General features: G+C 72.5%; 51 protein-coding genes (2 of these 51 only partly in view). 32 read left to right on the top strand and 19 right to left on the bottom strand.

From position 1 onward, the window contains the following. A protein-coding gene (locus ABD841_RS02475) for an ACT domain-containing protein (RefSeq protein ID WP_344967346.1) crosses the window boundary here: on the bottom strand, positions 1-52 show its 5' end (the start). 419 nt of this gene lie to the left of the window's left edge; the window shows 52 of its 471 coding nt (coding positions 1-52); its start codon is at positions 50-52; the stop codon falls past the left edge of the window. A 308-nt stretch (positions 53-360) separates the two neighbouring features. Here ABD841_RS02475 and ABD841_RS02480 point away from each other — a divergent pair, with 308 nt between their 5' ends. Then, positions 361-723, top strand: a complete 363-nt coding sequence (locus ABD841_RS02480; protein WP_344967348.1) for a hypothetical protein — start codon at positions 361-363, stop codon at positions 721-723. 83 nt (positions 724-806) lie between these two features. Here the strand turns inward: ABD841_RS02480 and ABD841_RS02485 are convergent, their stop codons facing one another. From ABD841_RS02485 to dhaK, 3 genes are all read right to left on the bottom strand, one after another. Next, complete coding sequence (locus ABD841_RS02485; protein WP_344967350.1) at positions 807-1,181, bottom strand: PTS-dependent dihydroxyacetone kinase phosphotransferase subunit DhaM; 375 nt, start codon at positions 1,179-1,181, stop codon at positions 807-809. 100 nt (positions 1,182-1,281) lie between these two features. Beyond that, the gene (gene dhaL / locus ABD841_RS02490; RefSeq protein ID WP_344967352.1) at positions 1,282-1,908 is read right to left on the bottom strand and encodes a dihydroxyacetone kinase subunit DhaL; all 627 of its coding nucleotides are present in this window, start codon (positions 1,906-1,908) and stop codon (positions 1,282-1,284) included. 1 nt (position 1,909) lies between these two features. Beyond that, the gene (dhaK, locus tag ABD841_RS02495) at positions 1,910-2,902 is read right to left on the bottom strand and encodes a dihydroxyacetone kinase subunit DhaK (RefSeq protein WP_344967354.1); all 993 of its coding nucleotides are present in this window, start codon (positions 2,900-2,902) and stop codon (positions 1,910-1,912) included. 183 nt (positions 2,903-3,085) lie between these two features. Here dhaK and ABD841_RS02500 point away from each other — a divergent pair, with 183 nt between their 5' ends. From ABD841_RS02500 to ABD841_RS02535, 8 genes are all read left to right on the top strand, one after another. Then, positions 3,086-3,859, top strand: a complete 774-nt coding sequence (locus tag ABD841_RS02500; protein ID WP_344967356.1) for a cyclase family protein — start codon at positions 3,086-3,088, stop codon at positions 3,857-3,859. Next, complete coding sequence (locus tag ABD841_RS02505; protein ID WP_344967358.1) at positions 3,856-5,550, top strand: thiamine pyrophosphate-binding protein; 1,695 nt, start codon at positions 3,856-3,858, stop codon at positions 5,548-5,550. The genes ABD841_RS02500 and ABD841_RS02505 overlap by 4 nt, the downstream gene beginning before the upstream one ends. Positions 5,551-5,636: 86 nt before the next feature. Beyond that, positions 5,637-6,389 carry a lysophospholipid acyltransferase family protein gene (locus ABD841_RS02510; RefSeq protein WP_344967360.1) on the top strand — a complete coding sequence of 251 codons (753 nt, stop codon included), beginning with the start codon at positions 5,637-5,639 and terminating at the stop codon, positions 6,387-6,389. Between the two features lie 188 nt (positions 6,390-6,577). Then, on the top strand, positions 6,578-7,129 hold the full coding sequence (locus ABD841_RS02515; RefSeq protein WP_344967362.1) for a hypothetical protein: 552 nt from the start codon (positions 6,578-6,580) through the stop codon (positions 7,127-7,129). A 143-nt stretch (positions 7,130-7,272) separates the two neighbouring features. Next, positions 7,273-7,605, top strand: a complete 333-nt coding sequence (locus ABD841_RS02520) for a putative quinol monooxygenase (RefSeq protein ID WP_344967363.1) — start codon at positions 7,273-7,275, stop codon at positions 7,603-7,605. A 215-nt stretch (positions 7,606-7,820) separates the two neighbouring features. Beyond that, the gene (locus tag ABD841_RS02525; protein WP_344967364.1) at positions 7,821-8,354 is read left to right on the top strand and encodes a helix-turn-helix domain-containing protein; all 534 of its coding nucleotides are present in this window, start codon (positions 7,821-7,823) and stop codon (positions 8,352-8,354) included. Positions 8,355-8,358: 4 nt separating this feature from the next. Further along, complete coding sequence (locus tag ABD841_RS02530; protein WP_344967365.1) at positions 8,359-8,703, top strand: hypothetical protein; 345 nt, start codon at positions 8,359-8,361, stop codon at positions 8,701-8,703. Beyond that, positions 8,700-9,371: a hypothetical protein gene (locus ABD841_RS02535; RefSeq protein ID WP_344967366.1), complete on the top strand. Its 672-nt coding sequence runs from the start codon at positions 8,700-8,702 to the stop codon at positions 9,369-9,371. Before ABD841_RS02530 ends, ABD841_RS02535 begins: the two co-directional genes overlap by 4 nt. Positions 9,372-9,667: 296 nt before the next feature. Here the strand turns inward: ABD841_RS02535 and ABD841_RS02540 are convergent, their stop codons facing one another. Continuing rightward, the gene (locus ABD841_RS02540) at positions 9,668-9,946 is read right to left on the bottom strand and encodes a hypothetical protein (RefSeq protein WP_344967367.1); all 279 of its coding nucleotides are present in this window, start codon (positions 9,944-9,946) and stop codon (positions 9,668-9,670) included. Between the two features lie 294 nt (positions 9,947-10,240). Beyond that, positions 10,241-11,251, bottom strand: coding sequence for a LacI family DNA-binding transcriptional regulator (locus ABD841_RS02545; protein ID WP_344967368.1), 1,011 nt, complete (start codon positions 11,249-11,251; stop codon positions 10,241-10,243). Positions 11,252-11,412: 161 nt separating this feature from the next. Between ABD841_RS02545 and ABD841_RS02550 the strand changes: the two genes are divergently transcribed. The 8 genes from ABD841_RS02550 (at position 11,413) to ABD841_RS02585 (ending at position 22,192) form a co-directional block, all read left to right on the top strand. Further along, positions 11,413-12,687: an ABC transporter substrate-binding protein gene (locus ABD841_RS02550; RefSeq protein WP_344967370.1), complete on the top strand. Its 1,275-nt coding sequence runs from the start codon at positions 11,413-11,415 to the stop codon at positions 12,685-12,687. A 22-nt stretch (positions 12,688-12,709) separates the two neighbouring features. Continuing rightward, on the top strand, positions 12,710-13,642 hold the full coding sequence (locus ABD841_RS02555; protein WP_344967372.1) for a carbohydrate ABC transporter permease: 933 nt from the start codon (positions 12,710-12,712) through the stop codon (positions 13,640-13,642). Then, positions 13,639-14,412, top strand: coding sequence for a carbohydrate ABC transporter permease (locus ABD841_RS02560; RefSeq protein WP_344967374.1), 774 nt, complete (start codon positions 13,639-13,641; stop codon positions 14,410-14,412). Before ABD841_RS02555 ends, ABD841_RS02560 begins: the two co-directional genes overlap by 4 nt. After that, the gene (locus tag ABD841_RS02565) at positions 14,405-16,201 is read left to right on the top strand and encodes a glycoside hydrolase family 127 protein (RefSeq protein ID WP_344967376.1); all 1,797 of its coding nucleotides are present in this window, start codon (positions 14,405-14,407) and stop codon (positions 16,199-16,201) included. Before ABD841_RS02560 ends, ABD841_RS02565 begins: the two co-directional genes overlap by 8 nt. 132 nt (positions 16,202-16,333) lie before the next feature. Then, positions 16,334-20,344 (top strand): discoidin domain-containing protein, encoded by a 4,011-nt coding sequence (locus ABD841_RS02570; protein ID WP_344967482.1) that lies wholly within the window; start codon positions 16,334-16,336, stop codon positions 20,342-20,344. Between the two features lie 227 nt (positions 20,345-20,571). Further along, positions 20,572-21,000 carry a hypothetical protein gene (locus ABD841_RS02575; protein ID WP_344967378.1) on the top strand — a complete coding sequence of 143 codons (429 nt, stop codon included), beginning with the start codon at positions 20,572-20,574 and terminating at the stop codon, positions 20,998-21,000. Beyond that, positions 20,994-21,227: a helix-turn-helix transcriptional regulator gene (locus ABD841_RS02580; RefSeq protein WP_344967380.1), complete on the top strand. Its 234-nt coding sequence runs from the start codon at positions 20,994-20,996 to the stop codon at positions 21,225-21,227. Before ABD841_RS02575 ends, ABD841_RS02580 begins: the two co-directional genes overlap by 7 nt. Next, on the top strand, positions 21,224-22,192 hold the full coding sequence (locus ABD841_RS02585; protein WP_344967382.1) for an NAD(P)-dependent alcohol dehydrogenase: 969 nt from the start codon (positions 21,224-21,226) through the stop codon (positions 22,190-22,192). The genes ABD841_RS02580 and ABD841_RS02585 overlap by 4 nt, the downstream gene beginning before the upstream one ends. Positions 22,193-22,258: 66 nt before the next feature. Here ABD841_RS02585 and ABD841_RS02590 read toward each other — a convergent pair whose 3' ends face one another. From ABD841_RS02590 to ABD841_RS02605, 4 genes are all read right to left on the bottom strand, one after another. Then, positions 22,259-22,513, bottom strand: coding sequence for an acyl carrier protein (locus tag ABD841_RS02590; RefSeq protein ID WP_344967384.1), 255 nt, complete (start codon positions 22,511-22,513; stop codon positions 22,259-22,261). Positions 22,514-22,530: 17 nt separating this feature from the next. Beyond that, complete coding sequence (locus tag ABD841_RS02595; protein ID WP_344967386.1) at positions 22,531-27,147, bottom strand: acyltransferase domain-containing protein; 4,617 nt, start codon at positions 27,145-27,147, stop codon at positions 22,531-22,533. Beyond that, positions 27,147-28,868 (bottom strand): fatty acyl-AMP ligase, encoded by a 1,722-nt coding sequence (locus ABD841_RS02600; protein ID WP_344967388.1) that lies wholly within the window; start codon positions 28,866-28,868, stop codon positions 27,147-27,149. Before ABD841_RS02600 ends, ABD841_RS02595 begins: the two co-directional genes overlap by 1 nt. A 177-nt stretch (positions 28,869-29,045) precedes the next feature. Beyond that, positions 29,046-30,050: a UDP-glucuronic acid decarboxylase family protein gene (locus tag ABD841_RS02605; protein ID WP_344967390.1), complete on the bottom strand. Its 1,005-nt coding sequence runs from the start codon at positions 30,048-30,050 to the stop codon at positions 29,046-29,048. A gap of 294 nt (positions 30,051-30,344) precedes the next feature. Here ABD841_RS02605 and ABD841_RS02610 point away from each other — a divergent pair, with 294 nt between their 5' ends. From ABD841_RS02610 to ABD841_RS02630, 5 genes are read left to right on the top strand one after another with little or no spacing between them, the layout of a single operon-like run. After that, on the top strand, positions 30,345-32,987 hold the full coding sequence (locus tag ABD841_RS02610; protein ID WP_344967392.1) for an aldehyde dehydrogenase family protein: 2,643 nt from the start codon (positions 30,345-30,347) through the stop codon (positions 32,985-32,987). Between the two features lie 28 nt (positions 32,988-33,015). Next, positions 33,016-34,281 carry a beta-ketoacyl-ACP synthase II gene (gene fabF, locus ABD841_RS02615; RefSeq protein WP_344967395.1) on the top strand — a complete coding sequence of 422 codons (1,266 nt, stop codon included), beginning with the start codon at positions 33,016-33,018 and terminating at the stop codon, positions 34,279-34,281. Beyond that, positions 34,269-36,731: an MFS transporter gene (locus ABD841_RS02620; protein WP_344967397.1), complete on the top strand. Its 2,463-nt coding sequence runs from the start codon at positions 34,269-34,271 to the stop codon at positions 36,729-36,731. The genes fabF and ABD841_RS02620 overlap by 13 nt, the downstream gene beginning before the upstream one ends. 2 nt (positions 36,732-36,733) lie before the next feature. Next, on the top strand, positions 36,734-37,438 hold the full coding sequence (locus ABD841_RS02625; protein WP_344967484.1) for an HAD family hydrolase: 705 nt from the start codon (positions 36,734-36,736) through the stop codon (positions 37,436-37,438). Between the two features lie 12 nt (positions 37,439-37,450). After that, a complete protein-coding gene (locus ABD841_RS02630; protein WP_344967399.1) occupies positions 37,451-38,194 on the top strand; it encodes an rRNA methyltransferase in 744 nt (247 codons plus the stop codon). Positions 38,195-38,207: 13 nt separating this feature from the next. Here ABD841_RS02630 and ABD841_RS02635 read toward each other — a convergent pair whose 3' ends face one another. Genes ABD841_RS02635 through ABD841_RS02645 form a run of 3 tightly spaced genes read right to left on the bottom strand, consistent with a single transcriptional unit; the run spans position 38,208 to position 41,681 of the window. Beyond that, positions 38,208-38,885, bottom strand: a complete 678-nt coding sequence (locus ABD841_RS02635; protein WP_344967401.1) for an FkbM family methyltransferase — start codon at positions 38,883-38,885, stop codon at positions 38,208-38,210. Next, positions 38,882-40,777 (bottom strand): condensation domain-containing protein, encoded by a 1,896-nt coding sequence (locus ABD841_RS02640; protein ID WP_344967403.1) that lies wholly within the window; start codon positions 40,775-40,777, stop codon positions 38,882-38,884. The genes ABD841_RS02635 and ABD841_RS02640 overlap by 4 nt, the downstream gene beginning before the upstream one ends. Before the next feature lie 22 nt (positions 40,778-40,799). Further along, a complete protein-coding gene (locus tag ABD841_RS02645; RefSeq protein ID WP_344967405.1) occupies positions 40,800-41,681 on the bottom strand; it encodes a thioesterase domain-containing protein in 882 nt (293 codons plus the stop codon). Between the two features lie 177 nt (positions 41,682-41,858). On the opposite strand from ABD841_RS02645, the gene ABD841_RS02650 reads away from it, so the two are divergent. Then, on the top strand, positions 41,859-42,428 hold the full coding sequence (locus ABD841_RS02650) for an acyltransferase (protein WP_344967407.1): 570 nt from the start codon (positions 41,859-41,861) through the stop codon (positions 42,426-42,428). Between the two features lie 3 nt (positions 42,429-42,431). Here ABD841_RS02650 and ABD841_RS02655 read toward each other — a convergent pair whose 3' ends face one another. The 4 genes from ABD841_RS02655 to fabI form a co-directional block, all read right to left on the bottom strand. After that, positions 42,432-43,805, bottom strand: a complete 1,374-nt coding sequence (locus tag ABD841_RS02655) for a class I adenylate-forming enzyme family protein (protein WP_344967409.1) — start codon at positions 43,803-43,805, stop codon at positions 42,432-42,434. Then, positions 43,802-45,496 (bottom strand): thiamine pyrophosphate-binding protein, encoded by a 1,695-nt coding sequence (locus ABD841_RS02660; RefSeq protein ID WP_344967411.1) that lies wholly within the window; start codon positions 45,494-45,496, stop codon positions 43,802-43,804. Before ABD841_RS02660 ends, ABD841_RS02655 begins: the two co-directional genes overlap by 4 nt. A gap of 103 nt (positions 45,497-45,599) precedes the next feature. Continuing rightward, positions 45,600-45,851, bottom strand: a complete 252-nt coding sequence (locus ABD841_RS02665; RefSeq protein ID WP_344967413.1) for an acyl carrier protein — start codon at positions 45,849-45,851, stop codon at positions 45,600-45,602. 28 nt (positions 45,852-45,879) lie between these two features. Continuing rightward, complete coding sequence (gene fabI, locus ABD841_RS02670; RefSeq protein ID WP_344967415.1) at positions 45,880-46,656, bottom strand: enoyl-ACP reductase FabI; 777 nt, start codon at positions 46,654-46,656, stop codon at positions 45,880-45,882. A gap of 479 nt (positions 46,657-47,135) precedes the next feature. On the opposite strand from fabI, the gene ABD841_RS02675 reads away from it, so the two are divergent. From ABD841_RS02675 to ABD841_RS02690, 4 genes are read left to right on the top strand one after another with little or no spacing between them, the layout of a single operon-like run. Further along, positions 47,136-47,729: an LmbU family transcriptional regulator gene (locus ABD841_RS02675; protein ID WP_425581936.1), complete on the top strand. Its 594-nt coding sequence runs from the start codon at positions 47,136-47,138 to the stop codon at positions 47,727-47,729. Continuing rightward, a complete protein-coding gene (locus ABD841_RS02680) occupies positions 47,726-48,781 on the top strand; it encodes an NAD-dependent epimerase/dehydratase family protein (RefSeq protein WP_344967419.1) in 1,056 nt (351 codons plus the stop codon). Before ABD841_RS02675 ends, ABD841_RS02680 begins: the two co-directional genes overlap by 4 nt. After that, positions 48,778-49,788, top strand: a complete 1,011-nt coding sequence (locus ABD841_RS02685; RefSeq protein WP_344967421.1) for a glycosyltransferase — start codon at positions 48,778-48,780, stop codon at positions 49,786-49,788. Before ABD841_RS02680 ends, ABD841_RS02685 begins: the two co-directional genes overlap by 4 nt. Continuing rightward, positions 49,772-50,437, top strand: coding sequence for a phytanoyl-CoA dioxygenase family protein (locus ABD841_RS02690; protein WP_344967423.1), 666 nt, complete (start codon positions 49,772-49,774; stop codon positions 50,435-50,437). The genes ABD841_RS02685 and ABD841_RS02690 overlap by 17 nt, the downstream gene beginning before the upstream one ends. Positions 50,438-50,449: 12 nt before the next feature. Here the strand turns inward: ABD841_RS02690 and ABD841_RS02695 are convergent, their stop codons facing one another. Then, positions 50,450-51,472 (bottom strand): radical SAM protein, encoded by a 1,023-nt coding sequence (locus ABD841_RS02695; RefSeq protein WP_344967425.1) that lies wholly within the window; start codon positions 51,470-51,472, stop codon positions 50,450-50,452. Between the two features lie 104 nt (positions 51,473-51,576). On the opposite strand from ABD841_RS02695, the gene ABD841_RS02700 reads away from it, so the two are divergent. After that, entirely contained in the window at positions 51,577-52,749 is a 1,173-nt protein-coding gene (locus ABD841_RS02700) for a twitch domain-containing radical SAM protein (RefSeq protein WP_344967427.1), read from the top strand. A 45-nt stretch (positions 52,750-52,794) separates the two neighbouring features. On the opposite strand, the gene ABD841_RS02705 is transcribed toward ABD841_RS02700, so the two are convergent. Then, a complete protein-coding gene (locus ABD841_RS02705) occupies positions 52,795-53,922 on the bottom strand; it encodes a methyltransferase (RefSeq protein WP_344967429.1) in 1,128 nt (375 codons plus the stop codon). A gap of 324 nt (positions 53,923-54,246) precedes the next feature. Here ABD841_RS02705 and ABD841_RS02710 point away from each other — a divergent pair, with 324 nt between their 5' ends. The 4 genes in view from ABD841_RS02710 to ABD841_RS02725 are tightly spaced (at most 12 nt apart) and all read left to right on the top strand, a layout consistent with a single transcriptional unit that may run on beyond the window. Further along, positions 54,247-55,170, top strand: a complete 924-nt coding sequence (locus ABD841_RS02710) for a methyltransferase (RefSeq protein ID WP_344967431.1) — start codon at positions 54,247-54,249, stop codon at positions 55,168-55,170. Beyond that, positions 55,167-56,009, top strand: coding sequence for a glycosyltransferase family protein (locus ABD841_RS02715; protein WP_344967433.1), 843 nt, complete (start codon positions 55,167-55,169; stop codon positions 56,007-56,009). Before ABD841_RS02710 ends, ABD841_RS02715 begins: the two co-directional genes overlap by 4 nt. Positions 56,010-56,021: 12 nt before the next feature. Then, the gene (locus ABD841_RS02720; RefSeq protein ID WP_344967435.1) at positions 56,022-57,020 is read left to right on the top strand and encodes a glycosyltransferase; all 999 of its coding nucleotides are present in this window, start codon (positions 56,022-56,024) and stop codon (positions 57,018-57,020) included. Beyond that, positions 57,017-57,671: the 5' portion of a glycoside hydrolase family 99-like domain-containing protein gene (locus tag ABD841_RS02725; protein WP_344967437.1), read on the top strand. Its footprint extends 506 nt past the window's final position; only the first 655 of its 1,161 coding nucleotides appear in the window; its start codon is at positions 57,017-57,019; the stop codon falls past the right edge of the window. The genes ABD841_RS02720 and ABD841_RS02725 overlap by 4 nt, the downstream gene beginning before the upstream one ends.

Here is a 57,671-nt window from a genome sequence, read left to right on the forward strand (position 1 = left end):
ACATACCTCGCAGCAGCGTCGCCAGGTCTCGCTCTCCCGCCACGAACGTCATGGTACGGATCATGTCACGGGCGCCGCGCCGCCGTTCCCTGACCGTTTCCCGCCCCGCGCTTCGGGACCGGTCCATTTCCCGGTGCGAGCCCGCGCCAACGGATCGACGACGGGCGGGCCGGTACGGCACCATTATGTGATCGCCTGACGGCAATGTCCCGACATGGCGATCGGTGAAGCTTTCGGCGGGTCGCGCAGTGCGGCGGGGTCCTGCCCGGGCGGTAACCGCACCCGGCTGGAACGATCTCGCAGAGAGCCCGCCGCGCCCAACTGCACATGTCTCACGTCCCTGGAAAGGCTCTTCCCCCCATGACCGATATCAACGCCCTCCTTGCCCAGCGCGCCGAGCTGGACCGCCTGATCGAGGAGCTCCAGTCCGGCGACCTGAAGGAGCGGGAGAACACGCTCGGCGCCATCCTGACCGCCGTCGCCGAGTGGGCCACCGCCCACGGCCACGAGGCGCTGCGGAGAGACCTGAAGAACTGGGAGTACGTCACCTTCGCCGGCATCGAGGTCGGCGTGGGCCACGACGGCGGCGACCGCTGGGGGCTGCCGCAGACCTCGGTCACCGTGATGGACTCCGTCAGCGGAACCGACGTGGAGTTCGGCACCACGCCTCCGCCGGTTCAGGCCGTCCTGGGCCTCCTGGAGGGCCTCCTGGCCAACCGCTGACCCGCGGTCCCGTGCCGGAGTGTCCTCACCCTCGGCCGAGGGTGAGGACACTCCGGCACGGGCGCCCGGGGCGGGCCGGGGGCTCAGAGCTTGCGGAAGGTCCTCGCCTCCTCCGCCGCGGCGAGGACGGCCTCCAGCGGGCTGCCCGCGCCCGCGGACACCGTGGCCGCGATGGCTCCCTCCACGAACGGCACGTCGGCGACCACCACCCGCTCCTCCTCGAAGAGCCGGGCGGTGAGCACCGCGCTTCCCAGGTCGGGGATGAGGATCACCCCGTCCCCCCGGTCCACCTCCGCGATCGCCGCCGCCACCAGGTCGGGGCTGGTGCCGAGGCCGCCGTCCTCGGCGCCCCCGGCCGCGGCCAGCGGGACGCCCGCGCCGCCGACCTGCGCGGCCAGCAGCGCGACCTCGGCCGCCAGCGGCCCGCTGTGCGAGATGAGGACGATGCCTACCACCACCGCGGCCCCTCTCGGTGTGATCTCTTCCCCCTCTTCGCCGGGACGGGGCCGCGGCCGGCCGAAGAACGCCGGGCGGTGCGCGGCGGGCATGGGGGCCGGGTCACCGGGCCGCCACCGTGGCCAGGGCGGTGAGGATGATCGCGGCGGAGGCGGCGCCGGGGTCCTCGTGCCCGACGCTGCGCTCACCCAGGTAGCTGGCCCGGCCCCGGCGGGCCTGCATCGGGATCGTGGCCTTGGCCCCGGCGCGGGCCGCCGACGCCGCGGCGCCGGTCGCCTCCCGCGGTTCCGCGCCCTCCTGCAGCGCCCGCCGCAGCTCCCGTACCGCCGGGGCGAGGGCGTCGACCATGGTCTTGTCGCCCTCGGCCGCCGACCCGAGCTTCTGCACCCCGGCCAGCCCGGCGTCCAGGGCGTCGCACAGCCCGGCGGGGGAGACCTCGGCGTCGTCGCCCAGCGTCTTGCTCATCTCCCGGAACGCGGTGCCGTACAGCGGGCCCGAGGCCCCGCCGACCTTGCGGATGAGCGTGACGCCCACCAGGTTCAGCAGCGCGGCGGGGGTGTCCGGCTCCTTGGCGGCCAGCGTCTGGACGACCGCGGTGAAACCCCGGTCGAGGTTGGTCCCGTGGTCGGCGTCGCCGATCGCGGCGTCCAGGCCGGTCAGCCAGTCCTTCTCGGCGGCGACGCGCCGGGCGCTCTCCTCGATCCAGGCGGTGAAGAAGGCGGTGTCCACGTCAGCGGCCCCAGCGCAGGGCGGGGGTCTCCACGGGAGCGTCCCACAGCCGGGTGAGCTCGTCGGTCAACCGGCAGACCGTGACCGAGAAGCCCTGCATCTCGAGGCTGGTGACGTAGTTGCCCACCAGGCTCCGGGCCACCGTCGCACCCTTCTCGGCGAGGTAGGCCGCGACGTCGGCGAAGGCGACGTACAGCTCGATCAGCGGGGTGCCGCCCATGCCGTTCAGCATCACCAGGGTGTCGCCGGTGACCGGCAGGTCCTCGTGGATGGCGTCCATCGCCAGGCGGACCAGTTCCCCGGCCGGGCGCATGGTCGAGCGGGTCCGGCCGGGCTCGCCGTGGATGCCGATGCCCAGTTCGACCTCGGCCTCGCTCAGCGCGAAGGTGGGCTTGCCCGCCGCCGGGGTGGTGCAGGCGCTGAGCGCCACCCCGAAGGAGCGGCTGCGGGCGTTGACCTCTCCGGCCACCCGCGCCACCTCGGCCAGCGGCGCGCCGTTCTCGGCCGCCGCCCCGGCGATCTTCTCGACGAAGACCGTGGCGCCGGTGCCCCTGCGTCCGGCGGTGTAGAGGGAGTCGCGTACGGCCACGTCGTCGTCGACCAGCACGCTCGCCACCTCCACGCCCTCCTCGGCGCTCAGCTCGGCGGCCATCTGGAAGTTCAGGACGTCACCCGTGTAGTTCTTCACGATGTGCAGGACGCCGGCCCCGCCGTTCACCGCCGAGGTGGCCTCGATCATCTGGTCGGGCACGGGGGAGGTGAAGACCTCACCGGGGCAGGCCGCGTCGAGCATCCCGTACCCGACGAAGCCCGCGTGCAGCGGCTCGTGCCCGGAACCGCCGCCCGACACCAGCCCCACCTTGCCGGGGCGGGGCCCCGAGGCCCGGAACACGATCTGGTTCTCCACGTCCACCCGCAGCCCGGGGTGGGCCGCCGCGAGGCCGCGCAGGGCGTCCGGCACGACCGACTCGACGCCGTTGATGAGCTTCTTCACACTTTCCAAGGTTGTCCTGTTCCCCGGAGATGGCAAGCACCGACAGGGCCTCCGGCCGGAAAACCCCGGCGGGGGATCGTGACCGGACCGTGGTCCGCCCGCGGATCCGCCGAGGTGGCGGCGGCCGCGGCGCTGTAGGAGGATCTGGCCAGGTCGTGTTTGATACCGGAGGCAGGAGACGTCATGTCGGTGTTGCGGGATTTGGTGGAGAGCATCCGTAACGGCGGGATCGAGGTCGTCGACCTCACCGCGCCGCTGTCGTCGCAGACGCCGATCCTGCGGCTGCCCGAGCCGTTCGGCAACACCGTCCCGTTCACGCTGAAGGAGATCAGCCGGTACGACGACCGCGGCCCCGCCTGGTACTGGAACGACATCGAGACCGGCGAGCACACGGGAACTCATTTCGACGCGCCGATCCACTGGGTCACCGCCAAGGAGGGTGAGGACGTCTCGCAGGTGCCGGTCGGCCGCCTGATCGCCCCCGCCGTGGTGCTCGACTTCGCCGCCGAGGCGGCCGCGGACCCCGACTTCCTGCTCCGGATCGAGCACGTCAAGGCGTGGGAGGAGGCCAACGGGCCGCTGCCCGAGGGCGGGTGGCTGCTCTACCGCACCGGCTGGGACGCCTACGCCCACGACCAGGAGCGTTTCCTGAACGCCGACGAGACGGGCCCGCACACGCCCGGCGTGTCGGTCGAGTGCGCGAGGTGGCTGGCCGAGGAGACCCCGATCGCCGGGCTGGGGGTGGAGACCGTGGGCACCGACGCGGGGGCCGCGCACGGGTTCGACCCGGCCTTCCCGTGCCACTCGTTCCTGCTGGGCGCCGGGAAGTACGGCCTGACCCAGCTGCGCAACCTCGACCGCCTCCCGGCCACCGGCGCGGTGGTCGTCGCCCCGCCGCTGCCCATCGTCGGCGGCTCCGGCAGCCCGGTGCGGGTGCTGGCCCTGGTCGAGAGGTGAACGTCGCCGAGGCCGTGGGCCGGACTCTCGCCGCACTCGGTGTCGAGACCGTCTTCGGGGTGGTCGGCAGCGGCAACTTCCACGTGACCAACGCCCTGGTCGCGCACGGCGCGCGCTACGTCGCCGCGCGTCACGAGGGCGGCGCGGCGACCATGGCCGACGCCCACGCGCGGCTGAGCGGCCGGGTCGGTGTGCTCACCGTGCACCAGGGGCCGGGCCTCACCAACGCGATGACCGGAATCGCCGAGGCCGCCAAGAGCCGCACCCCGCTCGTGGTGCTCGCCGGGGAGGCGACCGGGCGCCGCTCCAACTTCTTCGTCGACCAGGCCGCGCTCGCCGAGGCGGTGGGCGCGATCTCCCTGCGGATCGGATCCGCCGAGACCGCCGTCGGCGACACGGCCGAGGCGCTCCGCACCGCCCGGGACGACCGCCGCACCGTCCTGCTCAACCTTCCGCTGGACGTCCAGTCCCGGCCCGTCCCGGACGCCTCCGGGGCGGGCATCCCCGTCCCCGCCCGTGTCCCGGCCGGGGGCGCGCTCCCGGCGGCGGAGGAGGCGGCGCGGCTGGCGGAGATCCTCGCGGCGGCGCGGCGCCCGGTCTTCGTGGCCGGACGGGGAGCGCGCGGGGCCCGGCGCGAGATCGAAGGGCTGGCCGACCGGGTCGGCGCGCTGCTGGCCACGTCCGCCGTCGCCAAGGGCCTGTTCCGGGGCAGCCCCTGGGATCTGGACGTCAGCGGCGGTTTCGCCTCGCCGCTCGCCGCCGAACTGATCCGCGGCGCCGACGTGATCGTGGGCTGGGGATGCGCGCTCAACATGTGGACCATGCGCCACGGCACGCTGATCGGCCCGGACACCACCGTCGTCCAGGTCGACCTGGACGACGACGCCCTCGGCGCCCACCGCCCGGTCCACCTCGGCGTCACCGGCGACGTCGCCCGCACCGCCCGTGCGGTCATCGACCTGCTCGGCGGCGTCCCGTACACCTCCGGGCGGGATGCCGGGGACGGCTCCCCGGGCGGAGCGGGCGACCGGGCCGGGTACCGCTCTGCGGACCTGGCCCGCCGGATCGCGGCGGGAATCCGGTGGCGGGACGTCCCCTACGCCGACGAGGGCGGCGAGGGCAGGATCGACCCCCGCACCCTGACGATCGGGCTGGACGACCTGCTCCCCGCGGAACGTGTCGTCGCCGTTGATTCCGGAAATTTCATGGGTTATCCGTCGATGTTTCTCGATGTCCCTGACGAGGCGGGCTTCTGCTTCACGCAGGCGTTCCAGTCGATCGGCCTGGGCCTGGCCACCGCGATCGGGGCGGCCCTGGCGCGGCCGGACCGGCTCCCGGTGGCCGCGCTGGGCGACGGCGGCGCGCTGATGGGCATCGCGGAGCTGGAGACCGTCGTCCGGCTCGGCCTCCCGATGGTGATCGTCGTCTACGACGACGACGGCTACGGCGCCGAGGTGCACCACTTCGGCCCCGACGGGCACCCCCTGGACACCGTGACCTTCCCGCCCGCCGACATCGCCGCCATCGGCCGCGGCTTCGGCTGCCAGGCGGTCACCGTACGGGACCGGGAGGACCTCGCCGCGGTGGCCGGCTGGCTGGACGGCGCGCGGGACCGCCCGCTCCTGGTCCACGCCCTGGTGAGCCGCGCCCGTGGTTCGTGGTGGCTGGAGGAGGCGTTCCGCGGCCACTGAGACGCGCTCCACCGGCCCGGCCGGCCGGGCCGGTGGAGGGGGAGCGGGAGGGGGTCACGGGGACGGGGCTGAGGTACGGTTCAGCCATGGCTGAGATCGTGTACCCCCCGGTCATCGGGGCGGCGTTGACCCTGTTCCGCGCGCTGGACCTCAAGATCCGCATTGAGGGCGCCGACCGTATCCCGCGCACCGGCGGAGCCGTGCTGGTCAGCAACCACATCAGCTATCTCGACTTCATCTTCGCGGGCCTGGCCGCGCGCCCCTCCCGGCGCCTGGTGCGCTTCATGGCGAAGAAGGAGGTCTTCGACCACCGGATCTCCGGCCCGCTGATGCGTGGCATGCACCACATCCCGGTCGACCGCGCGGCCGGGGCCGCCGCGTTCGGCGCGGCGCTGAAGGCGCTCCGGGCCGGCGAGGTCGTGGGCGTGTTCGCCGAGGCGACGATCAGCCGGTCCTTCACGGTCAAGGAGATCAAGAACGGCGCGGTGCGGATGGCCGTGGGGGCGAACGTGCCGATGATCCCGGTCGCCCTCTGGGGCACCCAGCGGCTGTGGACCAAGGGTCGTCCCAGGAAGCTGCTCCAGCGGCACGTGCCGATCACGATCCTCGTCGGCGAACCCATGCACCCCAAGCGCGGCGACGACTACGACGCCGTCACCGCCGACCTGCACGGGCGTATGAGTGCCATGCTCGACGAGGCCCAGCGGGGCTATCCGGAGATCCCGCCGGGCGTGTGGTGGCAGCCGCGGCACCTCGGCGGCACCGCGCCCACCCCGGAGGAGGCCGCCAAGCTCGACGCCGCCGAGACGGCGGCCAGGGCGGCCGGGAACACGCCCTGAGATCCCGGCGCGGGGCGCGGGCGCCCCGCGTGGGCACGCCCCGGAACGGGCACGGTGCTCGGTGCGCCTCAGGAGAACCGTGCGCAAACCGTTACATAGCGGTAAATTATGAGATATACGGACATTTGTGATTCTCTCTGCAAGCCAGTGGCAATTGGGTCGCAAGGGACATGGTCCATCCTGGTTGCATGAGTGACGCCCTTGAGAACATCGCGAACGCCTTCCAGCCGGGGCCGACCCCCGGCCCCGGCCGTAGCCCGGGGCCGATCGGCATGGCCATCCTGCTTCTCCTCTGGGCGGGTCTGGGCGTGCTGCCCTTCGTGTTCGCGGTGTCCGACCTCAAGCTGGCGACCGGCTCCATCGGCACCCCCGGCACCCTCACCGTCCTCTCGTGCGAGGACCTGGGCGAGGGCCGCTACGACTGCAAGGGCAGCTTCGCGCCCGACGGCGGCGGCGCCGCGATCCCGGTCGACGCCTCGCCCGACTCCACGGCCGGCGACGTCAAGCGGGCCCAGCTCACCCCCGAGGGCGACCGCGCCGTGCCCAGCGGCACCACCGGGATCCTGGCCGCGCTGACCATGCCGTTCCTCGGCGTGGGCGTGCTGGCCTTCCTGCCCTACGTGGTCATGTACGTCTTCGGGGTGCGGCGGGGCCGCCGCGCCGCGGTGGCCTTCGGCGGCCTCCTCACGGCCGTCTCGCTCGCCGGAGTCCTCGTCGGCCTGGTCGCCGCCTACTCCTGAGCTCTCCCGGTGGCCGCTCGGCGGCCGGCGTCACCTGACGCCCGGGGCGGATGCCTCTTCCCCCGGGAAGGGGAGGATGTCAATAGCATCGTCGGCGAGCCGTGGGGGCCGCACCCCACCATTCACCTGTGAAGAGGCATCCGATGATTTTCATTACCGCGAAGTTCCGCGTACTGCCGGAGCACGCCGACCGGTGGCCCGAGATCGCCGGGGAGTTCACCCGGGCCACTCGCGACGAGCCGGGCTGCCTGTGGTTCGACTGGTCCCGCAGCGTCGAGGACCCGGCCGAGTACATCCTGGTCGAGGCTTTCCGCGACGCCGAGGCCGGGGCGGCGCATGTCCGGTCCGAGCACTTCAGGGAGGCGCAGCGGACGTTGCCGTCCCATCTCGCCGAGACGCCCCGGATCGTCAACACCACGGTTCCGCAGGACGACTGGTCCGTCCTGGGGGAGATGGCGGTGCCCGAGCGGGACTGAGCCCGCCGGAGGGAAAGACGTCCCCGTGACGGCCCGTGGCCCTGTCACGCGGGACCGTGGCCGGGAGGCCGTCTCCCCGGCCGCCCGGGAGCCGCCGGTCCGGGGGGCCGGCAGTCATGGCCTGACGAGCGGGCTTGACCCGTACGGGTTCGCCGGAGGCCGCGGGCCGGGGCCACCTTGCGTTCTCATTATTGAGAATAGTAATGTTCTCAATTGTGAGAAAGGCTGAAGCGGTTCTCCACCCGGTACGGCTGCGCATCCTGCAGGCGTTCATCGGCCCGGAGACTCTGACGGTCCGCGATCTCGCGGACCTCCTGCCGGACGTGCCGCAGGCCACGCTGTACCGGCACCTGAACACGCTGACCGACGCCGGAGTGCTGCGGGTCGCTGAGGAGCGGCGCGTCAGGGGCGCGGTGGAGCGGGCGTTCGCGCTGCCCGACGTCTCCGGCGCGCTGACCGGCGCCGACCTGGAAGGCGCCACCCCCGACGACCACCTGCGCTACTTCGCCGCCTTCCTGGCCGCGCTCCAGGGGGAGTTCGCCCGCTACCTGGGCCGTCCCGGCATCGACCTGGCGGCCGACGGCGTCGGTTACCGCACCTTCGTCGTCAACCTGACCGACGAGGAGTTCCTCGCCTTCATGGCGTCGCTGAACGAACTGGTCGCGAAGGCGGCCGCCAACCCTCCCGCCCCCGGCAGGCGCCGCCGCGCGTTCGCGCGCGTCGTCATGCCGCTCCCCGAGAAGGACTGACCCGATGGCGCACATCGAACTGACCGCCGACACCCTGACCGTGCACGTGGAGGGCCTGAACCGGCTCCTGGCGCTGAAGTCCCGCCTGGAGGTCCCCCTGGCGCACGTGCGGCACGCCGAGGTCGGCGGGCCGTCCTCGCCCGGCGGTCTGCGCGCCCCCGGCACCCGGATCCCCGGAGTGATCAGCGCGGGCACCTTCCACGTCGACTACCGCAAGGTCTTCTGGGACGTCCGTGACCCGGCCAAGGCCGTCGTCATCGACCTGAGCGGTGCCGACTTCGACCAGCTCGTCGTCGAAGTCGACGACCCGCAGGCGGTCGCCGCCTCGATCCGCGCGGCGCTGCGATGACCGCCACCCGGACCCTGCGCAGGGCCGTCCTGTGGACGGTGCCCGCCGTGGCCGCCGTCGCCGTCCTGTTCGCGGCCGCGCTGGCGCTGTGGCTGGCCGCGCCCCGCTGGGGCGCGATCGCCCTGGGTGCGGGCGGCTGGCTGGCCGCGCTCGTGCTGCGCGGCCCGATCATCGCCGCGGTCGCCAAGCTTCCCCGGGAACGGGCCGCGACCGTCATCGGAGCGGCCTCGGGCCCCTGCGAGGAGATCGTCCGGTTGCTGCTGGTCCTGCTGCTGGTCTCCGGCTTCCCCGAGACGCTGTGGGCCGGGTACGGCTGGGCGGCGATCGAGATCGTCTACACCATGGTCAACGCCCTGGCCATCCGCTCCCTGCTCGGCAGGACGGACGAGAAGTCCCTGGAGGCCCGCCGGATGCTGGAAGCCCAGGGTGTCCTGCGCGCCGACGGCCCGCTGTGGGCCGCGGTGGAACGCACCGGCGCCGGCATGTTGCACATCGGCCTCACCCTGCTGCTGGCCTGGCAGCCCTGGCTGGTCCTGGTCACCATCCCGCTGCACTCGGCGGCCAACCTGCTGGCCGTCCGCCTGATGCGGACCTCCCTGGCGCTGACCGAGGTCCTGGTGGCGGCCGTCGGCGCCGCGGCCTTCGCGCTCGGCCTGGCCTGCTGGTGAGCGGACCGGCGTCCCGGAGACGACGACGTCCGGGGCCCAGCCGGGATCCGGGCCCCGTCGTTCTCCGGCTGTTCCGCTTCCCCCAGGCCACCGGCGAGGAAGTGAACGAGCTGCTCCGGCGGGCCGCGGCCCCGGTGAGCGGGCGGGAGGAGCGCAGGCCGCCCGTGGGCTGAGGGCCTTCGGCCCCGCCCCGCCGGCGTGGCGGGAGGACAGGGCCGTCCGGGCCCGGCCCGCCGCCCGAGGACGCGGCGGCCGTCTCGTGGAGGCGACGCCGGCCGAGGCGGGGAGAGCGCCTGTCAGGGGACCGGAGGCGTGTCGGGGATGGGCGGAAGACCGAATTCGAGGGACACCTGAAGCTCCGCCTGCGGGGGCCGGCGGCGCAGCCGTACGCGTATGCTCGGGATCCGCCGGCCGAGCTGGTCGAGAGTCTCCACCAGGGGAGTGATGTCCCAGCGGTCGTGGACGCGGTGTCCGCGCAGGAACAGCGCGAGGCCGCGGTCGAACTCGCGTCGCAGGGCTTCGTCGTCGTGGACGTAGCGGATGGTGAGCTCCTGGCTCCGGTCGTCGTCGGTCATCGGACGCCTGCCTGTGATCGGGATCGTGTGCGGGGAGAGGCCGGGGCCGTCCCCTCGGGGACGGGTCACCGGCTCACCACGGTGTGCTCCGCCCGGGAGGGCGGCGAACAGCGATCGCGGTGATCCCCTTCCGGGTGGTTCTCCCGCTCTCCACGCTGGCCGGGGGCTTCGCCGGGGGACAGGGCAGAAGGCCCCGCGGGCGGGGGACTTCCGTACCGTCGCCCGCCGCGCCGTCCCCGGTGGCCCCGGTCCCTCTCCCCTCGGCGGCCCGGAGGGCGCCGCGGGGGAGCGGGGTCAGGAGGCCGTGGAGTCGCGGATGACCAGGCGGCAGGGGAGCCGGTGGACCCCGGGGGTGGCCTTGCCGTCGATGGCGGCGAAGAGGTGCTGGGCGGCGGTGCGGCCGAGGATCTCCAGGTTCATGTCGACCGACGTCAGGGCGGGGCGGGTCTGGATGGAGAACACGTCCCAGTTGTCGTAGCCGATGACCGCGATGTCGTCGGGCACCCGCCGTCCCCGCTCCCTGACCGCCTCGACGAATCCCGCGGCGATCTGGTCGCTGCCGCAGAACACCGCGTCGACCTCGGGCTGGCCCATCAGGAGCATCTCGGCGGCGTGCCGGCCCCACCGCTGCGACCAGGCGCCGTACAGCGTCTCGCCGGCCTGCGGAACGCCGGCCTCCTCCAGCGTGATCCGCAGCCCCTGCGCCCTGTCGGCGGCGGCCTTGTAGTCCATCGGCCCGGTGACGTGCGCGATCCTGCGGCGTCCCAGGGCCAGCAGGTGCCGTACGGCGAGCGCGGCCCCGCCCACGTCGTCGGGTACGAACGACACGTCTTGCGGGTCGTTGGACGCCCCGTAGGCGTACACGACGGGAATGGGCAGGTCGCGGCTGATGGAGGGCCGGGTGTTGGTGCTCTCCCCGACCACGATGAGGCCGTCCACGCGCCGGGACAGGAGCGTGCGGATGTAGTGCTGCTCGCGGATGGCGTCGCCGCGGGCGTCGCACAGCATGACCGCCATCTCTCCCGCGCCGAAGGCGTCCTCGGCGCCCAGGAGCACCGGGATCCCGAACCTGCCCACGCTGTCGCTGGTGAGCAGCCCCACCGTGCGGGTCTGACCGGTCAGCAGCCCTCTGGCCAGGGCGTTGGGCCGGAAGGACAGCTCCTCGGCGGCCTCGATGACGCGCTGCCGCGTCTCGGCGCGCACGTCCTCCTTGCCGTTGAGCGCCTTCGACGCGGTGGCGATCGACACCCCGGCCAAGGATGCGACGTCACTGATGGTCACGGCACGTGATCGCCTACTCACCATGTATCGAAATCCTTTTCTTTGACCCTAGGCAGACCATAGGAGAGGTCGTGCCTGGAGGCAAGCCGATCCCCTATTGACACCCTCTTATGTTTCCCTTACGTTTCCGAAAACCTTTTAGTTCTGTTTCGCGCGTCACGGGGGGACGCCGGGAGGAGAAGGTCATGACCCCACGTTCACCCCGACGCCGACTGGCCGGGGTCGCCCTGTTCGCACTCGCCGCCGTGACCGCCTGCGGCGGGGCGGAGCAGCAGACCGCCCGCCCCGCAGAGCAGGGCGTCACGATCACGATGTGGACCCGAGCCGCCACCCAGGCGCAGAGCGAGAGACTGGTGGCGGCGTACAACAAGAGCCATAAGAATCAGGTCAAGCTGACCGTCATCCCCACCGACAACTACCAGCCGCGGATCGCCGCGGCGGCGGGCGCCCGGCAGCTTCCCGACGTCTTCGCCGCAGATGTGATCTTCGTTCCCAACTACACCTCCCAGGGCCTGTTCCTGGACGTCACCGACCGGGTGGCCGCGCTCCCCTTCAAGGACTCCCTCGCCCCCTCGCACATGAAGCTCGGCACCCGGGACGGCAGGTTCTACACCCTGCCGCACACCCTGGACCTGTCGGTGTGGTTCTGGAACAAGGACCTGTACGAGAAGGCCGGGCTCGACCCCGAGAAGGGCCCCACGACCCTCAAGGAGTTCGCCGAGCAGGCCACCACCGTCGACGAGAAGCTCGGCAAGGACGGCAAGGTCCACGGCACGTTCTTCGGCGGCAACTGCGGCGGCTGCTACGTCTTCACCTTCTGGCCCTCGGTCTGGGCCGCCGGCGGCCAGGTGATGAACCCCGAGGGCACCGCCTCGTTCAACGACCGGGCGCCGATGACCGATGTGTTCAAGGTCTACCGCGACCTGTACGCCAAGGGCGTGACCGGGCCCACGGCCAAGGAGGAGCAGGGCCCGACCTGGACCGGGTTCTTCCCCAAGGGGGAGATCGGCGTGATGCCGATGCCGTCGACCACGCTCGGCTCGATGCCGAAGGACATGAAGATCGGCGTCGCGCCGATCGCCGGACCGGACGGCGGCGAGTCCACCTTCGTCGGCGGTGACTCCATCGGCATCTCCGCCACCTCCGAGCACGCCGACGCGGCCTGGGAGTTCCTGGCCTGGACCGTCTCGGACGAGGCCCAGGTGGAGGTGATGGCGAAGAACAAGGACGTGCTCGCGCGCACCGACCTGGCCGGCAACAAGTACTCGTCCGAGGACCCCAGGGTGGTGCTGATCAACTCGCTGGTGGCCAAGGGGCAGACGCCGTACGCGCCCCGCTTCGGCGAGACCTTCAACGATCCGCAGGGGCCGTGGCTGCGCCTGGCCCGCGAGGCGGTCTTCGGGGACGCGGGCAAGCTTCCCCAGCGCAACGCCGAGATCGACAAGTCGCTGCAGCAGTAGGCCACGGCCGAGGAGGAGCAGGATGAGTATCACGCTGGACCGGCCGCCGCGCGGGACCGCGCACCAGTCCGCCCCGTCGCCTCCGCCGTGGTGGCGCGGCCGGAAGGCGCAGGGCTGGGCGTACGCCGCGCCCACGGCGCTGATCGTCGGCGTGCTGTTCGTGGTGCCGCTGATCCTGGTGGTCTGGATGTCGCTGCACCGCTGGCCGCTGCTCGGACCGGCCACGTTCAACGCGCCGGACAACTACACCAAGATCGCCGACAACCCGCTCTTCCTCGACGCCGTGGTCTTCACGCTGAAGTACACGGTGATCATCACGGTCCTGCTCTCGGCGGTGGCGCTCGGCCTGGCCCTGCTGGTGCAGGAGCGCAGGCCGGGCGTCGGGTTCTTCCGCACCGCCTTCTTCCTGCCCGGGGCGGTCGGCTTCGCCGCGGCGGCCCTGCTGTTCTACGGCATGCTGAACAACGAGTTCGGCCCGATCGACCCGCTCCTGCAATCCCTGGGGATCACCGACGAGCCGGTGAAGTGGATCGGCACCCCGGACGCGGCGCTGTTCTCCACCATCGCCCTGGTGCTGTGGCGGTTCGCCGGGTTCAACATGCTGATCCTGCTCACCGGGCTGCAGGCGATCCCGGTCGAGGTCTACGAGGCGGCCCGGTCGGACGGCGCGAACCGCTGGCAGATCTTCACGAAGATCACGATGCCGCTGCTGCGCCCGACGATCGCGCTGATGCTCATCCTGAGCGTCACCGGCTCGCTGCTGGCCTTCGACCAGTTCTTCATCTTCACCAACGGCGGCCCGGACAACAGCACGGTCTCCATGGTCATGGTCGTCTACCGCGAGGCGTTCTTCCGCTTCGACCTGGGCGGGGCCGCCGCGATCTCGGTCGTCCTGCTGGTGGCGCTGGTGGCGCTCAACGTGCTGCAGATGCGAGTGCTCAGGAGGTCCCGATGAGAGCAACCCGGTACTACACGACGGTGTCCGCCCTGGCGGTGCTGTTCCTGTTCCCCCTGGTGTGGAGCGGCTGGGCGTCGCTGGAGGACCCGGGCGACTACCTGGAGATGGCGCGCTTCGGCGAGGGCCTGGGCACGTACCTGACCAACAGCGCGCTGGTCTCGGCGATGACCGTGGGCGGCACGCTGGTGGTCTCCGCCCTGGGCGGCTACGCCTTCGCCCGCTTCGACTTCCCGGGGAAGAACCTGCTGTTCCTGGCCACGCTGGCGATCCTGATGGTGCCCTACGCGACCATCCTGATCCCGCTGTACGTGCTGCTCGGCCACCTCGGCCTGCAGAACTCCCTGGTCGGGCTGAGCCTGGTCTTCGTCATGTTCCAGCTGCCGTTCGCGCTGTTCATGATGCGCAACGCCTTCGAGGCGATCCCGCGCGAACTGGAGGAGGCCGCCCTGGTCGACGGCTGCGGCACCTTCCGGGCCTTCTCCCGCATCCTGCTGCACGCGGTGCGGCCCGGCCTGATCACCGTCGGCCTGTTCGCCTTCCTCGCCTCGTGGAACGACTTCTTCGCGCCGCTGATCCTGCTCAACGACGGTGCGAGCTTCACCCTGCCGGTGGCCGTGGTCAGCATGACCCAGCGCACGTTCGGCGCCGTCGACTACGGCATGTTGCAGGCGGGGGTCATGACCATGGCCGTCCCCTGCCTGATCCTCTTCCTCGTTCTCCAGCGCCACTACGTGCGCGGATTCATGTCAGGAGCTCTACGTGGCTAGTCCCGTCGTGCCCTCCTCGGGCGTGCTGTCCCCCCTTGGCCTCGACGCCGTGCGGCTCGCCCCCGGTTTCTGGGGCGACCGGGTGACGCTCAACCGCGACGTCATCATCGCCCACTGCCAGGAATGGATGGAGCGGGAGGGCTGGATCGGCAACTTCCGCGGCACGCGCCCCCGGCGGGGCAGGGAGTTCAGCGACTCGGAGATCTACAAGCTGCTGGAGGCCATGGCCTGGGCCGACCACCCCGCGCTGCCTGAGCTGGCCGCCGTCGTCGCCCGCGCCCAGGAGGACGACGGATACCTCAACACCCGCTGGAGCGAGGCCCGCTACACCGACCTGGAGTGGGGGCACGAGCTCTACTGCTACGGCCACCTGATCCAGGCCGGCGTCGCCCGGCTGCGGGCGCACGGGGAGGACGAGCTGACCGGCGTCGTCCGGCGCGCGGCCGACCACGTGTGCGACCGTTTCATGGACACCACGCAGACGTGCGGGCACCCGGTCGTGGAGATGGCGCTCGTCGAGCTGTACCGGGCCACCGGCGCCGAACGCTACCTGGAGATGGCGCGCCGCTTCGTCGAGCGGCGCGGCCTGCCCGCGCTCGGCGACATCGCCTTCGGCCGCGCCTACTTCCAGGACGACGTGCCGGTACGGCAGGCCCAGGTGTTCCGCGGGCACGCCGTACGGGCGCTCTACCTGGCCTGCGGCGTGGTCGACGTGGCCGTGGAGACCGGGGACGCCGAGCTGCTGAAGGCGGTCGAGGCCCAGTGGGAGCGCACGGTGGCCCGGCGCACGCACCTGACCGGCGGGATGGGCTCGCGGCACACCGACGAGTCGTTCGGCGAGGACTTCGAGCTGCCGCCCGACCGGGCGTACTCGGAGACCTGCGCGGGCATCGCGTCGATCATGCTGGCCCACCGGCTGCTGCTGGCCACCGGGGACGCGCGCTACGCGGACCTGGCCGAGCGGACCATGTTCAACGTGCTGGCCACGTCCCCGGCGCTGGACGGGCGGTCGTTCTTCTACGCCAACCCGCTCCAGGTGCGGGTTCCGGCCGAACCGTCCGACGGGGTCAACCACGCGCCCGAGGGCGGTCTGCGCTCGCCGTGGTTCGACGTGTCGTGCTGCCCGAACAACATCGCCCGTACCCTCGCCTCGCTGCCCGCCTACCTGGCCGCGGCCGACGGGGAGGGCGTGCGCGTCCACCACTACGCGCCCGGCGAGATCCGCCACGACGGCCTGGTGCTCCGGGTGGAGACCGGCTACCCCTGGTCCGGCCGTGTCACCGTGCACGTCGTCGAGGGCCGCGCCGGACGGATCTCCCTGCGCGTCCCGCCGTGGGCCGCGGGCGCGACCCTCTCCCACGGCGGGACGTCGAGACCGGTCGGGCCCGGGTACGCCACGGCCGAGGGCGACTGGCGGCCGGGCGACGAGATCCGCCTCGACCTGCCGCTGGAGCCCCGCTGGATCTTCCCGGACCGGAGGGTGGACGCGGTGCGCGGGTGCGCGGCCGTCGAGCGCGGCCCGCTGGTCTACTGCGCCGAGTCCGAGGGCGACGACCCGCCGCTGGCACGGGTCGCGGTGGATCCCACCCCGCCGGTCGAACACCACGCGGACGGGGTCGTCGAGCTGGACGTCGCGGCGCGCCTGACGTCCGCCGCCGAGGACGCCTGGCCGTACACGCGCGACCACCCGCGGGCGAGCGAGGAGAAGGTCTCGCTGCGGCTCGTCCCCTACCACCGCTGGGGCAACCGCGGCCCCGCGACGATGCGCGTCTGGCTGCCGCTGGCGTAGCCCGCGGGGCCATCTCCCGCCCGCGCGGAGCCGGGCCCACCGGCCCGCCGCGACACCCCCCCGGGGACACCCCCGACCCACCAGGAGGAACATGTGCGTGGATTCCTGTCCGCACTATCGGCCTTGGGGCTCGTGAGCGGCCTGCTCGCGTCCGCACCGCCCGCCCTCGCCGCGGGGCCGCCCGCCCTCGCCGCGGGGCCGCCCGCCCTCGCCGCCCCCGACCAGCTCGGCTGGCCGTCCTTCACCGGCGGCGACCCGGTCCCCGCCGAGCCCACCGCCTACGATCCCCGGCACATGCTGCGGGAGATCTACAAGAAGGAGAAGGGCGGCGACTCCTACTGGATCGACCGGATCCTCACCCGTCCGGGTGACGACCCGGCGGGGCCGTGGCTGATGACGCGCGGCCGGGCCCTGTTCATGAAGGAGCACGACCCGGCCGTCATCGGCTTCGGCGGCAAGGTCGCCTACTGGGAGAGCATCGACAACCGCCACGCCTACACCGTCTCCCTCGGCACCGGGCTGCGCGAGGACGTGACCGGGCGGCTGCAGATGCCCAGCCACTGGAAGGGCGAGTACACCGGCGACGGCCTGGCCGTCACGGTCAAGAAGTTCATCACCCATGAGAACGTCGCCGTCACCACGCTGGCGATCACCAACACCGGCGCCGCGGAGCGGGACGTGCCGGTCACCGTGGAGTCGCCGTACGCGACGTCGGCGGACGGCGACCGCGAGCTGACCGGCGTCGTGACCGCGAAGAACCGGCTCACCACGATCTTCCCCAGGCTCAGCGGCGACGGGCTGAAGGCCGGCGGCGGCAAGCTGACCGGGACGCTGAGCATCGCCCCCGGCGCCACCGCGCACACCAAGGTGCAGATGGGCTTCGTCACCGAGGAACTGCCCGGCTCACGCAAGGAGTACGACGGGTACAAGGGCCGTTCGCCGGAGAAGGCGCTCCGGCGGCACCTGCAGGACTACAACGCCTGGTGGGCCGAGAACCTGCCCTACATCGACGTGCCGGACGAGAACATCAAGAAGTTCGTCTACTACCGCTGGTGGCTGATGCGCTTCAACTACCTCGACGCGGACATCCCCGGCAACGACTTCCAGTTCCCGACCTCCGTCGAGGGCGCGCTCGGCTACAACAACGCGATCGTGCTGACCGTGCCCATGTTCGTGCAGGACCTGAAATACCTGCGCGACCCGATCTACTCCTACGGGCCGTGGGTCTCGGCGGGCGAGGTCTCGCGCAACTCCAAGTACACCGACAACCCCGGCGACCCGGAGAACTGGAGCAACAGCTACACCCAGTACATCTCGGCCGCGGCGCTGGAGAGCTACCAGATGCACGGCGGGCAGCCCGGCGTCCTCCGCAACCTCGCCCGGTACGCCGAGAAGGACGTGTACGGGCAGCTCGACGCCTACGACTCCAACGACAACGGCATCATCGAGTACGACTGGGAGGCCATGACCGGCAACGACGCCGACGCGGTCTCCTTCCACTACTACGACCGGGCCAACGAGCGGGCCGAGGGCGCCTACGTCTACGCCAACGCCCAGGCCGCCGCGCAGGCCTACGAGCTGATCGGGGAGAAGGCCAAGGCCGCCGAGATGCGCGGCGTCGCCGACAAGGTGAGGAACGCCATTCTGGACCTGCTCTGGGACGACGAGGCCAAGGTCTTCAAGCACCGCGACCTGCAGACCGGCAACCTGATCCCGTGGAAGGAGAGCAACAACTACTTCCCGTTCAACGTGGGACTGGTGCCCACCGACGACCCGAAGTACCGCGAGGCGCTGCGCCTGTGGGCCGACCCGGCCGAGTACCCGATCTTCCCCACCTTCACCGCCAACCAGAAGGACAAGGCCGAGGCCGCGGCCCAGGGCAAGCCGGGGAGCAACAACTTCTCCCAGCTCAACTCCACCCGGCACTTCACCCTGTTCGGCAGGGCGTTGCGTGAGTACGCCTCGCCGTACATCACCCCGCAGATGTACAAGCAGATGCTCTACTGGAACGCCTGGGCGCAGTTCGTCGGCGGCGACGTCCGCTACCCCGACGCCAACGAGTTCTGGGCCAACTGGAACCCGGCCACCAAGAGCATCGGCTACCGCTCCTGGATCCACCACACCATCCTGGGCAGCAGCAACTGGACGATCATCGAGGACGTCATGGGCCTGCGGCCGCGGTCCGACGCGAAGGTCGAGCTCTGGCCCGTGGACATCGGCTGGGACCACTTCACCGTCAACAACCTGAAGTACCGCAACGTCGACCTGACCATCGTCTGGGACCGGCCGGGCGACGGGACGACCCACTACGCGGGCGTCCCCGAGGGGTACTCGATCTTCGTCGACGGTAAGCGGAAGGTCACCCTGAGCGGCCTGGCGCACGCCGTGTGGGACCCGGCGACCGGCGAGGTCGAGGGCGGGACGGTGGTGCACGCCGAACGCGCCGCGCTGAAGGCCCCCACCCAGGTGGCCCTGGAGGGGGCCCGGATCGAGGACCTCTTCCAGAAGGCGGGCGTCGACCTGCGGTCCCCCGCCCCGAACCTCGTCACGGGCGCCACCGCCTCCCACGGCGACGCCACCGGGGCCGTCGACGGCTTCACCGTCAACGAGCCGCACTGGAGCAGCAAGGGCTCCGGCAAACCGCAGGACTGGCTGGAGGTGGACCTGGGGTCGCCGCGGCCGGTCGACGACGTACGGCTGTACTTCGTCAACGACCGCGCCGTGGGCGGCCACAGCGAGCCCGCGCTCTACACCCTCCAGTACCTCGACGGCGAGACCTGGAAGAGCGTGCCCGGCCAGGTCAGGGAACCGGCCTACCCCCGGGCCAACCTCAACCACGTGCGCTTCCCCTCGATCACCACCGGGAAGCTGCGCGTCCTGGTCACCCATCGCTCCGGCCACGCCACCGGCCTGAAGGAGATCCAGGTCCACGCCACCGGGTCGGAGGCCCCGGCGGCGGTCAACCGCGCCCCCTACGTGCTCGCCGTACCGGACCAGACCTTCAACAGGCCCGCCCAGGCCCGCCTGACGGCGGTGGTCAAGGACGACGGGCTGCCCGCCGCCGAGCTGACGGCCGCCTGGAGTCTCGTGGACGGTCCCGGCGAGGCGTTCTTCACCGACCCCGCCGGAGCGGCCGGCACGACCGTCACGTTCACCGAGGCGGGGACGTACACGCTGCGGCTCACCGCCTCCGACGGCGCGCTGTCCGGCTCCGCCACGGTCACCGTCACCGTCGGCGCGCCGAGCGACCGGGTCAACGTGGCCACGTACGCGACCCCGACCGCCTCCTACACCTCCCCCTGGGAGAAGGTCACCGCGGTCAACGACGGCATCGACCCGCCGCGCTCCAACGACGCCGCCAACCCGCGCTGGGGCACCTGGCCGCAGCAGGGCACCCAGTGGGTCCAGCTCGACTGGCCGGCCCCCGTACGGGTCGACAAGGCCGACGTCTACTTCTTCGACGACGGCGGCGGCGTGCGGGTCCCCGCCTCGTACACGATCCAGTACTGGGACGGCGACTCCTTCGAGGACGTCACCGGAGCCACCGGGTACCCCGTCGCCGTCGACGCGTACAACACCGTCTCCTTCGACATGGTGACCACCTCGCGGCTGCGGGTCCGGCTCCAGTCCGGCCAGGCCTCGGTCGGGCTGCTGGAGTGGAAGGTGTACGCCGTCCCGCCGGACGCGACGCGCCCCGTGCACGTGCCCACCCCGGCCGGCACGCTGCCCACGCTCCCCGGCACCGTCGAGACGCTCTACTCCGACGGCGTACGCGGCCGGGCGAAGGTCACCTGGCAGCCGGTCACCCCCGACCAGGTGGCGACCGGCGGCACCAGCTTCACCGTCGCCGGTCTCGCCGAGGGGCTGCGCGACCCGGTGCGGGCGACCGTCCACGTCCGGGCGAGCGCCGCCGTGACCATCACCTCCGTCGCCGAGGAGCCGGTGACGACCCGCGCCGGGATCGCCCCGTCGCTGCCCCCCACCGTCGTGGCCACCTACAACGACGGCTCCAAGGACAGTTCCGTGACCGTGGCCTGGGACGCCGTCGACCCCTCCCGGTACGCCGCCCCGGGCACCTTCACCGTCACCGGCCGGGTGGCCGGGACGACCGTGCCGGCCAAGGCGGTGGTGACCGTCGAGTAGACCGTCAGGCCCGCCGGCCCGCGGGGTCGCGGGCCGCCCGGCACGGCGGTGACCGGGAACGCCGGAAACGGGTGACGCCCGGGTCTCACATCCGAGACCCGGGCGTCACTGCTTTCCCGGCCCCGCGGAGCGGCCGGGACCGTCGGGGCCGGGCCGCCGCTTCCGCCCCACGCGGCCCGATGTAAAGAAAACTAGACACGATGTCGTCTCTGCTTTACATTCGTGGCATGCCGTTCGAAGAGAAGCAGGCGTGGATCATGGCAGTGGTCTCGGCTGTCGCCTATGTGACGTACCTCGCACTCCTCCTCGGGCGGGCGGGATCCACCCCGCTCGCCGAGGTGCCCTACGTGCCGGTGATGCTGTGGACCATCGGCGGTGCGATCGTCGCCGCGATCGTGCTCCGCGTCGTGGCCGCCGCCCTCGCGCCCGAGGACGCCGGCAAGAAGGACCAGCGCGACCGGGAGATCAACCGGTTCGGCGAGCACATCGGCCAGTCGTTCGTCGTCGTCGGCGGCGTCGCCGCCATCCTCCTGGCGATGGCCGAGACGGACCAGTTCTGGATCGCCAACGTGCTCTACCTGGCGTTCGTCCTGTCCGCGATCCTCGGGTCCGTCGCGAAGATCGTCGCCTACCGCCGGGGCTTCTGGCCATGGTGAAGCCCACCAGGGTCACCAACTCGATCCGGGCCCTCCGCTTCGCCCACGGGGAGATGACCCAGGCGGAGCTGGCGAACCGCATCGGTGTGACCCGCCAGACCCTCATCGCCATCGAGCAGGGCCGCTACTCGCCGTCCCTGGAGATGGCCTTCCAGATCGCGCGGGTGTTCGGGGTCCCGCTCGACGAGGTGTTCCAGTACCCCGGCAGTGAAGAGGAGATCCCGTGAAGGCGATCGTTCAGGACAGGTACGGCCCGGCCGACGTGCTGGAGCTCAGGGACATCGACCCGCCGGCGGTCGGGGACGACGACGTGCTCGTCCGGGTGCGCGCGGCCGGCGTCGACGCGGGCGTCGTGCACCTGGTGACGGGCCTGCCGTACCTGCTGCGTCTCGGCTTCGGGCTGCGCGCGCCCAGGAGCCGGGTGCGGGGCATGGACGTGGCGGGGCTGGTGGAGGCGGTCGGGCGGAACGTCACCCGCTTCCGGCCGGGGGACGAGGTGTTCGGCACCTGCGAGGGCGCCTTCGCCGAGTACGCCCGCGCCCGGCAGGACAGGCTCGCGCCCAAGCCCGCCGCCCTCACCTTCGAGCAGGCGGCGGCCGTGCCGGTGTCCGCGCAGACGGCCCTGCAGGGCCTCCGCGACGCGGGAGCGGTCCAGCCGGGGCAGAAGGTACTGATCACCGGGGCCGGCGGCGGGGTGGGGACGTTCGCGGTACAGCTGGCCAAGGCGTTCGGCGCGGAGGTCACCGGCGTCTGCGGCCCGGACAAGGCGGATCTGGTCCGCTCGATCGGCGCCGACCACGTCGTCGACTACACGCGCGAGGACTTCACCGACCGGCCGCACCGCTACGACCTCATCCTCGACATCGCGGGCAACCGCCGCCTGTCCCGGCTGCGGCGGGTCCTCACCCCCCGCGGGACCCTCGTCATCATGGGCGGTGAGGAGGGCGGGCGGTGGTTCGGCGGCAACGACCGCCAGCTCCGGGCGACGCTGCTCTCGCCGTTCGTGCGTCACCGGTTGCGCATGCTGATGTCGATGCAGCGCGAGCGGGACCTGCGCACGGTGGCGGAGCTGATCGAGGCCGGCCAGGTCACGCCGGTCGTCGGCAGGACGTACCCGCTGGACCAGGCCCCGGACGCCGTCCGCCACGTGGGGGAGGGGCACGCGCGGGGCAAGGTCGTCATCACCGTGTGAGGCGGGCCGGACCGCCGGCCGCCCCCGGGGAGGACGGCCCGTGCGCGGGCGGCGGCGGGCGGGGGTTCAGGACGCGGTCTGCAGCCGCTCCACGTGGTCGAGGAAGTCCCCGACGGTCTTGATCTTGATCAGGTCGTCGTCCGGGATCTCCACCCCGAGGGTGTCCTGGAGCGCGACGCCGATCTCCACCATGGACAGCGAGTCGATGTCCAGGTCGTCGATGAACGTCTTGTCCGGCGTGACCTCGGCCGCGCTGATGCCGGTGACGTCCTGGATGATCGTGGCGAGTTCGGCGTGGATCTCCTGCCGGGTGTGCGCCATGGCTGGTCTCTCTTTCGTCAGGATTCGTTCGCGGTGGTCTGGTCGAGCACCTGCAGCACGTGGTCGGTCAGCGCCGACACGCTCGGGTGCTGGAGGACGGCCTTGGGGCCGAGCTCGCAGCCGATGCGCTTGGCGATCCGCTTGCGGACCACGACGGCCATGAGCGAGTCGAGGCCGAGATCGTAGAAACTCCGCTCCCGGTCCAGCGCGCCGGGCCCGGACAGTTTGAGGACGCCGGCCAGGACCGCGCTGACCTCCTCGGCCACCCGGTCGCGGCGGCCGCCGGCGTTCCCCGCCGAGGGGCCGGCGGGCGGGGACGGCGCGGGCGCTGTGGGAGGCGCGGGCGGTGCGGCGGTTCCCGGCGCCAGGCCGGCCGTGATCGGCAGCGTGGTGCGCGCGGAGTACGCCTCGCGCAGGAGCGGCCAGTCCACGTCGGCCACGACGAGCGAGGCGGCCTCGCCGTCGAGCACGTGGTCCAGGGCGGTGATCGCCGGCTCGGCGGGCATCAGCCGCATCCCGGACAGCTCGATGATCTCCCGATGCGGGCTGTCACCGTGCCCGTCGCGCCAGGGGCCCCAGCTCACGATCCCGGCGGGCAGCCCGCGCGCCGTCCTGGCGTGCGCGACACCCTCGGCGAAACAGTTGGCGGCCGCGTAGTGGGCGAGCATCCGGGAACCCAGCAGCGCGGTCGTCGAGGAGACGCACAGGAAGGTGTTCACCCCGTGTCCCGCGGTGAGCCTGTCCAGCAGGGCGGTACCGGTCACCTTGGCGCGGAACATCGCGGCGATCCCGGCGTCGTCCAGCTCCCCGAGAGAGGCCAGGCTCTCCTCGAACGCCGCCTGGTAGACGCCCCGGAGCGGCGGAAGCTCGGTGCCGAAGCGGTCGAACAGGTCCGCCATCTCCCGCTCGTCGGCGACGTCGGCCGTGACGTCGGTCACCGTGACGCCCCGCTCGCACAGGACGGCGGCGCGTTCCGCGGCCGCGCCCCGCAGGCCCCGCCGGGACACGACGACCAGATGGCGGACTCCCCGGCCGGCCAGGTGCTCCAGCAGGTGGGGGCCGACCCGGCCGGTGCCCCCCACCACCAGGTGACTGCCGTCCGGGGCGAACGGGACACCGCCGCGGGCCGGCGTCCCGGCCCGCCGCAGCCGGGCCTCGTGGCGGACCCCGTCGCGATGCGCGACCTGCTGCTCCGCGGCGGACCCCGCCTCCGTCAGCACCAGCGCCGCCGCGGTGACGGGATCGGCGTCGTCGAGGTCGACGAGCCCGCCCCACAGCTCGGGACGCTCGACGGCCAGGCACCGCCCGAGCCCCCAGAGCGCGGCCTGAGCCGGATTGATCCGGGGCTCCCCGCCCACGGCCTGGGCGAAGCGGGTCACCAGCCACAGCGCGGGCCGCCGCGGGGCCGCGGCGAGAGCCCGCACCAGCCCGGACACCTCGGCGGTCAGCCGCCGGGCCTGCCCGGGGTCGGCGCCCGCGTGGCCGTCGGCGTCGAGCGCGCCGCAGTACACGACGGTGCCGACGTCGTCGAGCGGCCCGAGCCGGTCCGCCCGGACGACCGCCGCCTCCCTGCCCGCCGCGGTCAGCTGACGGTGCAGGGCGTCGGCGACCCCGGCCCGGTCGGCCAGCAGCAGCCAGCGTCCGGGCCGGGTACCGGTGCTCGCCGGGACGGGCTCAGGCCGCCACGACAGCCGGTAGAACCAGTCGGCGCGGGACCTGGCGGCGGGCGCGGCCGGCGCCGGCGAGGGGGCCTCGACCCAGTACGGGCGCCGGTCCCACGAGATGGTCGGGACGTCGGCCAGCTCACCGGCGGGGAAGACCCGCTCCCAGCCGACGGGCACACCCGCCCGGTGCAGCGCGGCCAGACCGGTGAGCAGCGTCCGCCGCAGGCCGAGCCGGCGGTCGGCGGTCGGCAGCACCAGCGGATCCTTGGTTCCGGCGGCCCGGAGGGTGCCCGCGACCGAGCGGGTGAGCACCGGGTGCGGGCTGACCTCGATGAAGATCTCGTGACCGGCCGCCGCGGCCGCGCGGACCGCGTCGGCGAGCCGCACGGGCCTGCGGAGGTTGGCGGCCCAGTAGCCGCCGTCGAACGCCGCCTCCGCACGGGGGTCGTCCGACACGGTGGAGTAGAACGCGATCTCCGGACGGCCGGGGGAGAGGTCGCCGAGCTGCTCGACGAGGGGACCGAGCAGGGGGTCCATCCGGGGCGAGTGCGAGGCCACGTCGACGTGGACCTCACGCGCCTCGACGTCCCGGTCCTCCAGCCGGGCCAGCAACCGCCGGACCGCCCCGGTCTCCCCCGACACGACGGTGGTGTCGGGCCCGGCGACGACGGCCACGGTGACCGCGTCGGCGAGCCCCGCCTCGTCGACGAGCGCGGTCACCCGGGCCTCGCCGGCCTCCACCGCGGCCATCGAGCCCCGTCCCGCCACGCTCGCCAGCAGCCGCGACCGCCGGCAGACCACCCGGGCCCCGTCGGCGGGGGACAGCGCGCCCGCCACCACCGCCGCGGCCAGCTCGCCCATGGAGTGGCCGATCACCGCACCGGGGTGGATCCCGTGGTCACGCCACACGGCCGCGAGCCCCAACTGCACGGCGAACAGCGCGGGCTGCACGACGTCGATCCCGGTCACGGCGCCCTCTTCGGCGCTTTCCAGAAGCTCGGTCAGGGAGAAGCCCGACTCGGCCCGGACCACGGGTTCCAGCTCGTCGAGCACGGCGCGGAAGGCCGGTTCGCCCGCCAGCGGTTCGCGGGCCATCCCCGGCCACTGGGAGCCCTGACCGGAGAACACCCAGACCGGCGCGCGCAGCCCGCTCCGGGCCGTCCCGATCTCCGGGGCGCCGGTCAGCGCCTCGACCAGCTCCGCCCGGTTCCCGGCGACGACCGCCAGCCGGACCTGCTCGTGGGACCGGCGCCGCGCCAGCGTGTACCCGACATCGGCGAGCGGGACCTCGTCGCCGACCTCGCCGAGCCAGCCCGCCAGCCGCTCCGCCGCCGCCCGTACCGCCGCCTCCGACCCGCCGGAGAGCGCGAAGACGGACAGTCCCGGCTCCGCTCCGGGGCTCCGCACGGGCCCGGCGTCGGGGGCCTGCTCCACGACGACGTGCGCGTTGGTCCCGGCGAAGCCGAAGGCGCTGACGCCCGCCCGGCGCGGGCGCCCGCCGGTGTCCGGCCAGGGCGTGCGCCCGGCGGCCACCCGCAGCCGCAGCTCGTCGAACGGGATGTGCGGGCTCGGCGTGGTGTAGTGCAGCGAGGGCGGGACCTCCGCCCGGTGCAGGGCCAGTACCGTCTTGATCAGGCCCGCGATGCCCGCCGCGGCCTCCAAGTGGCCCAGGTTGGTCTTCACCGAGCCGATCAGGAGGGGGCCGGCCGTCTCGTCCCGCGCGGACATGACCTCGCCGAGCGCACCGGCCTCGATGGGGTCGCCCAGCTCGGTGCCGGTGCCGTGCGCCTCCACGTACCCGATCGACGCCGGGTCGACGCCCGCGTCGGCGTACGCGCGGCGGAGCAGGTTGACCTGGGACCGCGGGTTGGGCGCCATCAGGCCGTTGGACCGGCCGTCCTGGTTGACCGCGCTGCCCAGGATCACGGCCAGGACCCGGTCACCGTCGGCGAGCGCGTCCGACAGGCGCTTGAGCACGACCACACCGCAGCCCTCGCCGCGTACGAAGCCGTCGGCCGCCGCGTCGAAGGTCTTGCACCGGCCGTCGGGGGCCAGCAGCCCGGCGCTCGCGAAGGTGGCCGTCACCCCGGGGTGCAGCATCAGGTTGACCCCGCCCGCGACGGCCAGGCGGCACTCCCCGGACCGCAGGCTTCCGGCGGCGAGGTGGACGGCCACCAGGGAGGCCGAGCACGCGGTGTCCACCACCATGCTCGGCCCTTCCAGCCCCAGGAGGTACGACAACCGGTTGGCGATGACCCCGAGCGAGGAGCCGGTGCCCGACCACGCCTCGACGGCACCGGGGTCGGCCATGCTCAGATAGGCGTAGTCGAGGGTGGACGCCCCGACGAAGACGCCGGTCGCGGTGCCCTCCAGCGACCGCGGCGGGATGCCCGCGTGCTCCAGCGCCTCCCAGGCCACCTCCAGCAGGAGACGCTGCTGGGGGTCCATGGCGGCGGCCTCGTGCGGTGCGACCTGGAAGAGCCCGGCGTCGAAGCCCGCCACGTCGCGGAGGAAACCGCCCCCGGTGGGCACCGGGAACGACGGGTCGGGCTGCCAGCGGCCCGCGGGCAGCTCCCCGAGGCCGTCCCGGCCCGCGGCGAGCAGATCCCAGAACGCCCCGGGCGTGTCGGCGCCGCCGGGGAAGCGGCAGCCCAGCCCCACGACCGCGATCCGCTCCCGGGGCGCGGTCCGGACCGCGCCCGGACCGGGCGCCTCGTCCGTGACGTCCTCCGGGCGGGCCAGGAACCCGGCGATGGCGGCGACGGTCGGATAGCGGAAGACCAGGGTGGGGTCGAGCGGCCGGTCGAGCAGGTCCTCCAGCATTCCGGAGAGCTCGACCGCGTCACGCGACTGCAGGCCGTACTCCTCCAGCGGGCGGTGCGGATCGATGCGATGCCCGTCCGTCCGCAGCCGTGCGGCGATCTCCGCGGTCAGCCACCGGCGCAGTTCACCCTCGTCGACCGCGGTCATCAGAGGTCCTCGGGGCGGGAGAATGCGCCGTCCAGGTAGCGCTCGCGGCACGTTCCCCGCCGGACCTTCCCGCTGGTGGTACGGGGCAGCGCGCCCGGGGGGACCAGGACGAGGTCGTGCGGCTCCACCCCGTGGTGCGTCGCGAGGGCCCGGCGGGCCGCCCGCAGGAAGCGCTCGTGCCGGTCGGGGGCGGCGATGACGTCGTGGCGCAGCTCCGCCAGGACCACCAGCCGTTCACCGCCCTCGCCCTCGCCGTCGACGCCGAACGCCGCGACGTTGCGGGGCCGCATCTCCGGATCCGCCCGTTCGACGGTGACCTCCAGGTCCGCCGCGTAGTGGTTGCGGCCGTCCACGATGATCAGATCCTTGATCCGTCCGGTGACGTAGAGCTCTCCCTCGTGCAGGAAGCCCACGTCCCCGGTGCGCAGCCAGCGCCCGTCCGCGCCGGCCAGGCGGCCGCCGAAGACCTCGGCGGTCCGCCCGGGCCGGTCCCAATAGCCGTCGCCGATGTTCGGGCCCCGCGCCCAGATCTCGCCGGTCGCCCCGGGCGGCGCCGCCGCGCGGGTCACCGGATCGACGACGCGCACCTCCACCCCGGACAGCGGGGTGCCGCTCGAGACGATGCGCCAGGCCATCGGATCGTCCTCGGCGCAGGGCCGGACCCGCCCGACACCGAGCGCCGCCCGGTCGAAGGTGCCCAGGACCACCTGGCCGGTCGAGGCGGTGAGGGTCAGCGTCGCCTCCGCCAGCCCGTACCCGCTGGCGTGCGCGCGGTGGGTGAAACCGGTGCCGGAGAACGCCGCGGAGAACGCCTCCAGGCTGGACAGGCGGATCGGTTCGGCGCCGTTGCACAGCACGCCGAGATTGCTGAGGTCGAGCCGTTTCTTCTGCTCCTCGGTCACCCGGCGGACGCACAGGTCGAGGGCGAAGTTGGGAGCGGCCGACCAGTCGGCCCGGTATTCCGAGATGAGCCGCAGCCAGCGGTAGGGGCGCTGGATGAAGGCGTACGGTGTCAGATGCACCGCGTGACCGCCCGAGCCGAGCGGCAGTGCGATCCCCGACACCAGCCCCATGTCGTGGAAGTAGGGCAGCCACGACACCCCGACGTTGTCCTGGGTGTACTCCCAGCGCTCCCGCATCTGGGCGACGGCGGTCATCAGGTTCCGATGCGTGATGCGGACGCCGGAGGGGGCACGGGTGGAGCCGGAGGTGTACTGGAGGTAGGCCAGCGGCTGGGCCTCGAGATCGGGTGCCGCCCAGCGGCCGGCGTCGTCCTGCTCCTCGTCGACGACCACCAGGGGCGGGGCGCCCGGCACCGGGAGGGCCGCCACGTCCCCCTTGGCCGCGGTGGTCGTGAGCAGGCACCGGGGCCGGCAGTCCGCCAGGATCGCGGTCAGCCCGAGATTCCCCCGGAACTGGTCGGGCGGGAAGACCGGGACCGCCACGAGACCCGCGTAAAGGCATCCGAGGAACGCGACGACATAGTCGGGGCCGTGGGGGCACAGAATGGCGGCCGGAGAGCCCGCGTCGAATTCTCCCGTGAGCCGCACGGCGAGGGCGCGGACCCGCCGATCCAGCTCACCGTAGCTCAGCGTAATGGCGACGCCGTCACGGCTGGCGCCATAATCGACGAATGTCAGAGCCGGCCGGTCGGGATTGATGCCGGCGATGCCGTGCAGCGTGCGGACGAGGTCGTCGGAAACTTCGATCTGAGGTATCACCTAATAAATCCCGGCGTTGGACGTACGGATCCCGGGAAAAATGGCCCGGGCATTGCCCGGCATTTTTACGTTCATTTCGGCGATCGCACAACCCCGGCTTCGGCGACTTGTGAAGCGACGGCCCGTCTGATCAGGCCGGGCGGGTGGGGGCCGTGATCCGGACGGCTCCGCGCGGCGTCATCGTCCCGCCGGACGCCCGCCCACCGGAACGGAGACGTCGCGCGCGCCCGCCGACGCCTCCTCCCGGAACCACTCCAGGGTGCGGCCCAGGCCCTCCTCGACGGACACGACCGGCTCCCAGCGCAACAGGCCGCGGGCCGTCCGGACGTCGGGACAGCGCTGCCGCGGGTCGTCCTGCAGCTCCGGCCTGAAGTCGACGCGCAGGTCCACGCCGGCCAGGGCGGCGATCAGCTCGGCGATCTCCAGCACCGACCTCTCGTCGGGGTTGCCGAGGTTCACCGGTCCGTGGGCGTCGCTCAGCGCCAGCGCGATCAGCCCGTCGGCGGTGTCGTCGACGTAGCAGAGCGACCGGGTCTGGGTGCCGTTCCCGTTCACCGTGAACGGCCTGTCCCGCAGCGCCTGGGTGATGAACGTCGGGACCAGCCGCCCGTCGTCGGCCCGCATCCGCGGGCCGTAGGTGTTGAAGATCCGGGCGATCGCCGTGCGGGTACCGAACTCGCGCCGGTAGGCGGCGGTGATCGCCTCGGCGTAGCGCTTGGCCTCGTCGTACACCGACCTGGGACCGACCGGGTTGACCCGGCCCGGGTAGCTTTCCGGCTGCGGGTGGACCTCCGGGTCGCCGTAGACCTCGGAGGTGGAGGCGAGCACCAGCCGGGCGTCGCACGCGGTGGCCAGGCGCAGCGCGTGCTCGGTGCCCAGCGATCCCGCGCGCAGCGTTTCCAGCGGAAGCCGCAGGTAGTCGCGGGGAGAGGCGGGGGAGGCCAGGTGGAAGACCAGGTCGGTCCGCTCGCCGAGCTCCAGCGGTTCGGTCACGTCGGCCTCGACGAAGCGGAACTCCGGGACCACCGTCAGGTGTTCGATGTTCCGGGCCGATCCCGTCGAAAGGTTGTCGAGGCACACGACGCGCCAGCCGCGGGCCAGCAGGCGCTCGCACAGGTGTGAGCCCACGAACCCGGCGCCGCCGGTGACGAGTGCGGTGCGCCGGCGGTTGAGAACTCCCATTTCAACCCCTCCCTTGCTGATGAATGGCGCGGTTTATGTAAGAGGTTGCGCGGCACTTTACTGTGCGTGACGGCGGCCGGGAATCCGTTCGGTGTCCCGCTGGCGGGACACCGAACGCCGCCGGCGGTCGCGCCGTCGTTATGGAGTTCGCGGACCGCCCCGGGGCCCGCACTTTTCCGGCCGTTTATAGCAGAGTTCTCCGCGGCACCCGGGATTGACAGACCGGCGTCGGCCGCCGGAAAGTGCTGTGGCTTGGGACGCAATTCGGCGAGCTGCTGTGGGAGGTAATCTGCGGTGCCGGGAACGCTGGTTTCCGATGACTCGGTCACGCCCGCCGAGCAGATCGGGCGGGAGGCCGTCGCCGCCGCCGCGGAGCTCGCCGGGCGCGGCATGGCGGCCGGTGACCGCGTCCTGCTGATCGCGGCGAACTCCCCGGAGTTCGTGTCGGCCCTGCTGGCGCTGATCCACCTGGACGTGTCCATCGTGCTGGTGGACCCGCGTCAGACGCCGGGCGAGATCGAGCGGCTGGCCGGGGTGTCCGAGGCGCGCTGGGCTCTCGTGGACGGCTCCGCGGCGCTCCCGTCCGGGCTGCCGGTACGTGTGGTCGACGTGGCCGGGCTGCCGGGTTCCGCGGGGGCCCCGTCCCCCGCCGGCGGGCCCCTGTCCCTCACCGCGTGGAGCGGGCGCGACGACGCCCTCATCGCCTGGTCCTCGGGCTCCACCGGGCTGTCCAAGGGGGTGGTGCGCTCCGGCCGGTCCCTGATGGTCAACACGGAGCAGACCTGCGAACGGATGGGGTACCGGGAGAGCGACGTCATGGTCCCGCTGCTGCCCTTCTCCCACCAGTACGGATTCTCGGTGCTGCTGGCCTGGTGGACGGTGGGCTGCTCGCTGGTCGTCACCGGGCACGGCCGGATCGACCTGGGGCTGCGGCTGGCGGCCCGGGCGGGCGCGACGGTCGTCGACGCGGCGCCCTCGACCTACCACACCATCCTCAACCTCTCCGAACGCCATCCGGAGCTGCTCGCCGGACTCGACACGGTGCGCATGTGGTGCGTCGGGGGAGCCCCTCTCGCCCCCTCGCTCGCCGACCGGTTCAGCAAGGAGTTCGGCCTGCCCCTGCTGGACGGCTACGGCAGTACGGAGGCGGGCAACATCGCGCTGGCCACGCTCGACAACCCGGCGGGCTGCGGCCGGCCGCTGGACGGCGTCGAGCTGCAGATCGTCGACGACGACGGCAAGCCGGTCGCGACCGGCAAGACCGGTGAGATCGTGGTGCAGTCGCCCGCGCTGATGGAGCGGTACCTGGGCCCGGACGGCGAGGTCCGGGCGGGCGCGTTCCGCACGAACGACCTGGGATACCTGGACGCGGACGGCAACCTCTACGTGGTGGGCCGCAAGTTCGCCGTCCACCGGCTCGGCCACACCATCTACCCGGAGGCGCTGGAACGCAGGGCCTCGGCCTGCGGGCGGCCGGTCGTCGTGGTCCCCCTGGAGGACGAGCGGCGGGGCAGCCTGCTGGTCTTCGTCGTCGCGGACCCCGCGGGAGGGGACCCCCGGTACTGGCGCACGGAGATCACGGCGCTGCTGCCCTCCTACGAGCACCCCAACCATGTCATGGTGGTCGACCGGATCCCGGTCAACCGGAACGGCAAACCCGACATGACCCGCCTGCGGGCGATGGCCGCGGAGGACATGGCGGGCCGGACGGGCCGGACGGCCCGGGCCGCGCCGGCCGCCGCCGTCCCGCTGGAGCAGCGGGTCCAGGCGCTGCGCGACGTGCTGGAGTTCCTGCGGTCGGAACCGGCGGACGTCCTGGACGTCCTCACCGAGATCTCCGTGCACCGCGCCGCCGTGGAGGAGATTGAGTCCTCGTGCGCGACGCTGGAGGGTGCCGTGGAGGAGATCCTCACCTACGGCCCGCGCCGGGTGACGCGGATGGCGGTCTTCATGCCGTCGAACGTGCTTCTCTACTCCTACGTGCTCTATCTGCTGGTCCCCGCGCTCTACACCGACGCGTTGACGGCCCGGCCCGCCACGGTGGTGGCCGGGCAGTCGCGCCGCCTGCACGAGATCCTGGCCCCGGTCCACCGGCTGCCGATCGAGGTCGTCCCGCTCAGCCAGCGGGAGTTCCTCGACGGCCCGGTGGCCGCCGCCGAGGTGGTGGTGTTCACCGGCGCGTACTCCAACGCGGAGCAGGTCAGGGCGGGGCTCCGGGACGAGCAGCTCTTCGTGTTCTTCGGGCAGGGCATCAACCCGTTCATCGTCGGGGCCGAGGCCGACGTGGAGAAGGCGGTCGCGGACGCGCTGCGGGTGCGGCTCCTCAACTCCGGGCAGGACTGCTTCGGGCCGGACGTGCTGTTCGTCCACGGCGCGGTGCGCGACCGGTTCCTGGACGGGCTGACCAGGGCGCTCCGGGAGGCGCGCTTCGGCGACAACCGGGACCCGGAGGCCGACTACGGCCGCCTGTGGTACGGCACCGCGGTCGAGGAGGCGGCGGCGTACCTGCACCGTCATCGGGAGCACATCGTGCACGGCGGCACGATCGACTTCCGGATCCGCCGGGTGGAGCCCACCGTGCTCGTGCGCGACTGGGCCCGGCAACTGCCGATCACCGAGTTCTTCGCGCCCATCTTCCACACGGTCGGCTACGACGAGCCTGAGCAGCTCCTCCACCACATCCGCTCGCCGTTCTTCACCGAGCGCGCCATGGGCGCCATGGTGTACGGCGGCGATCCCGGACTGCTGGACCTGCTGCGCGAACGGCACCAGGTCGCGGTGAACGCCACGCTCATGGACGTGGAGAACGGCAACCGGCCCTTCGGCGGCCACGGCGTGATGGCCAACTACGTGATGTGCCACGGCAGGCGCCGGGCGGAGCCGCTGCTGATCTCCAAGGTCGTGGCGGAGCATCTGCCGGGGCCAGGGGCCGCGTGAGCGAGCCCCCGGAAGATTCGGAGTTTCCATGGAGAGAAGCGAGTCGATGCGGCACTCCCGGCGGGTCGTCGTCACCGGATGCGGGGTGATCTCTCCGGTCGGGCTCGACGTGGAGACGTTCTGGTCCGCGGTCCGGGAGGGGCGCAGCGGCATCGCCCGGGTGGAGTCCTTCGACGTCTCCGACCTGAGCACCAGGATCGCCGGAGAGGTCCGCGATTTCGACCCCGCCCCGTACATGCCGCACAAGGTGAGCCGCAGGCTGGACCGGTTCGCCCAGTTCGGCCTGGCCGCCGCGATCCAGGCGGTCGACGACGCCAAGCTCCCGACCGGGGACGGCGACGCCGACCCCCGGCTGGGGGTGATGGTCAGCTCCGGGTACGGCAGCAGCCGGATGCAGCACTGGGTGACCCTGGAGCTGGAGAGACGCGGGCCGCGCGGCGTTCCGCCGTACGTCTCCGCCGCGATCGCGGTGGACAGCCCGTCGGCCGAGGTCGCCCTGCGCTTCCGGGCGGGCGGCCCCTCGGGATCGGTCAGCGCGGCCTGCGCGACGGGCACCATGAGCATCGGCGAGGCCGCGCTGTGGATCAGGAGCGGCCGTGCCGACGTGGTCATCGCGGGCGGCGCCGACGACTCGGTCACCCGGCTCGACCTGGCCGCCGCCGGGAACGCCCGGGCGCTGTCGCGCCGCAACGACGAGCCCGAGCGGGCCTGCCGGCCGTTCGACCGCGACCGTGACGGGTTCGTCATGAGCATGGGCGCCGCGGTGGTGGTGCTGGAGGAGGCCGGGCACGCGCTCGCACGCGACGCGCCCATCCTCGCCGAGGTGGCCGGATACGCCGCGACCACCGACGCGTTCCACCTCACCGCGCCGCATCCCGAAGGGCTGGGCGCGGTGTCGGCGATGCGGCTGGCCCTGGAGGACGCCGGCCTCGGGCCGGAGGACGTCGACTACGTCAACGCGCACGGCACCGGCACCGTCCTGAACGACCGGACCGAGAGCCAGGCCATCCGCACGGTGTTCGGCGAACGGGCGACGGAGATCCCGATCAGCTCCATCAAGGCGGTCACCGGGCACATGATCGGAGCCGCCGGCGCGGCCGAGCTGATCGCCTCGGTCCAGGCCATCCGCGAGGGGGTCGTGCCGCCCACGGTCAACTGCGAGAACCCGGAGGATCCCGATCTGGACTACGTCCCGGGCCGGCAGCGGCCCGCGTCCGTGCGCACGGTGATGAGCAACTCCTTCGGGTTCGGCGGGCACAACGCGGTGCTGGTGATCCGCGCGTGGGAGCCGTGACCCGGGCACGGGTGCCGCTCGGCCTGTTCTTCGGCGGCTTCACGCTCTACGTGCTCGGCGACATGGTCGCCACGGTGGCGGTGCCGTGGCTGGTGCTGTCCGAGACGGGCAGCGCCGCGGACGCGGGCGTCATCGGCGGCATCGGCGCGTGCGTCCTGCTGGCCAGTTCGCTGGTGGGCGGGGTGGTCGCCGACCGGGTGGGCCGGCAGCGGGTGGTCGTCCTCGCCGCGCTGGGCAACGGGGCGGCCATGGCGCTGGTCCCGGTGGTCGACGGGATCGCCTCGCTCACCTTCGGCTGGTTCGTCGTCATCGGCGTGCTCGGTGCGATCTTCGACGGGCCGGGCGGCGCGGCGAACGAGGCGTTCGTCGCCGATCTCTGCCGGAGCACCGGGGTCACCCTGGAGCGGCTCAACGGGGTCCGGGAGGGCATCCTGCACGCGGCCATGCTGGCGGGGCCGGCCCTGGCGGGCTGGGGCACGGCGGCGTGGGGGGCGTCGGGCGCGGTCACGCTGACCGCGGTCGCGTTCACGCTGGCCGCGCTGCTGCTCGCGGCGATCCGGGGAGTGCCCCGGACGGGCGTCCCGTCCGCCGCGACGTCGGGTTACCTGAGCGACGCCCTGGACGGGCTGCGCTATCTGGTGCGGGAGCCGGCCCTGCGCGCGATGGGGGTGATCGGCGCGGTGGAGGCCATGGTGCTGGCCCCGTTCACCGGGGTCCTGCTGCCCGCCCACATGGTGGTGGTGGGCTCACCCGAAGGGCTGGGCCTGGTCCTCACCCTGTTCGCGTGCGGCGGGCTGGGCGGCAGCGTGCTGTTCGGGTTCCTGTCACGCCCCGGCCGGCGACGCGCCTGGTTCGTCGGCTCGCTCGCCGGCACCGGTCTGGCCTTCGGCGTGGTCGCCGCGCTGCCGGGGCAGGCCCTGCTGCTCACGGCGGTGTTCGTGTGCGGGGTGGCGGCGGCGCCGATCAGCCTCATCGTGAACGTCCTGGTGCAGGAACGGGCACCGGACGCGATACGGGCCAGGGTCTTCGGCCTGCTCGGCGCCGTGACCCTGGCCGCGGTGCCTTTCGGGATGTTCGCCGTCGGACTGGCACTGCAGTTCCTGTCCGTGCGGGCCACGGCCATCGGCACCGGTGTGCTCTACGCCCTGCTCCTGCTGGTCTGGATCTTCAGCCCGGCGACGCGGGACCTGGACGGGGCGTCACCCGGGACGAGCGTTCCCGGAACGGATGAAGACGGAGGGACCGTGGAAGTCGACGAGATCAAGGTCAGGGGCACGGTGGTCCCGGTGGCCACGCTGTCCCGGGGGCCCGGCGAGTTCCGGCTGTGGCCGTCGGTCGGGGAGTACCCCGTCTACGACGACGTGCTCTACCGGTTCATGGGGAACGACACCGTCCGCAACGACGCGTTCCACGACGCGATCGGCCGCCTGGCCGGCGGCGCGCTCGTCGCGGACGTCGGCACGGGCAAGGACGCGCTCTGGGCCCTCGCCGCGGCTCGCGCCGGGGCCCGCCACGTGTACGCCGTCGAGGAGCTCCCGGTCCCGCTGGAGAAGGCGAGGAAGAGCGTCGGCGAGGCGGGGCTGGCGGACCGGATCACGGTGCTCGGCGGTACGTCGGCGGGAGTCGAGCTCCCCGAGAGGGTCGAGGTCTGCGTCTCGGAGGTCATCGGGACCATCGGCAGCTCGGAGGGGGCGGCGACCGTTCTCGCGGACGCCCGGGAGCGTTTCCTGACCCCGGCCGGCACGTGCATCCCGGCCCGGTGCACCACCATGGTCGCGGCGGTGCGGCTCGACGGGGCGTTCCCCGAGGGGCTCGCCTTCCACCGGACCACACTGCGTTACGTGGAGAAGATCTTCGAGGCCGTGGGTCACCCGTTCGACGTGCGCGTCTGCCTCGCGGGCCCGGTCGAGTCGTTGATCGTCTCCTCCGAGGCGGCCGTGGAGACCCTCGACTTCAACGGGGACCTCGGCCTCGGCGACGGCACCCGGGCGCGGCTCACGGTCACGGAGACCGGCCCGGTGCACGCCTTCGTGCTGTGGATCAGGCTCCAGTGCCGCCCCGGCGGCGACCACGTCGACAGCCTCCGGCAGACCACCAGCTGGCTGCCGGTCATCGCGCCCCTCTCCGCCGAGGGGATCCCGGTCGAGGCGGGTGACACGATCGACCTGGAGTGGCGGGCCGTCCTCAGCGGCGACGGGCTGCACCCGGACTACCGCATCACCGGAGAGGTGGTCCGCCCGGGGCGGAGCACCGTGCCGGTCGAGTGGACGTCGTACCACCACGAACCGGTGTTCCGGGCCACGGACGCCTACCGCGCCCTGTTCCCCGTCCGTCCCCTCTCCGGCAGCCGTACGGCCGGCGCGGAGGAGGCGGGGAAGGCCGCGTCCTCGGCGCCGGCCGGACCGCACGGTGCCGGGCGGGCGTCCGCCGTGCCGGACAAGGCGGGGTGACGATGCGGCTGGCCCTGGACGTGGGCGGCGTCATCTACTACGACGAGCCTTTCGAGGTGGCGTGGGTCCAGGAGGTGTTCGACCTGGCCCGGGAGCGCGACCGTTCGTTCACGCTGGAGGACCTCCGAGCCGACCTGCTGTCCTTCCACCGCAACCGGGATACCGGGGTCTTCCGCCGGCCGCTCGCGCACCGCGCCTGGCTGCGGGTGCGCGACCGGTGGGCCGATCTCGTCCAGCCCATCCCCGGCGCGGTCGAGGCGGTGCGCGAACTGGCGGAACACCACGCCGTCTGCGTGGTGGCCAACCAGCCGCGGGAGTGCCTGCGGGCGCTCGACCGGATGGATCTCACGCGCCTGTTCTCCCTGGTCGCGCTGGACTCGCTGGTCGGCCGGGCCAAACCGGATCCCGCGCTGCTCTCCTTCGCGTGCTCCCGGCTCGGCTGGGAACCCGCGGGGGTCCTCGTGGTCGGGAACAGGGTCGACCACGATGTGATCCCGGCACGCTCGCTCGGCTGCCCGGTCGCGTTCATCCTGCCGGGCGACGGCTGGCGGGTGCCCGCGGGGGTGCGCCCGGACGTCGCCGAGGTCCATCGCGCCCTCAGGCCGGTGCCGGAAGCCCTGCCCGAGCACCTGCGGCGGGAGGTCAGGCACGTCGCCGCGGACCTCGCGGGACTGGCGGCGGCCCTGTCCGGGCGGGGAGTGGGATAGGGTCGGCCCCTGATGGCGTACCTTCACGAGACCACCCGCGCCGACTACCAGGACCTGGCCAGCGGCATGGTGCTGCACTCCGCGCCCGGGTTCCCCGCCTTCCCCGTGCGGCTCGCCGGCGAGATGTTCCAGCGCGCCCTCGCCCTGCGCGGGAACGCCCGGGAGGACCGGCCCGTCGTGCTGTGGGATCCGTGCTGCGGCAGCGGCTATCTGCTGACCGTTCTCGCCATCCTGCACCGGAGCCGGATCGCGGCGGTTCTGGCCTCCGACATCGGCGAGGACGCCACGCGCATCGCCGCCCGCAATCTGGCCCTGCTGACCCGGGCCGGGCTGAGCGAACGGGCGGCCGACCTTCGCGAGCGGGCCGAACGCTTCGACAAGCCGTCCTACGCCGCGGCGGCGGAGGCGGCCGGGCGGATCGGGCGGGAACTGGCCGGCGAGGGCGGCGACGTGCCCCACCGCGTCCACCGGGCCGACGTCCTCGACCCGGGCGAACTGAGGGCGGTCATCGGGGAACGGCCGCCCGACATCGTGGTGACCGACGTGCCCTACGGGGAGCAGACGGCCTGGCTGGGGCCGCACGGCGCCGACGGGGTCCCCGGCATGGTCCGTTCGCTGGCCGCCGTCCTCCCCGCCGACGCCGTGATCGCGCTGGCCGCACGCGGGCGCAAGGTCCCGCTGGGCGCCCTCCGCCCCGCCGCCTCCTTCAGGATCGGCACCCGCGCGGTGGCCCTGATCGTCCCCGGACGCCTGTAGGGCGCGCCTGCGGTCACCAGTCGGCGGCCACGAAGTAGTACTCCGAGACGAAGGACTCCTGGAACGCCATCCAGGACAGCGGCGCCGAACCGTCGAGCAGGCCGATGCCGTAGCCCAGCTCCTCCACCAGGATCCGCCACAGTTCGGCGCTCGTCGTCCCGTAGTGGCGCATGACCCAGTCGCCGCCGTGCTCGAAGACGATCACGGGCCGGGAACGCCGCAGCAGCTCCCGCGCCCCGCGCAGCACGAGGACCTCGCCGCCCTCGACGTCGATCTTCACGAAGTCGAGGGAGACGTCCGGGGGGACGACGTCGTCCAGCCGGACCGTCATGACCTCGATGGAGGCCAGCACCTCGTCCTCGCGGTGGTACGGCCGTTCGTGCAGCCCGCTGTAGGCGGGGTTGGACACCACGTGGACGAAGCCCGCGCGGCCCGTGGTGTCCGACGCGGCGGCCTCCCAGACGGTCACCTGGGGGAAGCCGGCGCGCAGCGTCGCGGCGCAGCGCGGCAGCGGCTCGATCGCGAAATGCCGCCCGGCGGGCGCGGCCGCCACCATGGAGCGCAGGATCTCGCCGTCCGCGGCCCCGACGTCCAGGCAGTTGGACGTCGGCACGCAGGTGCGACGCATGATCTCCAGGGTGAGCGCGTCGTACCGCGCGTTCTGCCGGGCGGCTTCGCCGTCGAGGGTCACCGGACTCCTTCCAGCTGCGAGGCCACGTGCGCCAGGGAACAGGAGGAGGTGAAAGCGTGGAACGAGACCCCCTGGTAGCCGAGCCGCCGCAGCTCCTCCAGCATCACCGGGAGCTTCATGAACTCTCCGCCCAGCGCGCTGAAGCTCAGGTTCGGGTCGAACCGGGCGCCGGGGTGGAGCGTGAGGAAGGCCCGTCCGAGCGCCTCCTCCGCCCCGGTGGCGGGGCCCCTCGGCGGGGCGTCCCGGCCGTCGCCCTCGGCGACCACCGGGCGGTCGCGCCACGCCCGCCCGTCCGCGGGGTCGTCCGGCCTGTCGGCGCACAGCACGTACCAGTGCGGGGTCATCGCCTGGGCGTCGTCGGCCAGCCGGTCGCCCAGGTGGCGATGGATCTCCTGCGGGGTGGTGCCGGAAGGCCCGGGGACCACGTAGGCGACCAGCCCGCGCTCCTCCCGCAGCACGGTGACGTGGGTGACGGCCGGGTTCCGCGCCAGCAGCGCCTCGGTGGCGGGAAGGCTCACCCAGCCGTTGTCCACGGCGACCCAGCCGGGGCCGGGAGCCGGGGCGGCGTCCGGTCGCACGGCCGGGGCGTCCCCGTCCAGGGCGGCCTCGTGCAGCAGCCCCCGCACGCGGTCCAGAAGCTCCTCGGCCTGCGCGGGGCCGAGCGCCCGATCCCCGGTGTAGAGGTCGATGAGGATTCCCTCCGCGCGGGGCACGACGTCGACGTACAAGGTCTCGAAGGCGAACCCGGCCGGGATGCTCGCCACGGTGATCCGATCGGGTTCGAGCAGTTCGGAGGTCAGCAGCTGCGGCAGCTCGTTGCCGTACGAGTGGTAGTTGACCAGCAGGGTGCTCTGCAGGTGCATTCCGCGCAGCGTGGTCTGCTCGATCTCCACCGCCTTGAAGTCGCACGGGTTGCAGTGGCTGAACCGGTAGGCGCGCAGCGTGTTGCGCGCGGTCTGCTCCAGCACGGCGCCGAAGGACGCGCCGCGCGGCGCGCCGACCCGCACGATGCCGGGCAGGGCCAGCGACCCGATGCTGGAGCGGGCGTCGGCGGAGAACCGGTTGGACACCACCAGGTCGACGAACAGCTGCTCGGCGCCCGCGCGCTCCAGGACCGCGCAGGAGAACGCCGTCATGATCACATTGGCGGCGCTCACGCCGTGCTTCTCGGCCACCCGGGCGCAGTCGGCCGCCGCCTGGGTGAAGAACGCGGTGACCCGATGGCAGACCGAGGGGTCACCCCCTTCCCCCCTGAACGGTCCGAGGAGGTTGACGGGAGACTCGGCGATGCACTCGCGCCAGTGGTCGACGGCCCGGCGGCTGTCCTCCAGCACGCGCGGGCTCCTCTCGCTCCGCGCCTGGTCCAACGGCTGCCAGCGGACCGGGGGCAGCGCGAACGCCTGCCCGCCGGCTCGCTGCTCCAGAAGCGTCGCCAGCTCTTCGGCCAGCAGCCGGCACGACCACCCGTCCACGAGCAGGTGATGCAGGATCATCACGAGTTCCTGCGGCACACCGTCCCTGGTGAGCACGGCGGCCCGCCACGGCGGCGCCTCCTCGATGTCGAACCCCCGGGGTGCCAGACGCGCCGAGACCTGGTGCACGCTGCTCTCGCTGACGGCGTCCTCCAGTTCGAGGACCTCGACCCGCACCGGTCCGGGATCGCCCACGAACTGCACGGGACGTGACATCGAGAACGTCGAGCGCAGCGCCTCGTGCCTGGCGACGACCACCTCGACGGCCTCCCGCGCGTCCTGCACCGTGAGACCGGCCGGGATCGGGCAGTACGCCGCCGGCTGATGGGGTTGCCGCTTCTCGTACGGCAGCTGGTGTTCGAGCCAGTGCCACCGCTGGCCCCAGGTCAGCGGGCCTGATCTGGCAAGGGGGTTGGGCATGGGGTTCCTTCGGAAAAACGGGTCACGCCGCGCCGGGGGCCAGGCGGCTCCGGAGATAACCGGGGACCGTGGCGCTTTCCAGCATGGTCATGTGCGGGCACTCCTGGTCGTCGTTGTCCACGCTGATGTGGACGAAGCCACCGGCCGCCTGTTCTCTCCACAGCTCTTCGGAAACGGCGAGTCCGTCGCCGCCGAGCCCGTCGGGCGTGAATCCGGTCCGATTGGCGATGAAAGTGAGCTCGCCGTGGTACGGGCGTCCTTCGTAACTCCAGCTCGTGAGGGCCTGGTAAAGATACGCGGTGAACCGGTCGGTGATTTCCTCCCGCTCGTCGTCCTCCAGGAAATCCTCCTCGACGTCGAGGAGATGGTGGCTCGCGGCTGCGATCACCGGACGCAGTTCCCGGACGATGTCGGCGTTCGGCAGCGGACCCCGCCGGCGCCGTTCCTCCAGCCGGTCGGCGGCCTCGCCGACCCGGGGGTCCCGGAGCAGTTGCCCGCCGAGCGTGAGTTTCAGATCGGGTGTGTACGGAGGGCACACCGCCGGGTGCAGGGTGTCCACCAGGACCAGGAAGTCCACGTCGTGCCCCCGGTCGAGGAGCCAGTGCCCCACCTCGATGGCCAGCAGGCCGGTCACGCAGAAGCCGCCCAGATGGAACGGCCCCTCGGGCTGCCGGTCGAGGATGGCCCGGCCGTAGAGCGCGGCGGCCTGGCCGACCGAGGGGCCGGCCGCGACGGCGGCGTTCAGCTCGGCGGGTTCGACCGAGAGGAAGGCACGCGGGAAACCGGCGGCCGCGGTGGCCGTGAACCGCGGGTCGGCGAAAAAGAAAAAGGGCGGGACGTCCGGGTCCTCCGGCCCGCCGACATGCACGATCCCGACAGCGCCGGCACTCGTTCCGAGAATCAACGGGACCCCCTTGTGGAACGGAATTCAGATTGTTCTGCGAATTCGGGACGGTCGAACGTGATGATAGGTATCCGGTCCTGGTTCCGCCAGTTTTGAAAGGGTGGGGGAATGATGCGGGTGCGCAATCTCCTGCTGTCGGCGCGTGGCAGATTGGGTGTCAATTCCGCGGGTTCGCGTGTGCTGGTGGAGCGGGGCACCCGGATCCGCCTGCACCCGTCCGCGAGGCTGGCGCTCGGCGGACGGCTGTTCCTGGGGGGATGCGCGCCGCAGGGGGATCCGTTCGGCGAGCGGGTGATCGCCACCCGCCGGACCACCGTGTTCCTCGGCGCCGGGGCGACGCTGGTGACCGGAGGCGACGTCTTCTGCAAGTCGGGGGTGCAGTTGTCGATCGCCCAGGACGCCGAGGTCCGGATCGGCGCGGGCAGCATGATCAACCGAGACAGCGAACTGCTCTGCACGACGTCGGTGACGATCGGCGCGGACACGATGATCTCCTGGCGGGTGTCCATCATGGACAACGACGGACACATCGTCCGCCGCGCGGGGGAGTGGTCGGGACTGTGCGCCCCCATCGTCATCGGCGACCGGGTGCTGGTCGGCGGCGACGTGCGGATCCACAAGGGCGTCACGATCGGTGACGGCGCGGTGGTGGCGGCCGGGTCGCTGGTCAACCGGGACGTGCCGGCGGGCGCGCTCGTCGCGGGCTCCCCGGCGAAGGTGGTGGGCGAGGTCGAGGAGTGGATCTGAGCCTCACCCCCCGGAGACCCCGGCGGGCGCCTCACTGGCGAGCTCGCGCAGCGCCCGCCGGTCGGCCTTGCCGGAGGCGGTGCGCGGCAGCGCGTCCATCAGCCGGATCGAGGCCGGCCGCAGCGGTTCGGGCAGGGAACCGCGCACCGCCGCGAGCAGCGTGTCCTCCGTCGGCGCCGTGGCCGAGGGGTCCACGAGCACGAAGGCCGCCACCGAGTCGCCCCTGGGGTCCCCGGACGGGATCCCCACCGCGACCGCCTCCGCCACGCCTTCGCAGTCGTACAGGGCGTCCTCGACAAGCTTGGGAGGGTAGGTGACACCGTGCACGACGATGGCGCTTTTGAGGCGGCCGAGCACGGTGAGATAGCCGTCGGGGGACAGCCTGCCCAGGTCACCGGTGCGCAGCCAGCCGCCGGTCACGGCCCGCGCGGTCGCGTCCGGGTCGTCGAGATAACCGGCCATGAGCCCCGGCCCGTGCACCAGCACCTCACCGGTCTGCTCGTCGAGGCGGAGACGGGTGCCGTCCAGCGGCGGGCCGACGGTTCCGGGCCGCCAGTGGGACGGGCCGGTCAGCGCGACGTTGGGGCCCGCCTCGGTCAGCCCGTAGCCGTCGTGCAGCGGCCCGCCGACAGCCGACAGGAAGTCCTCGGCCAGCCGGTGGGGGAGCAGGTCCCCGCCGCAGCCGCGGACCTTCGGACCGGCGAGTGCGGCCCTCAGCTCCGGGTCGCGGCGCGCCGCCAGGAGCAGGGCCCCGTACAGCGAGGGCACACCGTCCAGGGACGCGAACGGCGTCGCCTTGAGCGCCATCACGACGGGGCCCAGCCCGGGGCGCGACTGCACGTGCAGATCCAGTCCGTAACGCGCCCACATCTGCAGGACGCTGAACCCGTAGGCGTGGTTGAGCGGGATCGGCACCAGCAACCGGTCACCCGGCTCCAGTTCCAGCCGGGCCCGGGTCGCACCGGCCTGGTAGTCCAGCGCTCCGCCGTCCAGCGCCACCGCCTTCGGCTCGCCGGTGCTGCCCGAGGTCCAGAAGACGGCCCTGGTCTCGTCGGGGAAGGGCGGCTGCGGGCCGGGCGCGGCCGCCGTCACGGCGGGCCGTCCGGACCCGGACGGGTGAACGGTCGCCACGACGGCGCGTGTGACGGCGGGCGTCCGCCACTCCGGGGCGCCGGGCAGCAGCGGGGCGCCCAGCCGTTCGGCCGCCAGCACGGTGATGATCAGTGACAGCGGATGCGTGTCGAGCAGGGCGACCCCGCGACCCGGCCCGGCGCCGGTTCCCCTCAGCTCCCCTGTGACGTCGCGGACCAGGGACTCCAGCCGTCCCCTCGACAGGGCCTCGCCGTCGACGGTGAGACCACCGGGCCCGCCGCTCACCGGTTCACCCCGGCGGGCTCGCCGAAGACCCTGCGTACCCCCGGAGGCACGTCCCGGTCCTGGACGGGGACGGCGATCAGCGCGAGCCCGCGCCCGGCGGTGCGCCCCGCCGCCTCCTTGACCGCCGCCTCCACCTCCTGCGCGTCCCGCGGCCTGGCCGTCCAGCCGCCGAGGGAGCGCACCACGTCGTCGTAGGGCGGGGCGGCGGTGGCGGCGAACCGGGTGAGGCCGTCGTCGACCCCCTCCTGCCCCCGGAGGAAACGCGGCCAGCCGAAACCGCCGTTCTCGAACACGAGGAACGTGATGCCGCAGCCCTGCTCGGCGATCGTCGGCAGCGCGTTGAGGCTCAGCGTCAGCGCGCCGTCACCGCAGACCACCACGGTCGGCGACGACGGCTCGGCGATCGCCGCGCCCACGGCCGCCGCCACGCCGAACCCCATCATCGTCTGCTCGCCCGGAGTGACGACCCGGCTACGTTCGGAGAGGGACAGGAGCGGATAGTGGTAGCTCCACATGTCGTGCAGTCCGTTCTCCTGGACGAGCACGATGTCCCGGCCGAACTGCGCGCGGACGGCGCGCAGGGCCACCCGCGCCATCGAGCCGGGGCCGGCGTCCTCGTGCTGCGCCGCCCTGACCGCCGCGATCCGGTCCGACCACTCCCGGGTCCTCGTGCGCGCCCCGGACCCGTCGAGACCGGCGGCGAGCAGCCCGGCGGTCAACGCGGCGTCCCCGACGAGCGCGACCTCGGGCCATACGCCCCGGTCGAGCGAGGCGGCGTCCACATCGACGTGGACCAGGCGCGCGGTGGCCAGGGACTCCCATCCCATCCGGACGGTCTCCTCCAGCCGGGTGCCGAGCGCCAGCACCACGTCGGCGGCCTCGAGCAGGCTGTGCGCCGGAGCCGTGGCGTACAGGCCGGCGAGCCCGCAGTACGCCGGGTGCTCCTCGTCGATCAGGCCGCGCCCGGCCGCGGTGGCGAACACCGCCGCCCCCCAGGTCTCCGCGAGGCGCCGTACGGCGGGACCCGCGCCGGCCGCCTTGCCGCCGCCCCCTGCGACGATCACCGGGGACCGGGCTTCCGCCAGGACCCGCAGCGCCCGGTCGAGCTCGTCCTCGGCGGGCACGGAACGCAGCCGCCGGACCGGCCCGCCGCGGAACGGAGTCCCGGGCGGGGCGTCACCCAGGAGTTCGTCGGTGACCTCCACGACCGCGACGCCGGGCACGCCGTTGACGGCCTGGTGCACCGAGTGGCGCAGGGCCCAGGCGAGCTGCTCCATGTCCTCGGCGACGATGTGCGACTTGGCCACCGCCGCGGTCACGGCCCGCTGGTCGACCTGCTGGAACCCGCCGCGGTCCAGTCCGGCCCGGGGGATCCGGGTGGTCACCACGACGAGGGGCGCGCAGAGCGCCGCCGCCTCCAGCAGCCCGGTCAGCGCGTTGGGAAGCGGGGGGCCCGAGGAGACGGCGAGCACCGCGGGACGGCCCGACACCAGCGCGTGGCCCGCGGCCATGCACGCCCCGGCGCGCTGGTCACGCACGGGTACGGCGGTCAGGCCGGGGACGACGCGGGCCGCGTCCAGCAGCCCGGGTTCGTCGGTCGGCACGCCCGTCACCAGGCCGCATCCCGCTTCGCCGAGCGCGGACGCGACAAGGCGCCAGACGGCGGCGGGATCCCTCCGGGGGGTGGTCATCGTTCCTCCATCGTGGTTACGGAATGCGCCACGCCTCGCTCACCCGCCGCTCGTGTCCCGCCAGCGGGACACGAGCGGCGGGAGCGGCTCGTCCCGGCCGGGATCACGTCCGGATCAGGGTGGCGACGGTCTTCCACAGGACGCCGGGCGTCCGGCAGGTCTCGGGGACCAGCGCCTCGTCGGGAAACCTCACCTCGTAGGCGTTTTCGAGTTCGACGATGAGCGTGACCGTGAGAAGCGAGTCCAGCCCATGGTCACGCAGATCCGTGTCCGGGCGGAGCGGTTCTCCCGGCGGCAGGTCCGAAACCACCCTGCGCACCGCGTCCTCGAATTTCGCATCCCATTCAGTGGTCAATGGCGGCTCCTCCGGTCCGGTTCGTTCTTCAGCCGACGGCATGTGCCCCCCCGTCGACGTGCAATATCTCACCGGTCGTCGCGGGGAACCAGTCCGAGAAAAGCGCCACGCAGGCCCGTGCCACCGGTTCCGCGTTTCCGCTGTCCCAGCCGAGCGGCGCGCGGCGGTGCCACAGCCTGTCGAATTCCTCGGTGCCTTCGCCCTGTTGCGATATGTTCCTGGCCGCCATTGTGCGGAGCGGACCGGCGGCCACCAGATTGACCCGGATTCCCTGCGCTCCGAGATAGGCGGCGAGGTATCGGGTGCAGGATTCCAGTCCGGCTTTGGCCACACCCATCCAGTCGTATTCGGGCCAGGCCGCCGACGCGTCGAAGTCGAGTCCGACGATGGAGCCGCCGGAGTCGGAGAGCAGCGGCATCGTCGCGCGGGCGAGCGCCTGCAGGGAGTACGTGGAGGCGTGGAACGTCGTCGCGACGTCCGGCCACGGGGCGGTGAGGAATCCGCCGCCGAGGGCGGCGGGCGGCGCGAAGCCGATCGAGTGCAGCACGCCGTCGAGGTGCCCGGTGTGCTCGCCCACCCGCTCGGCGAGGGAGGCGAGCTGCCCGGCGTCGGTGACGTCGAGTTCGATCACCGGCGCGAGCCGGGGAAGCCGCTTGGCCAGCCGCTGGACGAGGCTCAGCCGGGGGTAGGCGGTCAGCACCACCTCGGCGCCCTGCTCCTGGGCGACCCGGGCGACGTGGAAGGCGATGGACGCGTTGGTGAGCACCCCGGTGATGAGAAGCGTTTTACCAGACAGAAGTCCCAATAGATGTCCTTTGCCGGAAGAATGTGACGGCCGCCTGAACCCGCCGTTTCGACAGGCGGCCGGAGTTCTGCGGTGAGTGATCATTACAGCGATCCCGTCCGGGTGACTCGCCCTGCCGCGGCGAGTCTTGACACGGGTATCCGCGCGGGATCTTCTCAATGCATTCGCACAGTCCGCCGAGGTTTTCCGGATACTGCGATCCCGTTTGGAACAGTCTAACGAGAACACGGGTTGCACAAGCCGGGGATCTTGATAAGAATCGACCCAGCCAGGGCGGTAATTAGCGCCCATCCCAGATGTTCGAGGGGGCCGACGGAGGGGGCGCGTGGTTGTCGATGTCTCAGCTAAGAGTCCTAGAGCAAAGTGTTGCCGATGTTCCGACTAAGAGTCCCAGGGCGAAACGCGGCAGCGCCGGACCGGTGAATGTCCACGCGCCCGGGGGAACGGGCCGGCCGGGCAGCGGCCTCGGTCTCGACGAAGTGGCTCAGCCACGCAGAGCGGCGCTCCACCTGCCGAAGGAGATGACTTTCGAGTCCTGGCGGCGGGTGGGCGAGCAGATCGGGCTCATCGCGGACTCCTCCGCCTGGTGGAAGGCCGACTGGCTGCTGCACGGAGAGAGGCTGTTCCCCGACCGCTACAAGAGGGCCATCGAGGAAACCCTGCTGGATTATCAGACCCTTCGCAACTACGCCTGGGTGGCGCGGAGATTTCCGTTCCACCGCAGAAGGGACAGGCTCAGCTTTCAGCACCACGCCGAAGTGGCGTCGCTCCCCGAGGAGGAGCAGGACGTCTGGCTCGAACGCGCCGAGCGGCTGAAGTGGTCGCGCAACAGGCTGCGCAACGAGATCCGGGCGAGCCGGCGCCCGGAAGTCGGCGTGGACGTCCCCGCGAAGGTCACCGTCACCCTCACCGTTCCCTCCGAACGCGAGCGGCGCTGGCAGCAGGCCGCCGACGCCGCCCAGTGTTCGCTCGTCGAGTGGATGGCCCTCGTGCTGGACGAGGCGGCCGTCGCCTCGCCGCCCGGCCCCGCCGACGGCGCCCGGGTGCCGGACCGGGCGGATGTGAGTGGGTGACCGAGCGGGTACTCGTCCTGGGCGGGACCAGGTTCGTGGGACGACACCTGCTCGAACGGCTCGTCGCGCTCGGTTGCGCGGTGGACGTGCTGAACCGCGGTGTCACCATGCCCCCGGAGGCGCTTCCGGCGGGTGTGGGACAGCTGAGGGCCGACCGTGCCGATCACGGGCGCGTCCGCTCGCTGCTGTCCGGACGCGCCTATGACGCGGTGTTCGACGTCTCCGCCTACCGCCCGCAGGAGGTGGCCACCGTCCTGGAGGCGCTTCCCGACACGACCGGCCACTACCTCCTGATCAGCACCTGCGTGGTCTACACGCACCTGTGGGATCCCGCCCCCGGCCACCACGACGAGGATCCGGTGCCGATCGCCGAGGACGACGGCACCGTCGCGGGCTACTTCGGCGACGGCGACATCGTCGTCCACTACGCGGGCGCCAAACGCGCGTGCGAGACGACCCTGCTGGGCCAGGACCGGATACCGGGCACGGTCCTGCGTCCTTGCGGGATCTACGGCCGCTACGACGATCGGTACCGGCACGACTACTTCTTCGACCGGATCGCGGCCGGGCGTCCCGTCCTCATCCCCGACTCGCACGTCGACCGGCGCATCCACCTGACCTCGGTCGACGGGCTCGTCGACGCCTGCGTCCGCGCGGCGGGGCGGACCGGGGACGATCCCCTGGTCCTCAACATCGCCGACCGCGACGTGCTCAGCTGCGGCGAACTGGCCGAGGAGTGCGTCCGGGCGGCCGGGGCCGACCCGCGGATCATCGTCTACCCGCGTGAACTGGCCGGAGAGGTCCTCGTCCCGGCCGAGGCCGGGACGGCGCCCCCCGGGGCCTTCCCCTTCGGCGACGAGCCCGGCTTCCGGCTCGACTGCACCCGGGCGGGCGAGGTCCTGGGCTGGACGGCGCCCTCGATCGGCGCGGGCACCGCGGCTCTCTTCGGAGCCCATGCCGAACGGCGTGCCGCGGGCGGGCGGGCCGAGCCCGACTTCCGGTTCGACGACGCGCTGCTCGCCCGTCTCGCCGCGGCCGGGAGCTCCCCATGAGGATCGCGGTCGTCAACGTGCCGTTGCGCGTCCCGGGCGATCCCACCCGGTGGATCACCGTCCCGCCCCAGGGGTACGGCGGCATCCAGTGGGTGGTCAGCCACCTCGTCGACGGGCTGCTCGCCCTGGGGCACGAAGTGCACCTGCTCGGCGCGCCCGGAAGCCACGCCGGGCACCCGGACCTGCGCGTCGTCGACGCGGCCGAACCAGCCGAGATGCGCCGCTGGCTGCGGGGCAACCGGGTCGACATCGTCCACGATCACAGTAACGGCCGGATCACGCCCCGGGACCTGCCGCCCGGAGCGGCGTACTGCTCCACTCACCACCTGACCGGGGCGCCCGAGATCGGCCTCAACTGCGTGTACGTCTCGGGCGCGCAGCGCGCCGCCGCACGGGCGGGCGCCGCCGCCCCGGTGATCCGGCTGCCGGTGAACCCCGATCGCTACCGCTTCCGCAGGGACAAGAAGGACTACCTGCTGTTCCTGGGGCGGATTTCGGCGCACAAGGGGGCGCTGGAGGCCGCCGCCTTCGCGCGGGCCGCGGGAGTACCCGCGGTGCTCGCCGGGCCGGCCTGGGAGGAGGAGTACGCCACCGCGATCCGCAGGAACTCGCCGGGCGCGGAACTGGTGGGCGAGGTGGGCGGCGCCGAGCGGGTGGAACTGATCTCCGACGCGGCCGCGGTCCTGGTGCTCTCGCAGCCGGTGACCGGCCCCTGGGGGGACCTGTGGTGCGAGCCGGGCGCCACGGTGGTGTCGGAGGCCGCGGTGAGCGGCACCCCGGTGATCGCCACGGCGAACGGCTGCCTGCCGGAGATCGTGCCGGGGGTGGGGACGCTGGTTCCGTACGGCGAGCGGTTCGAGCCCGGCTACGCGGAGTCCCGGCTGGCGGCGCTGCCGTCGGCGGACCGGGTGCGGCGGCGCGCGCTCGCCCGCTGGGACCACGTCGGGGTCGCCCGCCGGTACACCGAGGTGTACCGGCGGATCCGCGACGGTGAGAGCTGGAGCTGAGAAGACGATGCGGGAGGTTCCGATGGAGGAGAAGGTCGAGGAGTTCCGCGCGCAGGGCTTCACCATCCTGCCGTCCTTCATCACCGAGGACGTGCTGAAGCTGCTGCGCGCGGAGGCCGACGAGCTGATCGCACGCTTCACCGAGCGGGGGGAGCGGGCGGAGGACTACTGGACCTACGACGTCCCCGGGCGGGCGACGCCCATGCTCTACCGGATCCACAACCTGGAGAAACAGGGGACACCCGGGATCGCCGAGCTGTTCGGCGGCGAGCTCCAGCGGGACCTGGCGGCGAAGTTCATCGGCGAGCGGGCGCGGCCGACCGTCTGCGCCATGATCGTCAAATCGGCGGGGGTGGCGGAGGTCCCCTGGCACCGTGACCGGGTGAACGTCCCACCGGCGGCGGCGCTCAACCTGAGCGTCTACCTCGACGAGTCACGCGCCGAGAACGGCTGCTTCGAACTGGTGCCGGCCTCGCACCTGCTGCCCGACGACGCCGCCCCGATCGCCGTCCGCGACCGGGGCCCGACGGTCCGGGTGCCCGCCGCCCCCGGCGATGTCCTGGTGCACGACGTGCGCCTGGTGCACGGCTCGGGCCCCAACGACGGCGAACTCGTCCGCCGCAGCGTGATCACGGAGTTCGCCGCCTGAGCCCGTGCCGGGTCACCGGTCGTCCGGGCGGGACAGCAGCGCCTCGACCGGGACCAGCACCCGGTCGTCGGCCGTTCGCGCGGCGGTGTCCCGCCTCGCTCCGATCACCGGGTGCTCCTCGGTCGGCCCGCAGTAGGCGTTGGTGCAGAACTCCCATTCGCCGCGGTCCTGGGCCCGCCGCTGGGCCAGGGCCCCGGGCGAGTTCCAGATCTCCTCCAGGCTGGAGTCGTTGAGGTTGCCGATCGGCGACCAGCCCAGGAAGTTGCAGAACGAGGCGTCGCCGTTGACCCCGACGTAGAGGTTGTCGAAGGTCCGGCGGCAGCCGTGGGACTCCAGGTGGCGGGACGCCACCGGGGTGCCGAAGACACGCCCCTCGAAGACCTCCAGCCCCCACACCTCCAGGTCGGGCAGTTCCCGCCGGATCTCGGCCGTGGCGTCGAGCGTGCGCCGGATCTCGTCACGGTCGGGGGGGAGCAGGTCCAGGTCGAAGAAGTACCGCACCCGGTCCACGCCGTGGTCGGCGGCGAGCCGGAGGAACCCGGGAACCTCGTGCAGGTTCTCCGCGGTGATGACGAAGCTGAAGTCGACGGCGACGTCCCCGGCCAGCGCCCGGAAACGGCGGACGTTGTCCAGGACCGCGTGGTAGTGGTCCCGGCGGTTCACCCTGGCGTAGGTCTCCGGAGTGCAGGCGTTGAGCGAGAAATTGACGAACCGCCCGCGCCCGGCCATCAGCGCCGCCCAGTACCCGTCGAACTTGTAACCGTTGGTGAAAAGGCTGAACCTGACCCGGTCGTTCCGGCCGTTAATCAATTCGCAGAACTCGCGGAACGCCGGTACCAGCGTCGGCTCGCCGCCGTGCAGGACGACGTTCTCCAAACCCGGGTAGAGGGGGGTGAGCTTTTCCCGCCAGATGTGCTCGGGCAGGTCGTCTCGGAAATTGGGCTGGAAGCAGAAGGCGCAGCGGTAGTTGCAGCGCAGCGTCAGGATGACGTGCAGGGACTTGATGTCGCCGATCGGCCGCAGCAGTTCGTCCATCCGGAGGTCACTCACCTTCACCGGTGTTCGTCGCTTGCTCTTCCCGGGCATTATGCCAATCTTTACGTGATGGGTAGTGAAATATTTTGAAGGGGTGACGGAATATGACCGAGCACGGCTCCCCCCTGGAAAGCCCGGCGTTCTGCGCGCTGCCGTGGGTGCATATGTGCGGCTCGGTCGACGGAGTCTGGGGCCGTTGTTGCGTCGACGACACCATGTATCACGATGATTTGTACTCGCAAGAGGAGGAGCCGGAGTTCCGGCTCAAGCCGGGTGCGGTCGGCGCGCTTCCCCGATCCCGTTTCGCGCCCGCGAACCCCGAGCGCACGTTCGGGTTGGAAGAGGCGTTCAACAGCCCGAACATGCGCCGCACCAGGCTGGCGATGCTCGCCGGTGAGCGGGTCAAGGCGTGCACGTACTGCTACGAGCGGGAGGCCGGCGGCGGGGAGTCCTACCGGCAGAAGGTCAACCGCATCTTCGGCGAGATGATCGACCTGCCGGCGCTGGTCGCCGGGACGGCGGCGGACGGCTCGCTGGACGGGTTCCCGCTCTTCCTGGACATCCGCTTCGGCAACACCTGCAACCTGCAGTGCGTCATGTGCGGCTATCCGGTGAGCTCACGCTGGGGAACCGAGAGGCGCCCGGCCTGGGCGCACGCCAGCATCGACCCGTACCGCGACGACGACGAGCTCTGGGGAGTCCTGCGGGAGCACGCGCGGGGGCTGCGCCGGGTCTACTTCGCCGGCGGAGAGCCGTTCCTGCAGCCCGGCCACTTCAAGATGCTCGACCTGCTGATCGAGACGGGCGCGGCGCCCGGAGTCGACCTCGTCTACAACTCCAACCTGACCGTGCTGCCCGAGGGCGTGTTCGAGCAGCTCGCCCGGTTCAAGTCGGTCAGCATCGGCGCCTCGTGCGACGGCGTCGGGGCGGTCTTCGAGCGGATCCGCACCGGGGCGCGCTGGGAGGTGTTCGTGCGTAACGTGCGGGAAGTCAAGCGGCACGTGTCGGTCTTCCTGGCGGTGGCCCCGCAGCGGGACAACGTCATGCACCTGCGGGAGATCGTCGACTTCGCGGCAGCCGAAGGGCTGGAGGTCGATCTGACCAACTTCGTCCACTGGCCCGCGGAACTGTCGGTGCGGAACCTGCCCCCGGACCGCAAGGCCGAGGTGGAACGCTACCTGGAGAAGCTCATCGAGGACTGCCGGGGCCGCGCGCTGGAGACCGCCGCCGAACACCTGACGATGCTCGCGTCCTTCGTACGGGCGCAGGCCGGCTAGCGGCAGCCGGCGGATCCGGGGCCCAGCCGTTTCCGGAGGCCCCGCTCAGAACGAGTCGTCCGCGCCGACGACGCCCGTTCCCAGGGCGCGGTCGAGCCACCCGGCGAGCCCGGGGGGCAGCTCCGGTGCGACCGCCCCCGGGGCCGCGAGCACGATGTCGGAGATCCGCCCGGCGACGCGGACGCGTTGCACGTGCGGGAAGAGGGTGAGGCCGGCGGCGCGCAGCCGCCCCGGCGCGTCCAGGGCGGCATCGGCGACCAGGCAGACCCGGCTCCCCGCGCTCTCCCGCAGCGTGGACCAGAAGCGCTCCAGCGAACCGGCGAGCGAGCCGCCCGCCTCCACGGTCACATTCCACGGCGGGTTGCTGATGACCACGTCGACCCGGCCCCGGCCCCACGGCGGCCGGCCCGCGTCCGCGCGGACCAGCCCGAACTCGGCCTTCGCCCACCGGGCGTTGGCGCGGGCGTTGGCCAGCCGGGCGGGGTCGAGGTCGGACGCCACCACCCGGGCCTCCGGGTGGGCGAGCAGCGTCTCGATCGGGATCGTCCCGTCACCGCAGAACGGGTCGGCGACGACGACCGGGCCGTCCCCGGTCACCGACATGCGGACCAGCGCGGCGGCCAGCGGCGGATGCAGCGACCCCCGCCCGGCGCTCTGCTTGTACGCGCGGCGGTGCAGGGGGCGGTCGGCCAGCCGCACGGCCACCGTGGCGCCCTGGCCCTGCACCAGGAGCCTGACCGTCACATCGGTCTCGGCGGCGCGGCTGCCGTCCTGCGTCCGGGAGACGAACCGGCCGCGCAGCCGGGGCGCCAGCACCTCGCCGACCGCGTCCTCAAGGGTGAACCGGTTGAAGTTGCGGCGGCCCTCGAGGCTGACGACCACGTCGAAGAGGGGCCTCGCCGGTAGGGCGCGCAGCCGCCGCAGGCCGTCCACGGCCCCGGCCCAGCCGAGGCCGATCACCCGCTCGGCGAGCACCGGCGGGACGTCCTTGGTGTGCCCCACCCCGTCGAGGCGTCCCACCTCGACGAAGACGTCGTCCACGGTCCGCAGGGTGAGAAGGGCGGGGTGCGGCTCCGGCAGATCGAACCGGATCTCACGGGGCCGCATCCGGATGCGGGAGGGGCTGAGCACGGTGGCGATCTCGTCGGCGGCGACCCACTCGAGTCCGCGCACGCATCGGGCCATGAACCTCACGCGCCCATCATCTCACCCGGGACTCGGCGGGGCGGCGATCACGGGCCGGCGCCCGGGCAGGGTGGCGGACGGCGGACGGCGGACGGCGGGTGGCGGGTGGTGAGGCGTGGGGACGCGGGCCGGGCGGCGTGGCGGGGCGGCGATCACGGGCCGGTGTCCGGGCAGGGGGCGGGCGGCGCGGCGAGGCGGGGGACACGGGCTCATTTGAAAATCGCCGGGATCGGCCCGCTGTCCCGCCAGCGGGACAGCGGCCCGGTGGCCGGACCCTTCATTTCGCTATTGAATCTCGCTACCATTCGGCCCATGGCAGACGATTATTTGGTCAGCGAATTCAATGGTATAAAGCTGGCCTGGTCGCCCGAACTCGACGGGGGTGGCAGAGGTTTCGGGCAGGACTACGTCCCGCTGGTGCGACACCTGTTCGGCAAGGTCGGCCGCCTTGCGGAGTTCTGTGCGGGACCTGCCTACATAGGTTTTTCGCTGCTCGCCCACGACTGCTGTGAACATCTGGTCCTGATCGATGTGAACCCGCGTGCGATCGACGCGATTCACGAGACCATACGGATGAACGGTCTCGCGGAAAAGGTCACCGTATACCTTTCCGACGGCCTCGGTGCAATTCCCCCGACGGAACGCTGGGATCTCGTGGTGGCCAATCCGCCGCACTTCCGCGAACCGGTCGGGGACGTGCCGAGCATCATCACCGACGACCCCGGATGGCGGGTGCACCGGGACTTCTACGGCGGAGTCGGCGGGTTCCTCACACCGGGCGGATCCGTGCTCGTCCAGGAGAACAGCGAGGGCAGCGCGCCCGAGGACTTCCTGCAGATGATCGAGGACGGCGGCCTCACGCACACCTCGACCCTCTGGTACGGCGGCGGACAGGCGGGCCCCGGCTTCTACTACCTGTGGAGCCGGAAGGCGCTGCCCGGCCTGGTCTTCGACCCCGGGGTGCGCCCGGCCGACCTGAAGCTCGGCCCGGGCGGGGGGCAGCTTCTCGACCTCGACCCGCGCGGGCCCTGGGCACTGCGCCTGGTCAACCTGACCGGCCGGCCCGTGCGTCCGAGGTTGACGGACGACGCGGGGCAGGACCAGTTCTGGCTGCCGTTCGGCGAGCTCGGGACGGAGTCGGCCACGGAACTGCCCCGGATGGCGCTGCGGCCGGGGGGCTACCAGGTGCGCGACGAGACCTCGGGCACCGTGCTCGCCCGGATCCGAGTGTCATGACCGTCCACCTGGTCTCGGTTCTCGGCGGCGACGTCACCGTCGTGCCGCAGATGATCGAGCACTATCGCGGCCTCGGAATCGAGTCGTTCCACCTCGTCCGGCACGCCGAGAGCGCCGGCAGCGAGGTCTACGAGCGCACCGCGGAGATCGTCGAGGAGGCGGGCCTGAAGCTCGCCCGGACCCATGTGGGCCCCTGGGACGAGGACTTGAACTCCCGGCTCATCCAGGAGGCCATGGACGAGCGGCGCGACGACTGGTTCGTCGTCGCGGACCTCGACGAGTTCCAGCTCTACGACCGGCCGCTGCCCGACCTGCTGGCCTGGTGCGAGCGGGAGGGCTACGACCTGGTGGAGGGGTGCTACCTGGACCGGCTCGGCCGGGACGGGAGCTTCCCCGAGGTGCTCCCCGGCCCGCTGTGGGAGCAGTTCCCCCTGGCGGGGATGCTGTCGTTCCCCCTGCTCGGCGCGACCCCCACCAAGGTCACCGCGGCACGCGGCGGGATCCGGCTGGAGCACGGCCACCACCGGGCGCTGAACGGCCGTGCCGTACCCCACCGCGAGGTGTACGCCCAGGTCCACCACTTCAAATGGAACGACTCGGTCGTCTCGCGCATGCGCCGGCGCAAGGACAAGTTCCAGTCCGGCGAGTGGAAGCTGGTGTTCCCCACGGTGGTGGGCGAGGTTCTGCGCTTCCTCGACCATCTGGCCGCGCACGGCGGCCGGATCGACGTCTCCGAGCCCCTGTTCATGTTCCACCCCTGCGGAGACTCCTTCGCCGACTATCCCCATTGGGCCGAGGCCGTCCGGCAGGTGCACACCTGCTGGCCGGCGAACTGGTGAAGGGCTGCCGTCATGACCAGGATCGCGGTGATCACTGTCGGCACCAACGAGGCCGGGTGGCTCGACGCCTGTTACTCCACCCTTCTGGCCGGTGACTTCGACGGGCTCCGGATCGACGCCGTCTACGTGGACAACGCCTCGACGGACGGCAGCGTGGACCTGGTCAGAACGCGCTTCCCCGACGTCCACATCATCGCGCGCGGGCACCGCGGCGAGTTCTCCGACGCCAACAACCTCGGGATCCGCCACGCCCTCGCGCTGGGCGCCGACTACGTCTTCCTGCTCAACCCCGACACCATGACGCCCCCGAACCTCGTCCGGGACCTCACCGCCTTCATGGAGCGCCACCCCCAGTACGGCGTGGTGGGCCCGATGCAGCACCGCTACGAGGAGCCCGAGCCGAACGACTGGTCGGTGATGGCGCTGGAGGCGGGGGAGGCGCACGTCTTCGTGCACACCTGGCCCGACCATCCGTCCGGCGCCGGGCCGGCCGAGGGGCGCGCGGACCGCACTCTGGAGCACGCCTACGTGCAGGGCGCGGCGTTCTTCGTCCGAGCCGAGGTGTTGCGGCGGGTGGGACTGTTCGACGAGGTGTACGGCACCTACTACGAGGAGGTCGATCTGTGCCGGCGGGTGCGCTGGGCGGGCTGGCGCGTCGCGCTCCTGCTCGACCTCCACCTGCGGCACAAGGGCGGCGGAGGCACCGCGCACTCGCTCTACCGGCGCCGCCGGATGATCAGGAACAAGTACTACCATCTGTTCACCGACCCCGGGTGGCCTCGCGGCGAGGCGCTGCGGCTCACCGTCACGTGGGTCTGGCTCGACCTGCTGCGCCGCGGTCCCGCCCCGGCACCGACGTTCCGGGCGGGACTGGGAGACCTGTGCCACGCGCTGGGCTGGCTGCTGCGCGGGATCCCCACGATCGTCCGCGTCCGCCGCGAGCGCGCCGTGCTGGCGGCGCGCGGGGCGGGCGGGCCGCTGCGCGCGCCGACGCGAAGGAGCCGTCGTTGATCACTCCACCGCAGTTGCTGGCCTACTACTTCCCGGGGTTCCACTATGACCCGGTGCTCTACCCGGGCCTCGAACCCGGCTGGTCGGAGTGGGACCTGGTACGGCGGGCCCGCCCGTTCTTCCCCGGCCACTCCCAGCCCCGGCGGCCCTCCTGGGGGTACGAGGACGAGTCCGACCGCGACGTCATGGGGCGCAAGCTGGACGTGGCGGGCGCACACGGCATCGACGGGATGCTGGTGATCACCTACGAGTACGGCGGCGCCAGCCCCGGCGGCAGGGTCCTGGAGGCGGCCCTGGACGCGGCGGGGCCGGGCGTGGCCCGTCCGGCCATGATGTGGGCCAACCACCGCCGCTACTGGGCCTACCCGGAGCCGGAGGACACGGAGGGGCGCGTCTACCTGGAGGTGGACTACCGCCGCGAGCGGCTCGCGGCGATGGTCGACCGCTGGTGCGCCACCGTCTGGAGCCACCCCGGCCACTACCGGCTGCCCGACGGGAGCGTGTTCTTCTCCCTGTACAGCCCGCAGGCGTTCATCGACGGCACCGGATCGCCGGAGGCGCTCGCGTGGTTCTGCGCCTACGTCCGGGAGGCGGTCCGCGGGGCGGGGCTGCCCGGGGTGCACCTGCACGCGTGCTCGCTGTCCTATCTGC

The organism is Streptosporangium fragile, assembly GCF_039534445.1.
In the GTDB taxonomy this organism is placed as follows: domain Bacteria; phylum Actinomycetota; class Actinomycetes; order Streptosporangiales; family Streptosporangiaceae; genus Streptosporangium; species Streptosporangium fragile.

What these genes read in the sequence shown, in the direction of transcription:
- ABD841_RS02560 (WP_344967374.1), top strand. Translation starts at nt 13,639, where the DNA reads ATGAGAGCAACCCGGTACTACACGACGGTGTCCGCCCTGGCGGTGCTG.
- ABD841_RS02710 (WP_344967431.1), top strand. Translation starts at nt 54,247, where the DNA reads ATGGCAGACGATTATTTGGTCAGCGAATTCAATGGTATAAAGCTGGCC.
- ABD841_RS02550 (WP_344967370.1), top strand. Translation starts at nt 11,413, where the DNA reads ATGACCCCACGTTCACCCCGACGCCGACTGGCCGGGGTCGCCCTGTTC.
- ABD841_RS02720 (WP_344967435.1), top strand. Translation starts at nt 56,022, where the DNA reads ATGACCAGGATCGCGGTGATCACTGTCGGCACCAACGAGGCCGGGTGG.
- ABD841_RS02640 (WP_344967403.1), bottom strand. Translation starts at nt 40,777, where the DNA reads ATGCCCAACCCCCTTGCCAGATCAGGCCCGCTGACCTGGGGCCAGCGG.
- ABD841_RS02595 (WP_344967386.1), bottom strand. Translation starts at nt 27,147, where the DNA reads ATGACCGCGGTCGACGAGGGTGAACTGCGCCGGTGGCTGACCGCGGAG.
- ABD841_RS02660 (WP_344967411.1), bottom strand. Translation starts at nt 45,496, where the DNA reads ATGACCACCCCCCGGAGGGATCCCGCCGCCGTCTGGCGCCTTGTCGCG.
- ABD841_RS02515 (WP_344967362.1), top strand. Translation starts at nt 6,578, where the DNA reads ATGAGTGACGCCCTTGAGAACATCGCGAACGCCTTCCAGCCGGGGCCG.
- ABD841_RS02545 (WP_344967368.1), bottom strand. Translation starts at nt 11,251, where the DNA reads ATGGTGAGTAGGCGATCACGTGCCGTGACCATCAGTGACGTCGCATCC.
- ABD841_RS02530 (WP_344967365.1), top strand. Translation starts at nt 8,359, where the DNA reads ATGGCGCACATCGAACTGACCGCCGACACCCTGACCGTGCACGTGGAG.
- ABD841_RS02625 (WP_344967484.1), top strand. Translation starts at nt 36,734, where the DNA reads ATGCGGCTGGCCCTGGACGTGGGCGGCGTCATCTACTACGACGAGCCT.
- ABD841_RS02580 (WP_344967380.1), top strand. Translation starts at nt 20,994, where the DNA reads ATGGTGAAGCCCACCAGGGTCACCAACTCGATCCGGGCCCTCCGCTTC.
- ABD841_RS02480 (WP_344967348.1), top strand. Translation starts at nt 361, where the DNA reads ATGACCGATATCAACGCCCTCCTTGCCCAGCGCGCCGAGCTGGACCGC.
- ABD841_RS02590 (WP_344967384.1), bottom strand. Translation starts at nt 22,513, where the DNA reads ATGGCGCACACCCGGCAGGAGATCCACGCCGAACTCGCCACGATCATC.
- ABD841_RS02575 (WP_344967378.1), top strand. Translation starts at nt 20,572, where the DNA reads ATGCCGTTCGAAGAGAAGCAGGCGTGGATCATGGCAGTGGTCTCGGCT.
- fabF (WP_344967395.1), top strand. Translation starts at nt 33,016, where the DNA reads ATGGAGAGAAGCGAGTCGATGCGGCACTCCCGGCGGGTCGTCGTCACC.
- ABD841_RS02510 (WP_344967360.1), top strand. Translation starts at nt 5,637, where the DNA reads ATGGCTGAGATCGTGTACCCCCCGGTCATCGGGGCGGCGTTGACCCTG.
- ABD841_RS02630 (WP_344967399.1), top strand. Translation starts at nt 37,451, where the DNA reads ATGGCGTACCTTCACGAGACCACCCGCGCCGACTACCAGGACCTGGCC.
- ABD841_RS02500 (WP_344967356.1), top strand. Translation starts at nt 3,086, where the DNA reads ATGTCGGTGTTGCGGGATTTGGTGGAGAGCATCCGTAACGGCGGGATC.
- ABD841_RS02535 (WP_344967366.1), top strand. Translation starts at nt 8,700, where the DNA reads ATGACCGCCACCCGGACCCTGCGCAGGGCCGTCCTGTGGACGGTGCCC.
- ABD841_RS02715 (WP_344967433.1), top strand. Translation starts at nt 55,167, where the DNA reads ATGACCGTCCACCTGGTCTCGGTTCTCGGCGGCGACGTCACCGTCGTG.
- ABD841_RS02540 (WP_344967367.1), bottom strand. Translation starts at nt 9,946, where the DNA reads ATGACCGACGACGACCGGAGCCAGGAGCTCACCATCCGCTACGTCCAC.
- ABD841_RS02555 (WP_344967372.1), top strand. Translation starts at nt 12,710, where the DNA reads ATGAGTATCACGCTGGACCGGCCGCCGCGCGGGACCGCGCACCAGTCC.
- ABD841_RS02700 (WP_344967427.1), top strand. Translation starts at nt 51,577, where the DNA reads ATGACCGAGCACGGCTCCCCCCTGGAAAGCCCGGCGTTCTGCGCGCTG.
- ABD841_RS02520 (WP_344967363.1), top strand. Translation starts at nt 7,273, where the DNA reads ATGATTTTCATTACCGCGAAGTTCCGCGTACTGCCGGAGCACGCCGAC.
- ABD841_RS02605 (WP_344967390.1), bottom strand. Translation starts at nt 30,050, where the DNA reads ATGGGAGTTCTCAACCGCCGGCGCACCGCACTCGTCACCGGCGGCGCC.
- ABD841_RS02695 (WP_344967425.1), bottom strand. Translation starts at nt 51,472, where the DNA reads ATGGACGAACTGCTGCGGCCGATCGGCGACATCAAGTCCCTGCACGTC.
- ABD841_RS02685 (WP_344967421.1), top strand. Translation starts at nt 48,778, where the DNA reads ATGAGGATCGCGGTCGTCAACGTGCCGTTGCGCGTCCCGGGCGATCCC.